Origin of the sequence: Halomonas heilongjiangensis (assembly GCF_002879645.1) — a bacterium.
In the GTDB taxonomy this organism is placed as follows: domain Bacteria; phylum Pseudomonadota; class Gammaproteobacteria; order Pseudomonadales; family Halomonadaceae; genus Halomonas; species Halomonas heilongjiangensis.
Map to the genome: position 1 here is coordinate 1 of NZ_PNRE01000019.1, position 55,413 is coordinate 55,413.

General features: G+C 67.6%; 50 protein-coding genes and 1 other RNA gene (1 of these 51 only partly in view). 16 read left to right on the forward strand and 35 right to left on the reverse strand.

The annotated features are described in order from the left end of the window. The 16 genes from C1H66_RS03215 to C1H66_RS03290 form a co-directional block, all read right to left on the reverse strand. Positions 1 to 305 (reverse strand): hypothetical protein (locus C1H66_RS03215; RefSeq protein ID WP_423133064.1); only part of this gene is annotated, 305 nt, incomplete at its 3' end. 3 nt (positions 306 to 308) lie between these two features. Continuing rightward, entirely contained in the window at positions 309 to 1,265 is a 957-nt protein-coding gene (gene gshB / locus C1H66_RS03220) for a glutathione synthase (protein ID WP_102626478.1), read from the reverse strand. 112 nt (positions 1,266 to 1,377) lie between these two features. Further along, positions 1,378 to 2,109 (reverse strand): CvfB family protein, encoded by a 732-nt coding sequence (locus C1H66_RS03225; protein ID WP_102626479.1) that lies wholly within the window; start codon positions 2,107 to 2,109, stop codon positions 1,378 to 1,380. 103 nt (positions 2,110 to 2,212) lie between these two features. Beyond that, positions 2,213 to 3,784, reverse strand: coding sequence for an aldehyde dehydrogenase (NADP(+)) (locus C1H66_RS03230; protein ID WP_102626480.1), 1,572 nt, complete (start codon positions 3,782 to 3,784; stop codon positions 2,213 to 2,215). 27 nt (positions 3,785 to 3,811) lie between these two features. Beyond that, the gene (locus C1H66_RS03235; RefSeq protein WP_102626481.1) at positions 3,812 to 4,747 is read right to left on the reverse strand and encodes an amidohydrolase family protein; all 936 of its coding nucleotides are present in this window, start codon (positions 4,745 to 4,747) and stop codon (positions 3,812 to 3,814) included. A 47-nt stretch (positions 4,748 to 4,794) separates the two neighbouring features. Beyond that, entirely contained in the window at positions 4,795 to 5,727 is a 933-nt protein-coding gene (locus tag C1H66_RS03240) for a YncE family protein (protein ID WP_102626482.1), read from the reverse strand. Positions 5,728 to 5,805: 78 nt separating this feature from the next. Beyond that, complete coding sequence (locus C1H66_RS03245) at positions 5,806 to 6,789, reverse strand: TRAP transporter substrate-binding protein (protein ID WP_102626483.1); 984 nt, start codon at positions 6,787 to 6,789, stop codon at positions 5,806 to 5,808. Between the two features lie 96 nt (positions 6,790 to 6,885). Beyond that, entirely contained in the window at positions 6,886 to 8,166 is a 1,281-nt protein-coding gene (locus C1H66_RS03250) for a TRAP transporter large permease subunit (protein ID WP_102626484.1), read from the reverse strand. Beyond that, positions 8,163 to 8,753 carry a TRAP transporter small permease gene (locus C1H66_RS03255; RefSeq protein WP_205738622.1) on the reverse strand — a complete coding sequence of 197 codons (591 nt, stop codon included), beginning with the start codon at positions 8,751 to 8,753 and terminating at the stop codon, positions 8,163 to 8,165. Before C1H66_RS03255 ends, C1H66_RS03250 begins: the two co-directional genes overlap by 4 nt. A gap of 127 nt (positions 8,754 to 8,880) precedes the next feature. After that, a complete protein-coding gene (locus C1H66_RS03260; protein ID WP_102626485.1) occupies positions 8,881 to 9,888 on the reverse strand; it encodes a TRAP transporter substrate-binding protein in 1,008 nt (335 codons plus the stop codon). Positions 9,889 to 9,919: 31 nt separating this feature from the next. Then, a complete protein-coding gene (gene araD1 / locus C1H66_RS03265; RefSeq protein WP_102626486.1) occupies positions 9,920 to 10,918 on the reverse strand; it encodes an AraD1 family protein in 999 nt (332 codons plus the stop codon). An 11-nt stretch (positions 10,919 to 10,929) separates the two neighbouring features. Beyond that, positions 10,930 to 12,102 carry an L-rhamnonate dehydratase gene (locus C1H66_RS03270; RefSeq protein WP_102626487.1) on the reverse strand — a complete coding sequence of 391 codons (1,173 nt, stop codon included), beginning with the start codon at positions 12,100 to 12,102 and terminating at the stop codon, positions 10,930 to 10,932. Positions 12,103 to 12,130: 28 nt separating this feature from the next. Further along, a complete protein-coding gene (locus tag C1H66_RS03275) occupies positions 12,131 to 13,159 on the reverse strand; it encodes a 4-hydroxythreonine-4-phosphate dehydrogenase PdxA (protein WP_102626488.1) in 1,029 nt (342 codons plus the stop codon). 13 nt (positions 13,160 to 13,172) lie between these two features. Beyond that, positions 13,173 to 14,453 (reverse strand): TRAP transporter large permease, encoded by a 1,281-nt coding sequence (locus C1H66_RS03280; RefSeq protein WP_102626489.1) that lies wholly within the window; start codon positions 14,451 to 14,453, stop codon positions 13,173 to 13,175. Beyond that, on the reverse strand, positions 14,450 to 15,004 hold the full coding sequence (locus C1H66_RS03285) for a TRAP transporter small permease (protein ID WP_102626490.1): 555 nt from the start codon (positions 15,002 to 15,004) through the stop codon (positions 14,450 to 14,452). Before C1H66_RS03285 ends, C1H66_RS03280 begins: the two co-directional genes overlap by 4 nt. A gap of 69 nt (positions 15,005 to 15,073) precedes the next feature. Continuing rightward, a complete protein-coding gene (locus C1H66_RS03290; protein ID WP_102626491.1) occupies positions 15,074 to 16,048 on the reverse strand; it encodes a TRAP transporter substrate-binding protein in 975 nt (324 codons plus the stop codon). Positions 16,049 to 16,273: 225 nt separating this feature from the next. Here C1H66_RS03290 and C1H66_RS03295 point away from each other — a divergent pair, with 225 nt between their 5' ends. Both C1H66_RS03295 and C1H66_RS03300 read left to right on the forward strand, forming a co-directional pair. After that, positions 16,274 to 17,008: a FadR/GntR family transcriptional regulator gene (locus C1H66_RS03295; protein WP_102626492.1), complete on the forward strand. Its 735-nt coding sequence runs from the start codon at positions 16,274 to 16,276 to the stop codon at positions 17,006 to 17,008. A 106-nt stretch (positions 17,009 to 17,114) separates the two neighbouring features. Beyond that, the gene (locus C1H66_RS03300) at positions 17,115 to 18,386 is read left to right on the forward strand and encodes an MFS transporter (protein WP_102626493.1); all 1,272 of its coding nucleotides are present in this window, start codon (positions 17,115 to 17,117) and stop codon (positions 18,384 to 18,386) included. Between the two features lie 76 nt (positions 18,387 to 18,462). Here the strand turns inward: C1H66_RS03300 and C1H66_RS03305 are convergent, their stop codons facing one another. Genes C1H66_RS03305 through C1H66_RS03315 form a run of 3 tightly spaced genes read right to left on the reverse strand, consistent with a single transcriptional unit; the run spans position 18,463 to position 20,219 of the window. Continuing rightward, positions 18,463 to 19,215 (reverse strand): 16S rRNA (uracil(1498)-N(3))-methyltransferase, encoded by a 753-nt coding sequence (locus C1H66_RS03305; RefSeq protein WP_102626494.1) that lies wholly within the window; start codon positions 19,213 to 19,215, stop codon positions 18,463 to 18,465. A gap of 20 nt (positions 19,216 to 19,235) precedes the next feature. Next, positions 19,236 to 19,751 carry a protein-export chaperone SecB gene (gene secB, locus C1H66_RS03310; protein ID WP_102626495.1) on the reverse strand — a complete coding sequence of 172 codons (516 nt, stop codon included), beginning with the start codon at positions 19,749 to 19,751 and terminating at the stop codon, positions 19,236 to 19,238. A 45-nt stretch (positions 19,752 to 19,796) separates the two neighbouring features. Next, positions 19,797 to 20,219 carry a rhodanese-like domain-containing protein gene (locus C1H66_RS03315; protein WP_102626496.1) on the reverse strand — a complete coding sequence of 141 codons (423 nt, stop codon included), beginning with the start codon at positions 20,217 to 20,219 and terminating at the stop codon, positions 19,797 to 19,799. Between the two features lie 233 nt (positions 20,220 to 20,452). Here C1H66_RS03315 and gpmI point away from each other — a divergent pair, with 233 nt between their 5' ends. The 3 genes from gpmI to C1H66_RS03330 all read left to right on the forward strand — a co-directional run bounded on the left by gpmI (position 20,453) and on the right by C1H66_RS03330 (position 24,558). Then, positions 20,453 to 22,027, forward strand: coding sequence for a 2,3-bisphosphoglycerate-independent phosphoglycerate mutase (gpmI, locus tag C1H66_RS03320; RefSeq protein ID WP_102626497.1), 1,575 nt, complete (start codon positions 20,453 to 20,455; stop codon positions 22,025 to 22,027). 24 nt (positions 22,028 to 22,051) lie between these two features. Then, entirely contained in the window at positions 22,052 to 23,194 is a 1,143-nt protein-coding gene (locus tag C1H66_RS03325; protein ID WP_102626498.1) for a murein hydrolase activator EnvC family protein, read from the forward strand. A 71-nt stretch (positions 23,195 to 23,265) separates the two neighbouring features. Further along, complete coding sequence (locus C1H66_RS03330) at positions 23,266 to 24,558, forward strand: S41 family peptidase (protein WP_102626499.1); 1,293 nt, start codon at positions 23,266 to 23,268, stop codon at positions 24,556 to 24,558. A gap of 18 nt (positions 24,559 to 24,576) precedes the next feature. On the opposite strand, the gene C1H66_RS03335 is transcribed toward C1H66_RS03330, so the two are convergent. The 4 genes from C1H66_RS03335 to C1H66_RS03350 all read right to left on the reverse strand — a co-directional run bounded on the left by C1H66_RS03335 (position 24,577) and on the right by C1H66_RS03350 (position 29,094). After that, positions 24,577 to 25,857: a UbiH/UbiF/VisC/COQ6 family ubiquinone biosynthesis hydroxylase gene (locus C1H66_RS03335; protein WP_102626500.1), complete on the reverse strand. Its 1,281-nt coding sequence runs from the start codon at positions 25,855 to 25,857 to the stop codon at positions 24,577 to 24,579. Between the two features lie 9 nt (positions 25,858 to 25,866). Further along, on the reverse strand, positions 25,867 to 27,078 hold the full coding sequence (gene ubiH / locus C1H66_RS03340; protein WP_102626501.1) for a 2-octaprenyl-6-methoxyphenyl hydroxylase: 1,212 nt from the start codon (positions 27,076 to 27,078) through the stop codon (positions 25,867 to 25,869). Between the two features lie 64 nt (positions 27,079 to 27,142). Beyond that, complete coding sequence (gene pepP / locus C1H66_RS03345; protein ID WP_102626502.1) at positions 27,143 to 28,480, reverse strand: Xaa-Pro aminopeptidase; 1,338 nt, start codon at positions 28,478 to 28,480, stop codon at positions 27,143 to 27,145. 35 nt (positions 28,481 to 28,515) lie between these two features. Next, complete coding sequence (locus C1H66_RS03350) at positions 28,516 to 29,094, reverse strand: UPF0149 family protein (protein WP_102626503.1); 579 nt, start codon at positions 29,092 to 29,094, stop codon at positions 28,516 to 28,518. 183 nt (positions 29,095 to 29,277) lie between these two features. Between C1H66_RS03350 and C1H66_RS03355 the strand changes: the two genes are divergently transcribed. The 3 genes from C1H66_RS03355 (at position 29,278) to C1H66_RS03365 (ending at position 30,448) form a co-directional block, all read left to right on the forward strand. Continuing rightward, positions 29,278 to 29,577 (forward strand): cell division protein ZapA, encoded by a 300-nt coding sequence (locus C1H66_RS03355; protein ID WP_102626504.1) that lies wholly within the window; start codon positions 29,278 to 29,280, stop codon positions 29,575 to 29,577. Between the two features lie 45 nt (positions 29,578 to 29,622). Beyond that, positions 29,623 to 29,807, forward strand: a non-coding RNA gene (ssrS, locus tag C1H66_RS03360) — 6S RNA. A gap of 8 nt (positions 29,808 to 29,815) precedes the next feature. Then, a complete protein-coding gene (locus C1H66_RS03365) occupies positions 29,816 to 30,448 on the forward strand; it encodes a 5-formyltetrahydrofolate cyclo-ligase (RefSeq protein WP_102626505.1) in 633 nt (210 codons plus the stop codon). A 396-nt stretch (positions 30,449 to 30,844) separates the two neighbouring features. On the opposite strand, the gene ilvA is transcribed toward C1H66_RS03365, so the two are convergent. Then, a complete protein-coding gene (ilvA, locus tag C1H66_RS03370) occupies positions 30,845 to 32,359 on the reverse strand; it encodes a threonine ammonia-lyase, biosynthetic (RefSeq protein ID WP_102626506.1) in 1,515 nt (504 codons plus the stop codon). A 189-nt stretch (positions 32,360 to 32,548) separates the two neighbouring features. Here ilvA and rpiA point away from each other — a divergent pair, with 189 nt between their 5' ends. Continuing rightward, a complete protein-coding gene (gene rpiA, locus C1H66_RS03375; protein WP_102626507.1) occupies positions 32,549 to 33,223 on the forward strand; it encodes a ribose-5-phosphate isomerase RpiA in 675 nt (224 codons plus the stop codon). Positions 33,224 to 33,247: 24 nt separating this feature from the next. On the opposite strand, the gene waaA is transcribed toward rpiA, so the two are convergent. From waaA to C1H66_RS03390, 3 genes are read right to left on the reverse strand one after another with little or no spacing between them, the layout of a single operon-like run. Beyond that, the gene (gene waaA / locus C1H66_RS03380; RefSeq protein WP_102626508.1) at positions 33,248 to 34,555 is read right to left on the reverse strand and encodes a lipid IV(A) 3-deoxy-D-manno-octulosonic acid transferase; all 1,308 of its coding nucleotides are present in this window, start codon (positions 34,553 to 34,555) and stop codon (positions 33,248 to 33,250) included. Then, complete coding sequence (hldE, locus tag C1H66_RS03385; protein ID WP_102626509.1) at positions 34,555 to 35,985, reverse strand: bifunctional D-glycero-beta-D-manno-heptose-7-phosphate kinase/D-glycero-beta-D-manno-heptose 1-phosphate adenylyltransferase HldE; 1,431 nt, start codon at positions 35,983 to 35,985, stop codon at positions 34,555 to 34,557. Before hldE ends, waaA begins: the two co-directional genes overlap by 1 nt. Continuing rightward, positions 35,975 to 37,075, reverse strand: coding sequence for a glycosyltransferase family 9 protein (locus tag C1H66_RS03390; RefSeq protein WP_102626510.1), 1,101 nt, complete (start codon positions 37,073 to 37,075; stop codon positions 35,975 to 35,977). Before C1H66_RS03390 ends, hldE begins: the two co-directional genes overlap by 11 nt. On the opposite strand from C1H66_RS03390, the gene C1H66_RS03395 reads away from it, so the two are divergent. Further along, positions 37,074 to 37,802, forward strand: coding sequence for a 3-deoxy-D-manno-octulosonic acid kinase (locus C1H66_RS03395; RefSeq protein ID WP_102626511.1), 729 nt, complete (start codon positions 37,074 to 37,076; stop codon positions 37,800 to 37,802). The two genes, C1H66_RS03390 and C1H66_RS03395, sit on opposite strands and share 2 nt — an antisense overlap. Here the strand turns inward: C1H66_RS03395 and C1H66_RS03400 are convergent. Then, on the reverse strand, positions 37,778 to 38,821 hold the full coding sequence (locus tag C1H66_RS03400) for a glycosyltransferase family 9 protein (RefSeq protein ID WP_102626512.1): 1,044 nt from the start codon (positions 38,819 to 38,821) through the stop codon (positions 37,778 to 37,780). The two genes, C1H66_RS03395 and C1H66_RS03400, sit on opposite strands and share 25 nt — an antisense overlap. Then, positions 38,821 to 39,960: a glycosyltransferase family 4 protein gene (locus C1H66_RS03405; RefSeq protein WP_240618204.1), complete on the reverse strand. Its 1,140-nt coding sequence runs from the start codon at positions 39,958 to 39,960 to the stop codon at positions 38,821 to 38,823. Before C1H66_RS03405 ends, C1H66_RS03400 begins: the two co-directional genes overlap by 1 nt. A 38-nt stretch (positions 39,961 to 39,998) precedes the next feature. Here C1H66_RS03405 and C1H66_RS03410 point away from each other — a divergent pair, with 38 nt between their 5' ends. From C1H66_RS03410 to C1H66_RS03420, 3 genes are all read left to right on the forward strand, one after another. Continuing rightward, positions 39,999 to 41,096, forward strand: coding sequence for a glycosyltransferase family 9 protein (locus C1H66_RS03410; RefSeq protein ID WP_240618205.1), 1,098 nt, complete (start codon positions 39,999 to 40,001; stop codon positions 41,094 to 41,096). Further along, complete coding sequence (locus tag C1H66_RS03415; RefSeq protein ID WP_102626513.1) at positions 41,093 to 41,857, forward strand: glycosyltransferase family 2 protein; 765 nt, start codon at positions 41,093 to 41,095, stop codon at positions 41,855 to 41,857. The genes C1H66_RS03410 and C1H66_RS03415 overlap by 4 nt, the downstream gene beginning before the upstream one ends. A gap of 96 nt (positions 41,858 to 41,953) precedes the next feature. Continuing rightward, positions 41,954 to 43,627: a sulfatase-like hydrolase/transferase gene (locus C1H66_RS03420; protein ID WP_102626514.1), complete on the forward strand. Its 1,674-nt coding sequence runs from the start codon at positions 41,954 to 41,956 to the stop codon at positions 43,625 to 43,627. Positions 43,628 to 43,639: 12 nt separating this feature from the next. Here the strand turns inward: C1H66_RS03420 and waaF are convergent, their stop codons facing one another. Further along, positions 43,640 to 44,698 carry a lipopolysaccharide heptosyltransferase II gene (gene waaF, locus C1H66_RS03425; protein WP_102626515.1) on the reverse strand — a complete coding sequence of 353 codons (1,059 nt, stop codon included), beginning with the start codon at positions 44,696 to 44,698 and terminating at the stop codon, positions 43,640 to 43,642. Next, positions 44,691 to 45,647, reverse strand: coding sequence for an ADP-glyceromanno-heptose 6-epimerase (gene rfaD / locus C1H66_RS03430; RefSeq protein ID WP_102626516.1), 957 nt, complete (start codon positions 45,645 to 45,647; stop codon positions 44,691 to 44,693). Before rfaD ends, waaF begins: the two co-directional genes overlap by 8 nt. Positions 45,648 to 45,749: 102 nt before the next feature. Between rfaD and glyQ the strand changes: the two genes are divergently transcribed. From glyQ to gmhB, 3 genes are all read left to right on the forward strand, one after another. Beyond that, the gene (gene glyQ, locus C1H66_RS03435; RefSeq protein ID WP_102626517.1) at positions 45,750 to 46,727 is read left to right on the forward strand and encodes a glycine--tRNA ligase subunit alpha; all 978 of its coding nucleotides are present in this window, start codon (positions 45,750 to 45,752) and stop codon (positions 46,725 to 46,727) included. A gap of 2 nt (positions 46,728 to 46,729) precedes the next feature. Further along, a complete protein-coding gene (gene glyS, locus C1H66_RS03440; RefSeq protein ID WP_102626518.1) occupies positions 46,730 to 48,796 on the forward strand; it encodes a glycine--tRNA ligase subunit beta in 2,067 nt (688 codons plus the stop codon). A gap of 253 nt (positions 48,797 to 49,049) precedes the next feature. Then, positions 49,050 to 49,607 (forward strand): D-glycero-beta-D-manno-heptose 1,7-bisphosphate 7-phosphatase, encoded by a 558-nt coding sequence (gene gmhB / locus C1H66_RS03445; protein WP_102626519.1) that lies wholly within the window; start codon positions 49,050 to 49,052, stop codon positions 49,605 to 49,607. A gap of 147 nt (positions 49,608 to 49,754) precedes the next feature. Here the strand turns inward: gmhB and gyrB are convergent, their stop codons facing one another. The 4 genes from gyrB to dnaA all read right to left on the reverse strand — a co-directional run. Next, positions 49,755 to 52,175 carry a DNA topoisomerase (ATP-hydrolyzing) subunit B gene (gene gyrB / locus C1H66_RS03450; protein ID WP_102626520.1) on the reverse strand — a complete coding sequence of 807 codons (2,421 nt, stop codon included), beginning with the start codon at positions 52,173 to 52,175 and terminating at the stop codon, positions 49,755 to 49,757. Then, the gene (recF, locus tag C1H66_RS03455) at positions 52,172 to 53,302 is read right to left on the reverse strand and encodes a DNA replication/repair protein RecF (RefSeq protein ID WP_102626521.1); all 1,131 of its coding nucleotides are present in this window, start codon (positions 53,300 to 53,302) and stop codon (positions 52,172 to 52,174) included. The genes gyrB and recF overlap by 4 nt, the downstream gene beginning before the upstream one ends. Before the next feature lie 49 nt (positions 53,303 to 53,351). Next, a complete protein-coding gene (dnaN, locus tag C1H66_RS03460) occupies positions 53,352 to 54,455 on the reverse strand; it encodes a DNA polymerase III subunit beta (protein ID WP_102626522.1) in 1,104 nt (367 codons plus the stop codon). 106 nt (positions 54,456 to 54,561) lie between these two features. After that, on the reverse strand, positions 54,562 to 55,413 hold the 3' portion of the coding sequence (gene dnaA / locus C1H66_RS03465) for a chromosomal replication initiator protein DnaA (RefSeq protein WP_102626523.1). Its footprint extends 624 nt past the window's final position; the window shows 852 of its 1,476 coding nt (coding positions 625-1,476); its start codon lies beyond the right edge, outside the window — the gene reads right to left on this strand; the stop codon is at positions 54,562 to 54,564.

Sequence of the window (55,413 nt, forward strand, 5' to 3'; positions counted from 1 at the left end):
TGCAGCACGGGCAGGTCGTCCATGGGCGCAGCGCGGGACTCGGCGGGCGCCTCCTCCCGCTGCTCGCCACGGGCCAGCTGGTCGGCCTCGGCGATCGCCTCGGCCTCAACGGGGGCATCCGAGGAGCGGGTCACCAGCACCACGTCGAGGCTGCCACGCTCGGCCGGGGCCGGCGCGAACTGCCAGCTCGCCACGATGCCGATCACCGCCAGGTGCAGCAGCAGCGCCAGCGACCAGGCCAGCCAGCGGCGGTGCGGCCGGGTGACCGGTGCATACTGGATGGGGTCGCTGACATGCACCGACATGGCTCAGCCCAGGCGGCGCTCGATGGCGTCCAGCAGCAGGCCGGCGATGTCGGTACCGCGCTGGTCGTCGATCTCGCGCACGCAGGTGGGGCTCGTCACGTTGATCTCGGTGATGTAGTCACCGATCACGTCGAGGCCGACGAACATCAGCCCCTTCTCGCGGATCATCGGCTGCACCTGCTCGATCAGCCAGTGGTCGCGCGCGGTCAGCTCGCGGCTCACCCCGGTGCCGCCGGCGGCCAGGTTGCCGCGGGTCTCGCCGGCCATGGGCACCCGGGCCAGCCCGAAGGGCACCGGCTCGCCGTCGACCAGCAGGATGCGGGTGTCCCCCTCGCTGATCTCGGGAATGTAGCGCTGGGCCATGATCTGGCGCTGGCCGCGCTCGGTGAGGGTCTCGATGATGGCACCGAGGTTTCGCCCCTCCGGCTGCACGTGGAAGATGCCGCTGCCGCCCATGCCGTCCAGCGGCTTGAAGATCACGTCCCGGTGCTCGGCGTGGAAGGCCCGCAGCACCGGCTCGCTGCAGGCGACCAGGGTCGGGGTGCAGCACTGCGGGAACTGCTGGGCGAAGAGTTTCTCGTTGCACTCGAGCAGCGCCCGGGTCGGGTTGACCACCAGCACGCCCTCGCGCTCGGCGAAGCCCAGCAGGTGCACGGCATTGAGGAAGTGGGCGTCCACCGGCGGATCCTTGCGCATCAGGATCACGTCGAGCTCGGCCAGCGGCCTCGCCTCGGGCACCCCGAGATCGAACCAATGGGCAGGGTCGCGATGCACCTCGAGATCGCGCATCCGGCCGAAGGCGCGCCCGTCGCGCAGGAAGAGGTCCTCCTGCTCCAGGTAGTGCAGCGACCAGCCGCGGTCCCGGGCCGCCCACAGCATGGCCATGGTGGTGTCCTTCTTGTAGGCGATGTCGGCGATGGTATCCATCACCACACCGACCCTCAGCATGCGTTCGCTCATCGGTTCGGGTGTCCACAGGCAAGAAGAATGGGAATGTCGGCAGTATGCCGCAGGCCCCGCGGCAACACCAAGGCACCCATGCCGGGGGTGACCCCCCGGAAGCGGCCGGGACCTACCGGCTCGCGTCGCCGTCGTTACCCGGTGACAGGCGGATGCCCGCGTCCTCGATGACGACCAGCCGCCGCTTGTAGAGCCGCCCGATCGCCTGCTTGAAGGCGTTTTTGCTCACCCCCAGCCGTGCCTTGATCTCGGCCGCCGGGCTCTTGTCGGAGAGCGGCAGGTAGCCGCCGCTCGCGCGCAGCGCCTCGAGCACCTGCTCCCCCACCACGTCGAGACGCGCCGCCCCCGGCGGCAGCAGCGAGAGATCCAGCCGGCCGTCGTCGCGCAGGCGCTTGATATAGCCGGCGACACGCTGGCCGCGGCGCAGCGGCCGGGTCACGTCGTCGCGGTAGAGCAGGCCCCAGAAGCGGTGGTTCACCACCGTCTTGAAGCCGAGGTCGGTCTGGTCGGCGATCACCAGCGCCACCTCGTCGCCCGGCGCCAGCCCCGTCGCTTCGTCCTGGACGAAGCGGTCGAGCTTCTGCGAGGCCACCGGCCGCCCCCGCTGATCCTCGTAGACCATCACCAGCACCCGCTTGCCGGGGGTGGGTCGAAAGCGCTGCTCGCCGTAGGGCAGCAGCAGATCCTTGGGCTGCCCCCAGTCGAGGAAGGCGCCGGTGTCGTTGACCGTGACCACCTCGAGGTAGGCGACCTCGCCGACCGCCACTGTCGGTGTACGGTAACGACGCTCGGGACGCGGGATGGCACGGGACGGGGCGGCTCGGCGGTCTCGAGAGTCAGGCATGGCGGGATTTCCGGCAGAAGTGTGCGGCCATTATGACAAAAATGGCGGCCACGCGGGCCGCCGAAGGGTACTGCTGGCTTGTCATCACCCGGGTGCCGACGCCTCAGGACTCGCGCTGGCCGTCCACCAGCCGGGTCACCCCCAGCGGGTTGCCGTCCCGCAGCGCCGGGGGCAAGAGCCCGGCCGGCAGGGACTGGTAGCACACCGGGCGCAGGAAGCGCTGGATCGCCGCGCTGCCCACCGAGGTGCTGCGGGCGTCGGAGGTCGCCGGATAGGGGCCGCCGTGGACCATGGCATGGCACACCTCCACCCCGGTGGGCCAGCCGTTGGCCAGCACCCGCCCCGCCCGGCGCTCGAGCGCCGGCAGCAGCGCCCGGGCGGCGTCGAGGTCGCCGTCGTCCAGCTGCAGGGTGGCGGTGAGCTGGCCCTCCAGGGCCTCGGCCACGGCGCGCATCTCGGCGAGGTCGGCGCACTCGATGACCACCGAGGCCGCACCGAACACCTCGGCCTGCAGCGCCTCGCTTTGCAGGAAGTCGGCGCCGCGGGCGGCGAACAGTGCGGCCTGGCACTGGTGGGGCCCCTCGCCGGCCGGGCCGCGGGCGATCTCGCGGGCCTCGCCGGCGAGCTGACCCACGCCGTCCTCATAGGCGGCGTGGATACCCGGGGTGAGCATGGTCTGGGCGGCGCTGCCGCGCACCGCCTCGCCGGCGGCGGCGAGGAAGGCGTCCAGCGCCGGGCCCTTGACGCCGATCACCAGGCCCGGGTTGGTGCAGAACTGCCCGGCGCCCATCGTCAGCGAGGCGACGAAGCCCTCGGCGATCTCGCTGCCGCGCGCGGCCAGTGCCTCGGGCAGCAGAAACACCGGGTTGATGCTGCTCATCTCGGCGTACACCGGGATCGGCTGGGGACGGGCCTGAGCCGTCTTCATCAGCGCCGTGCCGCCGCGCCGCGAGCCGGTGAAGCCCACCGCCTGGATACGCGGGTCGGCGACCAGCGCCTGGCCGATCTCGTTGCCCGAGCCGAACAGCAGCGAGAACACGCCCTCCGGCAGCTTGCACTTCTCGACAGCGCGCTGAATGGCACGACCGACCAGTTCGGAGGTGCCGGGGTGGGCGGAGTGGGCCTTGACCACCACCGGGCAGCCGGCGGCGAGCGCCGAGGCGGTATCACCGCCGGCCACGCTGAAGGCCAGCGGGAAGTTGCTGGCGCCGAACACCGCCACCGGGCCGAGCGCAATATGGCGCTGGCGCAGGTCGGCGCGGGGCATGGGCTGCCGCTCGGGCAGGGCCGGGTCGATCCGCACGTCGAGCCACTCGCCGGCGCGTACCACCGCGGCGAACAGGCGCAGCTGGCCGCAGGTACGGCCGCGCTCGCCCTCCAGGCGCGCCCGGGGCAGGCCAGTCTCGGCCATGGCGCGCTCGATCGGGGCATCGCCGAGCGCCTCGATCTCGCTGGCGATGGTGTCCAGAAACACCGCCCGCGCCTCCAGCGAGGTCTCGCGGTAGGCGTCGCAGGCCGCCTCGGCCAGTGCGCAGGCGCGCTCGACCTCGGCGGCGCTGCCGCCGGCGTAGATGGGCTCGAGCCGCTCGCCGGTGGCGGGATCGATGGCCTGGATGGGTGCACCATGGGCGGCCACCGTCTGTTGGCCGATAAGTTGCTGTCCGGTAGGTTGCATGGATATTCCTTTGCTTCTCATGGTGGGTCAGTGAGAGTCGGTTTCGAGGGCCAATCGATACCAGTGCACGGCGTTGTCGTGCAGGATGGCTTGCCGGTAGTCGGGGGTGGTGCTTGAAATGACAGCCTCGACCAGCGCCAGCCAGTCGCGGTAGCTGACCCTGAGGCTGGAGACGGGGAAGTTGCTGGCGAACAGGCAGCGTTCTGGGCCGAACAGCTCCAGGGTCTCGCAGAGCAGATCGAAATTGGCGCTGGGGTCCCAGTCATGCCAGGGCGTGCCCAGCTCCGAGAGCTTGACCGCCACGTCGGGATTGGCTGCCAGGGCGCGCATGCCGGAGCGCCAGGTGGCGAGCCCTTGAAGAGACCGATCCCACGGCAGACCGGTGTGGTTGAGGATGACTCGCAACCCGGGGAAGGCCTCGAGCGCGTCGGCGGCTTCCTGCAGGTGCCAGGCTGGGACGCGCAGGTCCCAGGAGAGCCCGCGTTCGGCGAGCATGGCCAAGCCTTCACACCAGTGACGGTCCTGCAGGGTGCCGCTGTCACCACGAACGTGAGCGGCCTTGTCCGGGGTGGCGGCGGTCAGCGGCTTGGCACGCACGCCGCGAAACAGTGGCGAGGCCATCTGGGCATCCAGCTGCGCGGCACACTCCGGGCGACCGAAGGCGGCCCAGCCGACATGTGCCGTGGGTAGCCCGTGTCGCTCATGGGTTGCGGCAATCCACAAGGTTTCACGTACGGCTTGGCTACGTTTGGCCTCGGCTTCACAGTGCACGCTGCCCGCCAGCCGGTAGCCTTCGGGAATCAAGGCCTTCAGGTCAGCGATCAGGAATGGCTGGCGGATCGCCTGGTAGTCGCCAAGAAAGAACCCTGCGACGGGACGTTCTTCCAACCAGGGGTAGGCCACGCTGCCATCCAGCGCCCACAGGTGATGATGGGCATCGATCAGTGGCTGTTCGGCATTCATCGCTTGAGCAACTCCTTGCGCGCGTCGGGGAGTGGGCGCGTGTGCCGTCAGTCGCGCAGCAGCAGGCAGGACACGTCGGGTTCCGCACGGGTGGCAAAGCGGCGAACGACCTTGCCGGATTCCAGGTTCAGCACGCCGATGTGATCGCCCTTCAACGACACGAAGGCGTGCTCGCCATTGGGGTGAAAGCTCATGGCGATCGGGATGCTGTCGAGCTCGATGTGTCCCAGCGACTGAAGCTGCTGGTCGAACAACGACAGCGAGCTCTCGCCATAGTTGGTGGTGATCAGGCGCTGCCGGGGATCGCCATAGATGCGGTTCGGATCGCGACCGGTAGTGGCGCTGTGCCGCACGCTCATCGACTCGGTATCGATGGCGACGATACTGTCGTCGTCGCGATTGCTGATGAACAGGGTACGCTCGTCGGCGGACAGGCAGTTGCCCTCCGGCTTGCGGCCCGGAATCATCGCAATCGGCGTGAAGGTGGCGTCATGCGGCTTGAACTTGGTGATGGTATTGCTGAGCAGGTTGACGCCGTAGGCCCAGTCGCCGCGCCGGGTGAGGGCGAACAGGTGGGTCTTGTAGCCACCGGAGGAGACGGCCATATCGGGAGTCGTGGTAGTGAGCGGATCATTGAACAGCAGCAGGGTGTTGTGCCCCTCGCTCATGGCGTAGAGGCGGTCCTGGTCGTCGATGCCGAGGCCGTGGATGCGATAGTAGGGCCAGGTGCTCAGGGTATTGACGTGTTCGAAGGTCTCGAGGTCGATGACGAATACCGAACATCCGCCCTGGTCACCGATACAATCGGCGCCGAGAATGCCGTAGTGGCCGACGAAGGCATACCGGCCCTGTGAGTCGACCACGAATTCATGCGGGTAGTCGGGCAGGCGGATATGTTTGAGTTCCTCGCCGCTCTGGGCATCGTACAGGCTCAGGGTGTGAGCGCACTTCTGGTTCAAAAGCAGGACTTCGCGAGTCATCGTGTGTGATCTCCAGGGATGGGATGGCGCCCGGTTGGCGGGCGCCTGCTGTTAGAAGATGCCGTCGATGCTGCGGCGTCAGTCCTGCTGTGTGACACCCTGAATGGCATCGATCCATTCGCTGCCGTTCTCGGCGATATAGCTGTCCCAGGTCGGGCGAATCACTTCCTGGAAGGCGGCGGTATCCACCTCTTCCTCGACCTGCATGCCGTTTTCACGAAGCGTGGCAATGATCTGCTGCTCATTCTCGAGATTCAGCTCGCGCTGGTAGGCACCGGCTTCACGCGCTGACTCGACCAGCGCCTGCTGATACTCGGGCGAGAGGCTGTCGAACTTGCCCTCGTTCATCACCATGATCAGCGAGGTGTAGGCCTGGTTGGTCAGCGACAGGTAGTCCTGTACCTCGTGGAAGCCTGCCGACCAGACGATGCCGATGGGGTGGTCCTGGGCATCCACGGTACCGGTCTCGAGCGCCGTGTAGAGTTCGCCGATGGGCATCGGGACCGGATTGGCGCCAAGCAGCGAAAACGCCTCGATCAGCGACTTGTTGGAGTTGGTGCGCATCACCAGCCCCTTGACGTCGTCGGGAGTCTTGATGGGACGCTTGGAGTTGGTCATGGCGCGGAAACCGACTTCCCAGAACGCCAGGCCCTTGAGGCCATCGTCTTCCAGCAGGTCGAGCGCCCGCTGACCGACCTCGCCGTCGAGTACGCGATAGGCCTGTTCGCGGTCGGCGAAGATATAAGGCAGGTCGAAGGCACCGAGCGCCGGCTCGAGTCCAGCGAAGTTGGGGTTGCCGGACATCTCGATGTCGATGGTGCCGCTGCGAACGCCGGAGATCATCTGCTGGTCGCCGCCGAGCACGCCGTTGCCGAAGATCTTGATGGTGACCTCGCCGTTGGTGCGCTCCTCGACCAGTTCGGCGAAGCGTTCCGCCGCGGCCTGCTGGGTGTCGCTATCCGGTGCGGCGTGTGCCAGCTTGAGCATGGTGGCGGCCTGGGCCTGTGACAGTGAGCCGGTGACGATCAGGGCGATCGTAGTCGCTTTTACTAGACGCTTCATGATGTTATCTCTCTTGTGGGTGGCGTTGCGGTGTATCGGCGGGAGCTGAACGGCCAGCTCACGCGCGGGGGTTCGAAGGTGGCCGTATGTCATCGTCTAGCCAGCCAGCCAGTAGAGCGGGGCCGTGATGATCTGCGGGAACGCCACGAACAGCAGCAGGATCACCACATAGGCCAGCGCGAAGGGCATGACGCCCGACACGGCCTTCTCGAACTTCAGGTTGCCGACGCTGGTGATGACGTTGAGCACATTGCCCACGGGGGGCGTGATCAGGCCGATGGAGCAGTTGAGGACGAACATGATGCCGAAGTAGACCGGATCGATACCGGCCAGCTTGACGATGGGCATCAGGATCGGGGTCAGCACCAGGATGGTTGGCGTCAGGTCCATCACCATGCCGACCACCAGCACCACGCCCATGATCGCCAGCATCAGCAGGCGCGGGTCATCGGCCAGCGGTTCCAGCAGGTCGGCGACCATCAACGGCAGCTGGGCGATGCTGATCAGCCACGAGGCGACCATGGCGGCGGCGACCAGGAACATGACGATGGCGGTGCTGCGTGCGGCCTGGGTCAGCACGTCGTAGAGCTGGGACAGGTTCAGCTCGCGATAGATGACCGTCGCGACGACGATCGCGTAGACGGCTGCCACGACGCCGGCCTCGGTGGGCGTGAACATGCCGGTCTTGATGCCACCGATGATGATGACCGGCAGCAAGATGGCCCAGAAGCTCTCCCTGAGTGCCTTCAGGCGTTCGCTTAAGGTGGCTTTCTCAGTTACGACGAGATCTTCCTTGCGGGTCATGAACGACCACAGCACCACCAGCGTCGCCCCCATGATCAGGCCCGGCACGATGCCGGCCAGGAACAGCTTGCCGATCGAGATGCCACCGGCCACGCCGATGATGATCAGCGGAATCGAGGGCGGAATGATCGGCGCGATGATGCCGCCGGCCGCCATCAGGCCTGACGAGCGCCCCAGCGGATAGCCGGCCTGGCGCATCATCGGCAGCAACATGCTGGCCAGGGCGGCGGTATCGGCAACGGCCGAACCGGACAGGCTGGCCATGATGATGGCGGCGAAGATGGCCACGAAGCCCAGGCCTCCCTTGCGGTGCCCGACCAGTGTCATGGCCAGCGAGACGATGCGCTTCGACAGGCCGCCGCGCGACATCACCTCGCCGGCGACGAGGAAGAAGGGAATCGCCAGCAGGGTGTAGCTGTCGGCCCCGTTGACCAGGTTCTGCGCCAGGATCTGCGAATTGAACATATCCAGGTGCAGCATCAGCACCACGGCGCTGACCAGCAGGGCGAAGGCGATGGGTACGCTCAGGCCGATCGAGGCGAGCAGCGAACCGAGGAACAGGCCGATGGTCATGACGCTTCTCCTTCACGGGGCGGTGCCGTGGATTGCGCTGCGGCGGGCATCAGCAGCCGATAGGCCAGGATCACCGACATCAGCCCACCGGCCATCAGGCCGGCCAGGTAAAAGACCCCCACGGGAATCCCACTGATCGGGGAAAGGTTGCTCCAGTTCAGTAGGGTCTGCTCGTAGCTGCCCTTGAGCAGCATCAGGCAGCAGCCCAGCATGACCAGGGTGACCAGGCGCCCGAGCACCGCCTGTGCCGGACGCGGCAAGCGCTCGGCCAGCGTCGTCACGCTCAGGTGCTCATGGCGCAGCAGGGCGGTCACGGCACCCAGGAAGGTCACCCACACGAACAGGAAGCGTGACAGCTCGACGCTGATGGAAATGCCACTGTTGAAGCCGTAGCGCAGCACCACATTGGTGAAGACCAGCACGATCATGCTGACCAGCGCCAGCACCATCAGTAGATTGAGCAGGCGCTCCATGCCTCGTCCCAGGCGGGCCACTTGGCCGGCCAGCCCCGCTATGCCCGACCGGGAAGCCACGGACGACGTGGCAGCGACGGGCGAGGAGGTGTCGCGGCGCGATGTCTTGTGCATGAACGAACGCTCCTTGGTGGACGCGCGTGGCGTAGTGGCGTGCATGTGTCTCCCCTTAATTCTTGACGACGTTTGTCGCGGTAGCAGGATTAGGCTTGCCAGGGCCCGTTCGCCGTAACGCGACGTCTCAGTTCTCTACGCCCTTGACCGCTTTCACGGCTTCCAGCAATTCGCTGCCGTGCTTGGAGACGAACTCGTTGCGAACCGGCTCGGCGACCTTGTCGCGCATCGAGGCCCGGTCGGGTTGCTCGATCACCTGCATGCCTTGCTGCTTGAGAAACTCGAGGTCTCCCGCCAGGCGCTCCTGATTGAGCCGGCGCTGGTAGCGAGCGGCCTCGAGGGCTTCCTCGCGGAGCAGTCGCTGCTGGTCCTCGGGCAGGCTGTCGAAGCGACGCTTGTTCATGATCAGCGGGGCGGCGGTATAGGCATGCGCCGTCAGCGACAGGTGTTCCTGCACCTCGTAGAGGTTGGCCGAGCGGATCAGGCTGACGGGATTCTCCTGGCCATCCACAGTGCCCGTTTCGAGTGAGGTGAAGAGCTCGGCGAAGGGCATCGGCGTGGGATTGGCACCCAGGGACTTGAAGGCCGCGATATGAGCCGGATTCGGCGTGGTGCGCAGCTTGAGGCCCTGGATATCATCGGCCGACTCGATTGCCCGGCGTGAGTTGGTCAGGTTGCGGAAGCCGATCTCCCAGAACGCCAACCCCTCGATGTCCTGGTCGCGCATGCGTGCGAGCAGGTCCTCGCCGACTTCGCCATCGAGCACTCGGTGGGCCTCGTCGTAGTCATCGAACAGGAAAGGCAGGTCGAGCACGTTGAGCTCGCCGACCAGGCCGCTGAAGTAGGGGTTGCCGGACAGTTCGATATCGATGGTGCCACCGCGTACTCCGGCGATCATGGCCTGGTCGTTGCCGAGCTGGCCGTTGGGGAACAGGCGAACCTTGAGCTCGCCACCGCTGCGTTCCTCGACACGCTCGGCGAATCGCTCCGCGGCGAGGTGCTGAGAATCCTCGACCGGGTGAGCATGGGCGAACGTCAGTGTGGTAGCGGCCTGGGCAGAGGCAAGGGGTGCCAGGGATATCGCGACCAGTAGGGTGGCGAAGGCGCTGCTCAGGGTGGGGGTCCGGGTTGTCATTGTGGCGATCTCCGGTATGGCATGACGCCGACTACAGGGAATGCACCCGCACAAGGGCAGCGTTGCTTTTTGACGCGACGCGCACCGGGTTGCACAGGGCGCGCCCCAGCGCCGGCAGTTCGATCTCGAAACGGTCGCCGTCGCGCACTTCGATGCCATCGGCAAAGCTCAGGGTGGCGGTGCCGAAGTAGTGCACGTGCAGATCGCCGGGGAGACGGAATTGCGCATACTTGAAGTGGTGGTGTTCCAGGTTGGCGAGGCTGTGGGCCATGTTGGCCTCGCCGGTGAGGAAGGGCTTGCGCCACAGCACCTCGCCTTCGCGCACGATGCGGCTTTCGCCTTGCAGATGCGCCGGCAGTGCGCCGATCAACAGTTCCGGACCGAAACTGCACGGGCGCAGCTTGGAATGGGCTAACCACAGGTAATTGGCGCGTTCGGTGAGATGGTCGGAGAATTCGTTGCCGACGGCGTAACCGAGGCGGTAGGGCGTACCGTCGGGGCCATTGAGGTAGACACCGACCAGCTCCGGCTCCTCGCCGGCGTCTTCGGCGAAGGCCGGCACGTCGAATGGCTGCTCCGGGGCGACGACGCTGTTGCCATCGCCCTTGTAGAACCACTCCGGCTGGGCGCCGATATGGCCCACGTCCGGCTTGCCACCCTCGACACCGAGATTGAACATGCGCATGGAGTCGGTGAGTTCGCTCTCCGCTACCTGTGCCTTGGCATGCATGGCCGAACGGGTATCGGCACTACCCAGGTGGGTCAGGCCGGTGCCGGTGACCAGGCAGTGGGCCGGATCGGGATGGGTAACCGGGGGCAGCAACTGGCGCATGTCGAGCGCCTGCTTGTAATCCAGCAGCTCATGGCAGCGGCGAGATGCGATGACCTCGGCGAGGGACACTCCCTCGTCGATGGCCGCCTGGGCCAGCGCATAGGTGCCGCCGGGATAGTCGATCAGGCGCAATTGGTCGCGGCTTTCGACCACCGCAGCGCGTACGCCGCGGGGCGTCATGACTTGTACGATTCGCATCACGGGGCTCCTCACTCGATGATGGTGAACTGGTCGAAGTAACGCTCGTTGAGCGACAGCCCCAGCCCCGGAGTGTCGTCGTCCAGGTCGAGGAAGCCGTTGACCGGCTCGGGATCGCCCTCGAACAGGTAGTAGAAGAGTTCGTTACCGATCTCGACGTCGTGCACCGGGAAGAACTCGGACATCGGCGAGGCCAGCGTCGACATGGTCAGGTGGTAGTTGTGCATCTGTCCGGCGTGGGGGATCACCGGCACGCTGAAGGATTCGGCGATGGCGTTGATCTTGCGCGCCGCGGTGATGCCGCCGACCCGGTTGGTGTCGTACTGGATCACCGAGACGGCACGCTTCTCGAGCAGCTGGCGGAAACCGTAGTGAGTGAACTCGTGTTCGCCGCCGGAGATGGGGATGCTGGTCAGCTGATTCAGCTCCGCGTAGCCGTCGATGTCGTCGGCGATCACCGGCTCCTCCAGCCAGCGCGGCTGGAAGCGCTCCAGCTTCGGCAGCATGCGCTTGGCGTACTCCAGGTTCCAGCCCATGTAGCACTCGAGCATCAGGTCGATGTCCTCGCCGATCACCTCGCGCACCGCGGCGACGCTGTCGAGGTTGGCGCGCATGCCCTCGGGGCCGTCCTTGGGGCCATAGCCGAAGCGCATCTTCATCGCCTTGAAGCCCTGGTCGAGGTAGGACTGGGCCTCTTGCTGCATCGACTTGAGGTCGGTGCGATAGAGCTTGGAGGCGTAGCAGGGAATCTTCTCCTTGGTGCGACCACCGAGCAGCTTGAACACCGGCTTGCCCAGCGCCTTGCCCATCAGGTCCCAGATCGCGATATCGACCCCCGAGATCGCCGCCATGCCGATCCCCTTGCGACCCCAGGCGTGGGTGGAGCGGTACATGCGCTGCCACAGGTACTCGTAGTCGAAGGGGTCCTGGCCGATCACCAACGGCGCCAGGTACTGGTCGATGATGGCCTTGGCGATGCGCGGCGCCAGCGCCACGTTACCCAGGCCCACCAGGCCGGTGTCGGTCTCGATCTCCACGGTGGTCCAACCATGGAAGCGGAAGGTGCCCATGGAGTCGCCCTTGTCCCACAGTTCGTCCATGGCGTTGGCGCAGAAGTGCGGGGTCGGCGTGACGGTATGCCCCTTCCATTCGAAGACGCGGGTACGGACCTTGGTGATCTTCATCTTTGGCTTTCCTTGTGTCTGTTAGTGATCAGGCCTTGAGGGTTTCGAGACGCTGGCGACGCAGGCTCTCGCCCATGCGGCAGGCGATGGCAAAAGCGTTTCGGGTCGGGCCGACATCGGCCTTGCCCTGGCCGGCGATATCGAAGGCGGTGCCGTGGGCCGGAGTGGTGATGGGGATCGGCAGGCCGCCCTGGACGGTCACGCCCTGCTTGAAGCCCAGCAGCTTGATCGCGATCTGCCCCTGGTCGTGGTACATGGTGACGATGGCGTCATACTCACCGTCACGGGCCTTGAGGAAGATGGTGTCGGCGGGAAAGGGGCCGGCGACGGGATAGCCCTGGGCCTGGCACGCCTTGACGGCGGGCGCGATGACCTCGATCTCCTCGCGCCCGCAGGTGCCGCCCTCGCCGCCGTGGGGGTTGAAGGCCGCCACCGCGACACGCGGTGCCTCGATGCCGGCCAGCTTCAGGGAGTCGTGGATCAGCTTGCTGGCCGCGACGATGCGTTCCTGGGTCACGTACTGCGCGGCGTCCTTGAGCGGGATGTGCGACGAGATGCGCGAGGTCCACAGCGTGCCCAGGGTGTTGAACTCGCAGAAGTAGCCATCGACGCCCAGGTGTTCGGCGAAGAAGTGCAGCTCGTCCTCGTGCTGGAGCCCGCCCTTCTTCATCGAGAACTTGTTGAGCGGCGCGAAGCAGATGGCATCCACGTCGCCGGCCTGGGCAGCCTCCAGGCAGCGAGTCAGCACCGTCAAGGTCGAGGTGCCGCCGGCGGCGGTTTCCTCGGCATAGGGAACCTCACCTTCGGCCACGGTCTCGACGGACAGAAATACCGGGCCGCCGTGCTCGCGGGCGGCGGCGAAGCTATCGACCTCGGGAAGCTGGTGACGGATGCCGGCGACGCGCTGGCCTTCTTCCCATAGCCAGCGATCCCCCACCAGCACGGTATGCACCGCGGTGAACAGCGCCGTTTCGGCAAACAGCTTGGCGATCAGTTCGGGGCCGATGCCGGCGGGATCGCCCAGGGTGACGGCAATGACGGGGCGTGAATCGTTCATGGTTATCTCCGGCTCAGTAGAAGAGATTGACGAGGGTCATGGGAATGGCGGGGACATAGGTCACCAGCATCAGCACGATGAACAGCACCAGGATCATCGGCAGGTTGACCTTGGTGACTTCCCACATGTCGGTCTTGGCGATGGAACAGGCGGTAGCCAGTACCGAAGCCACGGGGGGGGTCTGCTGGCCGATGGCCAGGTTGAGGGTCAGGATCAAGCCGAAGTGGATCGGATCGATGCCGATCTGCTGTACCAGGGGCATGACGATGGGCACCACCAGAATGATGGCGGCAGCGCCATGCAGGAACATGCCGAGCAACAGCAACAGGATATTGAGCAGGGCCAGGACCAGAACCGGCTCTTGGGTGATGGCGGTGATTTCGCGGGCCAACTGCTGGGGCAGTTGCATCTCGGTGAGGAACAGTCCGAGCACGGCGGAGGTGGCCACCAGCAGCATCACCACGGCGGTCTGCACCACGCCATCGATCACCGAGCGGTAGAGGATCTTGAGGTTCAATTCGTGGTAGATGAGACCGCCGATCAGCAGGGCGGCGAGCACGGCGATGCCCGCGCCTTCGGTGGCGGTGACGAAGCCGCCGAAGATCCCGCCAAGAATGATCACCGGCAGCAGCAGGGCCCAGAAGGCTTCCTTGAAGGTCTTGCCGAGCCGGCTCAGATTGAAGGCGTCTTCGCGCGGCAGGTCATATTTCACTGCATAGTAGTAGCAGGCACCGGCCAGGCCGATGGCGCCAAGGAGGCCGGGTACGATACCGGCCACGAACAGCTTGACGATGGACGTGTCGGCGATGGCGCCGTACAGGATCATCGACAGCGATGGCGGAATGATGATCGCCAGCGAGGCCGAGGAGGAGGTGATGGCGGCGGAAAAGTTGGGGTCGTACTTGCGCCGTTTCATCTCCGGGATCAGTACCGAGCCGGTGGCAGCCACGTCGGCGACCGCCGAGCCGGAGATCTCGGCGAAGAACAGCGAGACCCCGACGTTGACCATCGCCAGGCCGCCGCGCACGAAACCGACCATGGCCGTGACCAGGTTGATCAGGCGCATGGAGATGCCCGAGGTGTTCATCAGGGCGCCGGCGAAGATGAACAGGGGAATGGCGATCAAGGGAAACTTGGTCGCGCCGTTGAACAGCGTCAGCGGCACGTTGACCAGGGCCTCGGCGCCCAGGTTGAGGTAGACGCCCACGACCCCGACCACGCCGATGGCCACCGCGATCGGCACGTTGATCAGCACCAGGGCGAAGAGGGCGGCAATGATGACCAGGAGTGTCATGCGCGATGCTCCTCGAGGTCTTCCTCGGCCTGTCGGATGGCGGCTTCGATCTCTTCTGCTTCGCTGTTAACGCCGCTGCGCATCTTGCGCCAGGCCATGGGCAGGCTGAGCAGCTCACACAGAATGAACAGCGCGGCGCTGATCGGGATCACCGACTGGGTGACATCGAGTCCGATCCAGGGCAGTGAAACCAGGCTGTCCCAAGCGAGTACTTCGAGTACCCGATAGCCATAGAGAGCGACGACGGCGAAGAAGCCGATCACGATGACTTCCGAGGCGATGAACAAGGCGGTGCGAACGGCTGCCGGGGCGTGGCTGACCAGGCCGGGAAAGCCCATATGGGCACGCTTGAGTGCCGCCAGGTTGGCACCGTAGAAGCTCAGCCAGGCCAGGCCGATAGAGGCGACCTCGTCGTACCAGGCAATCGAGCTGCCCAGCATGCGCAAGCCCACGGCGCCGATGACGATAGCGGTCAAGGCCAGCAGCAGGATGACGGTCAGGGCCTCGAGCAGCCGTTCCAGCAGATAACGAGAGCTGTCAATCAGCGTCATGACACCTGCCTCCCGTGATGTTGAATTAGAGGGCGCCTGGACGGCGCCCGAACGTGACGACATGTGGCATTACTCCTCGGCCAGCGCCATGGCGCGGTCGACCAGTTCCTGTCCACCCGGGACCTTCTCGGAGAAGGTCTGATAGACAGGATTGCTGGCCTCTATAAAGGCACTGCGATCGACCTGGTTGATCTCCATGCCGGCCTCGCGCATGGCGCCTAGCAAGGAGTCGTCAAGCTCCGTGCCCTTGGCCAGTGCCCAGTCCTGGGTCTCGGCGGCGACCTCGTTGATGGCGATACGCACGTCTTCGGGCAGCTGTTCCCAACCGCCCTTGCCGGCGGTCAGCCAGATCGGTGAATAGACATGGTTGGAGAGTGACAGGTAGTCCTGGACTTCCTGGAACTTGGCGCCATCGATATTGCTGAGCGGGTTCTCCTGACCATCGACGACACCGGTCTGCAAACCGACGAACACCTCGGAGAAGGCCATCGGCGTGGGATTCGCGCCCCAGGTACTGAACATCAGGGTGCGCCACTCGCTCTGCGGCGTGCGGATCTTCATCCCGGAGAGATCCTCGGGCGTATCGATCGGCCGTGTGCTGTTGGTGATCTGGCGGAAGCCGTTTTCCCAGGTGGAGACCAGGTGCAAGCCCTTGGCGTCGGCGCTCTCGGCCAGGTCGTGCATCACGATGTCCTGATCGATGCGCTTGAGGTGCTCGCGGTCCTTGACCAGAAACGGCAGGTCGAACAGCGCGAAGTCGGGCGACACCGAGGACATGATCGAGGAAATCGCCGCCAGGTCGACGGTGCCCAGTCGCAGCTTCTGGATCAGTTGGCGCTCGTCGCCCAGTTGGCCGCTGTCGTAGTATTCGACCTGATGCGCATCGCCGAGCCGCTCCTGCAGGCGTCGGGTGAACTCCTGAGCGGTCTGACCCTGCAGGCTTTGCGGCGTGCCACCGATGGCGAAGACGATCTTGTCGGCCTGGGCTTGCGTCGCGGCGAGGCTCAGGGACAGCGCGGACAGGCCGAGGAGCTTCTTGATCATGGCGTGGTAATCCTTGTTGTTCTCATGTGGATGTGACGCTTTGGTTAACTGGTATGCTGGTTGGTTAACCATACCAGTTGTATTCAATCTAGATATCATGGCAGCGAATCGTCAAGCCAAGAACACGGTTTTTAGACGTTTGTCGTATCTCGCCGTCGGCAGAGGGGTAGCAACATTCGGCCTTTCTGGTCTACTATTTAGACCAGTAGGAAGGAGAAAAGCGTTATGGACAATCCAGCGTTCGCCTTTGAAAAGGCGCTCAAGAACAAGACCAAGAAGGACATTCTGGCCGATAAGCTGATCGAGATGATCCAGACAGGGCTGTTGCGCGACGGTGACGTCTTGCCCAGTGAACGCGAGCTCGCCCAACTCTTCGAGGTAAGTCGGGAGACGGTACGTGGGGCCCTCTCGCAGATCACCGCCTATGGGCTGATCAGCGTATCCCATGGCAGCAAGACGCGTATCCGTGCCAGCGACGAAGTGCTGGCACGGTTTCGTTCCGCTCAGCCGGTAGGCAGTGATGACGAAGTGAACCGCTTCGACGTGGATAGCGTGTTCGAGAGCCGCATCGTGGTCGAGGCGGCGATTGCCCGTCGTGCCGCCATGCGGATCGACGCCGAGGGCATCGCCAAGCTGGAACGGCTGCTGGACGCCCAAAGCAAGCTGTTCGCTTCACCAGTGCATTTCCAGCTCTCCGACCAGAACTTCCACAAGCTGATCTCGGAGTATGCCGGCAACGAGATCCTGCTGCGCTATGCCGAGGAGCTCTACGCCTACGGCCTCAACATTCGCCGTCAGGTCATGGTGGAAGAGGGCGCCATCGAGCGCAGCTACCACGAGCATCGACATATCGTTGAGGCGCTGAAGCGCGGCGACCCCGATGCCGCCGAGCGTGCCATGCTGGCGCACCTCGACAGCGTCTACCGCACCACCAAGGCCAAGCTCCGCGCCGAGCGATGACCACAGCGCCTGCTCGGCAGCGTTATTAGCGGGCTATTAATTAACCGGGTTAAGATAGTGTCCAGAGCGACTAGACTCGCGCTTCGATTCGTCATCCGGCAGGCCCATGCGACCCGACGCCATTCCCCACGGCTCCACCGACGACCTTCTGCCCCTGCATCGCCAGCCCGGCTTCCTGAGCTTCCTCCTCTCGCGGCTGGCGGCGGTCTTCGCCATGCAGATCCAGGCCGTGGTGGTGGCCTGGCAGGTCTACGCCATCACCCGCGATCCCATGTCGCTGGCCTATGTGGGGCTGGCGCAGTTCCTGCCCATGGTGCTGTTGCTGCTGCCCGCCGGCGACCTGGTCGATCGCTTTCCGCGCAAGCGCATCCTGCAGCTCAGCTGGGCCGTGCAGGGCCTGTGCAGCGCCCTGCTGCTGGTGCTCTCCGTCGCCGCCGGCGGCGACGTGACGCTCTACTATGCCGTGCTGGCGCTGTTCGGCTGCGCCCGGGCCTTCACCGGACCGACCCTGCAGAGCCTGCTGCCGAACATCGTGCCCCGCGCCCAGCTCGCCCAGGCCATCGCGCTCAACAGCTCGATCATGAAGATCGCGGTGATCGGCGGCCCGCTGCTCGGCGGCATCCTCTACGCGGCGGGCGGCAGCCTGGCCTACGCGGTGTGCCTGGGCGGCTTCGTGGCGGCCCTGGCGCTGCTGGTGCCGGTGCCGATCCGCCATGCCCTGCAGAGCGGGCCCCTGGAGGCCACCGCCTGGCGACGCTTCACCGCCGGCATCGGCTATATCCGCCACCAGCCGATCATCCTCGGCGCCATCTCCCTGGACCTGTTCGCGGTGCTGCTGGGCGGCGTGGTGGCACTGCTGCCGATCTACGCCCAGGAGGTGCTGCACGTGGGCCCCGAGGGCCTGGGCGCGCTGCGCAGCGCCATCGCCGTCGGCGCCCTGCTGATGGGGCTCTACCTGGGAGTGCGTGGCATCAGGCGCCACGCCGGGGCGGTGATGTTCGCCTCGGTAGCGGTGTTCGGCGTCGCCAACCTGGTGTTCGCCCTCTCGACCCTGTTCTGGCTGTCGCTGGCCGCCATGCTGGTCGCCGGCGCCGCCGACATGATCAGCGTCTACGTGCGCATGACCCTGATCCAGCTGGCCACCCCGGACGAGATGCGCGGCCGGGTCAATGCCGTCAACATGCTGTTCATCGGCTCCTCCAACGAACTCGGCGAGTTCCGCGCCGGCAGCATGGCCGCCTGGGTCGGCGTGGTGCCCGCCGCGGTGATCGGCGGGCTCGGCACCCTGGCGGTGGTCGGCGCGTGGCTGCGGGTATTCGCCCCGCTGCGGCGGGTCGACCGCTTCGACGAGGCCGCGATGGAGCCGCCTCGGAGTTGACCCACCGCTCACGCCTTCCTCCGACGGTTGCAACCGCATCGGAAAGCCGCCCGCTGAGTTCATCACCTTCGGACTGTCACAGATCCCCGAAGCGATGCTGCAGCAGCGAGAGCGCCACCACCGGGGCGGTTTCGGTGCGCAGGATGCGCGGGCCGAGGGAGAGGGAGGAAAAGCCGGCGGCCAGGGCGGCCTCGACCTCGGCGGCGGACAGGCCGCCCTCGGGGCCGATCAGCAGGGCGGCGCGGGTGGGCGCAGGCTCATGCTCGAGCACGCCTGGCGTGCCGGGATGCAGCACCAGCCGCAGGGCCTCATCGCGACCGACGAGCCAGTCGCCCAGCGACACGGGGGGATGCACCGGCGGCAGGGTGGCGCGGCCGCACTGCTCGCAGGCGCTGGCGGCCACCGCCTGCCAGTGGGCGAGCTTCTTCGCCTCGCGCTCGCCCTTGAGGCGCACGTCGCCGTGCTCGGTGTAGAGGGGGGTGATCGCCGCCACGCCCAGCTCCACGGCCTTCTGGATGGCGTAGTCCATGCGATCGCCCTTGGAGACCGCCTGGCCCAGGTGCACCGCCAGCGGCGACTCGCCGTGGCCATCGGCGATGGCCTCGATGCGCGCCACCACCCGCTTGCGACCGGCCTCCACCAGCACGGCACGGGCCTCCTGGCCACCGCCGTCGAACAGCACCAGCGGCGCGCCCTCGCCCAGGCGCAGCACCCGGGCCACGTGGCGGGCGGGGCCTTCGGGCAGAACGACGTCGCCGCCGACGGTGAAGTCGGCGGCGACGTGGATGCGCGGGGCTCTTGCCAGGAGCCTGGTGGCCTCGGTCTTCATCGGCTAGCCGCCCCTTGCCCTTACTGGGTCGCCTGTTCGCCCTGCTGGCTGGCCTGCTCGGCCTCGCGCTTCTTCTTCTGGGCGTAGATCGCCTCGAAGTTGACCGGCGCCAGCATCAGCGGCGGGAAGCCGCCACGATTGACCAGGTTGTCGATGCACTCGCGGGCATAGGGGAAGAGCACGTTGGGGCAGAAGGCGCCCAGGGTGTGGTCGAGCTGCGCCCCCTCGATGCCGCTGATGCGGAACAGGCCGGCCTGTTCGATCTCGGCCAGGAAGGAGGTGGTGCCCTCCTCGCTGTGGGTCACCTGGGCGGTGACCTTGACCACCACCTCGTAGAGGCCGTCGCCGACCTGCTGGCTGGAGGTGTTCAGGTCCAGGCCGACCTTGGGCTTGAACGGCTGCTGGAACACCGTCGGCGAGTTGGGGGCCTCGAAGGAGATGTCCTTGACATAGATGCGCTGCAGGGCGAACTGGAGCTGCGGCTTGTCCTGCTGGCCGGCGGCCGCGCCGGCGTTCTGGTTGTTCTCTTCCGCCATGGGAAAGGTCCTTTGAAACGGTGAACGAAAAGGAAGGTGGCGTGGTTACTTCTTGACCATGGGGAGGCCATCGGCCTGCCACTGGGCCATGCCGCCCTTGAGCTTGACCGCCCGCTCGAAGCCGCCCTTGGCCAGCTTGGCCAGGGCGATGCCGGAGCTCTGGCCGTGCTTGCAGGCCACGATGATCGGCTTGTCCTTGAACTTGTCGAGTTCGTTCAGGCGCCCCTCGAGCTTGCTCTGGGGAATGTTGCGCGCGCCGGCGATATGGCCGGCCTTGAAATCGCCCGCCTCACGGATGTCGAGCACCACGGCATCCTCACGGTTGATCAGCTGGGTGGCCTCGCTGGAGGTCACGCCACTGGCGGCGCTGTTGCGGACCTCGTAGGCGATCCAGGCGGTCAACACCAGCAGGAAGGCACCCACCAGCAGCGGGTGATTCTGCACGAATTCAAACAGCTGATCGATCATGGGTCCGGGACACTCTTTCTCGGTGCATGAGGGGGTGAAGTCGGCACGGCTCGCCGGCCTGCCGCCGGGCGTCGCCCAGTATACACGAAGCCGTGGCGAACCGTGGCCAGCGGGCGGCGACCATGACGTCCGGCGCTGCCGTACGATATGATGCCGCAAGCAGAAACAAGTCGCGACCCCGTTGATCGCCCCGTGCTCGACGAGGCGTCGCCATCGACAAGAGGCCCTCCCCCATGACCGACGCTTCGACCTCCACTCCCCGCCCGGTGGCCCTGATCATACTCGACGGCTACGGCCACAACCCCGACGCCGAGAGCAACGCCGTGCTGGCCGCCCGCACCCCGGTGATGGACCGCCTGCAGCAGGAGCATCCCGCCACCCTGATCCACACCGATGGCCGCTACGTGGGGCTGCCGGACGGCCAGATGGGCAACTCCGAGGTCGGGCACATGAACCTGGGAGCCGGACGCATCGTCTACCAGGACTTCACCCGCATCACCAAGGCGATCGAGGACGGCGACCTGGACACCATCGCCGCGCTCACCACGCCGATCGATGCCGCCGTGGCCGCGGGCAAGGCGGTCCACCTGCTGGGCCTGCTCTCGCCGGGCGGCGTGCACAGCCACGAGGAACACTTCCTCGCCATGGCCGAGCTGGCCGCCCGCCGCGGCGCCCGACGCATCGTCGTCCATGGCTTCCTCGACGGCCGCGACATGCCGCCCAAGAGCGCCCTGGCCTCCATCGAGCGCGTCAATGAGCGCCTCGCCGAGCTGGTCGGTGCCGACAACGGCTTCGTCGCCTCGATCATCGGCCGCTACTACGCCATGGATCGCGACAACCGTTGGGACCGCGTCGAGCAGGCCTACCGGCTGATCACCGAAGGCACCGGCGAGTTCGAGGCGATGAGCGCCGAGGTCGGCCTGCGCGCCGCCTACGAGCGCGACGAGACCGACGAGTTCGTCACCGCCACCAGCATCCGCCCAAGCGGCGTGCCGGTGGCGATGGAAGACGGTGACGCCGCCATCTTCATGAACTTCCGCGCCGACCGGGCCCGCGAGCTGACCCGGGCCTTCGTCGAGGACGGCTTCGGCGGCTTCGAGCGCCGCGCCCGTCCGCGCCTCGCCGCCGACGGCCTGGTGATGCTGACCCAGTATGCCGCCGACATCCCCGCTCCCGCCGCCTTCCCCCCGGCCGAGCTGACCAACACCCTGGGCGAGGTGATGGAGAAGCGCGGCCTGACCCAGCTGCGCATCGCCGAGACCGAGAAGTACGCCCACGTCACCTTCTTCTTCTCCGGCGGCCGCGAGGCCGAGTACCGAGGCGAGACCCGGGTGCTGGTGCCCTCGCCCCAGGAGGTGAAGACCTACGACGAGAAGCCCGAGATGAGCGCCGTCGAGGTGACCGACCGCCTGGTCGAGGCGATCGACGCCGGCGCCTACGACCTGATCGTCTGCAACTACGCCAACGGCGACATGGTCGGCCACACCGGCAAGTTCGACGCCGCCGTCAAGGCCATCGAGGCCGTCGACGCCTGCGTCGGCCGGGTGGTGGACGCGATCCAGCGCGCCGGCGGCGCCTGCCTGGTCACCGCCGACCACGGCAACGCCGAGCAGATGGTCAACCCCGAGACCGGCGTCGCCCAGACCGCCCATACCACCTTCGACGTGCCGCTGGTCTATGTCGGCCCCCGTCCGGCGCGGCTCCATGACGACGGCCGCCTGTGCGACATCGCCCCGACCCTGCTGACCCTGATGGACCAGCCGATTCCCGAGGAGATGAGCGGCCGGGTGCTGATCGACTTCGGCTGATACCATGCGACGGGAGGCCAGCGGATGGCAAGAGGTGTCGCGACACTCGGCGTACTGCTGCTGGCGCTCTGCCTGGCCTCGCCGTTGGCCGCCCAGCCCAGCGAGCAAGCCGCCCGGGAGCGGCTCGACGCCATCGGCGAGGAGATCCAGGGGCTCTCCCGGCGCCTGACCACCACCCGTGAGGCCCGCGACGACGCGGGTCGCGAGCTGCGCGAGGTGGAGACCGCGCTGGCCGAGACCCATCGTCGCCTCGACGCCCTGCAGGCCGAGCGCCGCGAACTCACCGCCGAGATCGACGCCCTCGAGACCCGGCGCGATGGCCTCGAGGCCGAGCGTGCCGACCAGGTCGAGGCACTCAACGCCCAGCTCGACGCCCTCTACCGCCTCGGCCTCACCCCCCAGCTCAAGCTGCTGCTCAACCAGGACGACCCGGCCCGGCTCGACCGGCTGCAGCACTACCTCAACCGCCTGGCGAAGGCCCGCAACGAACGCCTCGACGAGCTCGCCCGGCTCGACAGCGCGCTGGCCGACAACCGCCGGGCGCTCGAGGCCCGCGGCACGCGACTCGATGCCCTGGCCGGCGAACTGGCGAGCCGTAGCGCCGAGCTGGCCGAACGCATGGCGGAACGCGCCGACCTGGTCGCCGCACTCGACGGCCGCTACGCCAGCGAGCAGGCGCGGCTGGAGGACCTCAACCAGGACCGCGCCCACGCCGAACGGGTACTGCGCGAGGTCCAGGAGGAGCTCGCCCGGCTGCAACGCCCCCCGCCCTCCACCGCCATCGAGCAGACCCAGGGCGAGCTGCCCTGGCCGGTGCAGGGGCGGGTCGCCTCGCGCTTCCGCCGCGGCGACGGCGTGCACCACAACGGCATGCTGATCCAGGCCGCCGCGGGCACCCCGGTGCGCGCCGTCCACGCCGGGCGGGTGGTGTTCGCCGACTGGATGCGCGGCTTCGGCAACCTGCTGATCGTCGACCACGGTGACCAGGTGATGACCCTGCACGCCCACCTGCAGCACTTCGGCGCCGAGGTGGGTCAGGCGGTCTCCCGGGGCGACACCCTGGGGGCGGTGGGCGCGAGCGGCGGCCACGATGTCCCGGCCCTCTATTTCGAGGTCCGCCGCGGCGGCGAGCCGATCGACCCGCAGTCGTGGATCGCCTCGCGATGAGTCCTGCCCCTTTCCCACAGCGTCGCCCACGGGCTATGCTGACCTGCCCGTCATGGAACCGCGGAGATCGCATGCATCCACGTCTCGCCGGCCCTGCCGTCTCGCCACGGTGGCTGATGGCGATGCTTCTGCCCGTCGCCCTGCTGGCCCTGCCCCTGCCGGCTGCCGCCACGCCTTCGGCCAACGACCTGCCGGTGGAGGACATCCAGACCTTCGCCGAGGTGTTCGAGCGCATCAAGCGTGCCTATGTCGAGGAGGTCGACGACAGCACCCTGCTGCGCAACGCCATGCGCGGGATGCTCAGCGAACTCGACCCCCACTCGGCCTACCTCGACCGCGAGGAGTTCCAGAGCCTGCGCGAGTCCACCGAGGGCGAGTTCGGCGGCGTGGGCATCGAGGTCGGCACCCAGGACGGCCAGCTGACGGTGATCACCCCCATCGACGACACCCCCGCCTCCCGTGCCGGTCTGCAGTCCCGGGACGTCATCCTGCGCATCGACGACACCCCCACCGAGCGCCTCTCGCTCCAGGAAGCGGTCACCCTGATGCGCGGGGACCCGGGGACCGAGGTCAGCCTGACCATCATGCGCCAGGGCGATGACGCCCCGCGCACCTTCACCATGGCCCGGGAAGTGATCCGCACCGAGAGCGTGCGCAGCGAACTGCTGGAACCCGGCTACGGTTACCTGCGGGTCAGCCAGTTCCAGACCCGCACCGGCGACCAGGTACGCAACGCCATCGCCGACATGGAGCGCGAGGGCACCCTGAACGGCCTGGTGCTCGACCTGCGCAACAACCCCGGCGGCGTGCTGCAGGCCGCCGTGGCGGTGGCCGACGTCTTCCTCGACAGCGGCCTGATCGTCTACACCGAGGGACGCCTGCCGGACACCGAGATGCGCTTCTCGGCGAGCACCGAGACCGCCGCGCCGGACGTGCCCCTGGTGGTGCTGATCAACGGCGGCAGCGCCTCGGCGGCGGAGATCGTCGCCGGCGCCCTGCAGGACCAGCGCCGCGGCGTGGTGATGGGCACCGAGAGCTTCGGCAAGGGCTCGGTGCAGCAGATCATGCCGCTGGGCAACGGCGAGGGGCTCAAGCTGACCACCGCCCTCTACTTCACGCCGGGCGGTCGCTCGATCCAGGCCCAGGGCATCGAGCCCGACGTCCAGGTGGTACGCGGCCGGCTGGAAGTCGCCGAGGGCAGCGAGCTGATGGTGCGCGAGGCCGACCTGGAGGGTCACCTGCGCTCCCGCGACGAGCCGCGAACCCGCGGCGAGCTGGGCGAGCGCCTGCGCGAGGACTACCAGCTCGGCGAGGCGCTCAACCTGCTCAAGGCGCTGAATGTACTGAGCCAGCGCGACCGTTAATGCAGCACCGCGGGCGGGTTACCGGCAGGAAGCCGGCAACCTGCCCCGGTGGCCGGTGGCCTGCTGCATCAGCAGGCGCTTGAGCGGGCCCGACCGGTCGACACCGGACATCCCCAGGTTGCGCGCCAGGGTCAGCGCCGGGTGGCGGGCCCCGAACAGCAGCCGGAAGCCGTCCATCAGCGCCAGCATCGCGGCATTGTCCCCGCGCCGGCGCCGGGCATAGCGGGCCAACAGCCGCTCGTCCCCCGGTGCCTCCCCGCGGGTACGCCCCCTCACCAGTTCCTCGGCCAGCACCGCCACGTCCATCAACCCCAGGTTGACCCCCTGACCCGCCAGCGGATGGATGCTGTGGGCGGCATCGCCGACCAGCGCCAGCCCCGGCAGCACGTAGCGTGCCGCATGGCGCTGGGTCAACGGCACCGCCAGGGCCCGGTCGATCACCGTCACCTCACCGAGGCGATGCTCGATGGCCCCGGCCATCTCGCGGGCCAGCGCCTCGGGCGGCAGGGCCACCAGGCGCTCGGCCTCGCCGGGCGAGGTCGACCAGACGATGGAGCAGTGGTGGCCGTCGCCGTCGACGATCAGCGGCAGGAAGGCCAGCGGCCCGGTGGGCAGGAACACCTGGCGGGCCACCTCGCCGTGGGCGCGCGCCGTCCGCACCGTGGTCACCACCGCCACATGGCCGGTGTCCCGGCTGCTGACCCCGATGCCCGCCATCTCGCGCAGCGGTGAACGCGCGCCGTCGGCGGCCACCACCAGGGAGCCGGCCAGCCGGCGGCCATCCGCCAGCATCACCTCGCGGCCGCCACCCCGCGCCTCGAGCCCGACCACCCGGGCCGCGTAGTGGCGCCGCACCCCGGGCAAGCCGGCGAGGCGGGACTCCAGGGCGGCGAGGATCACGTCGTTCTCGACGATATGGCCCAGCACCGGCACCCCGGCCTGGTCGGCGGAGAAGTTGACCTCGCCGCTGCCCTCGGCGTCCCACACCTGCATGAAGCGGTAGGGGCTGACCCGTCGGTCCCGCATCCAGGCCCAGGCGCCGAGCCCCTCGAGCAAGCGCTGCGAGACCGGTGTCAGGGCGCTGACCCGCTGGTCCGGCCGGCCCAGGCCGATGTGCTCGGCGTCCAGCGGGGCCTCGCGGGCATCGAGCAGCGCCACCGCCACCCCGGCGTTGCCGAGCAGGCAGGCCAGGGACGCCCCCACCATGCCGCCGCCGACGATCACCACCTCGGCGGCGTCCCTCTCCCCACCGCGCTCCCGACCGTTCGGCGGCGGCGCCTGGTGATGCGTTTCCTGCATGTGGTTCTCCTATCGTTCCAGCCCCATGGCGCGCCGGGCCAGGGTACGGCGCAACGGCCCCACCAGGTTCAACCCCACCAGTCCGGCGGCCCGGGCGTGGGAGAGCAACGAGCTGTCGATCCCGAACAGGCGGATCAGGCCATCGCTGAAGCGGATCACGTTGTGGCGGTCGGCGCCTCGCCGGGATTCGAAGTCGGCCAGCACGGCCATGCCGCCGACCGGCTCGCCGCGGGCCAGGCCATGCTCCAGGGCGGCGATCAGGTCCATCACCCCGCGCAGGGCCAGGTTGAACCCCTGGCCGGCCACCGGGTGCAGCGAATGCGCGGCATTGCCGAGCACGGCGAGCCCGGGACGCACGGCCTCCCGGGCGGTGATCAGCGACAGCGGGTAGGCGTGGCGGCTGCCGACCCGGCGAAAGCGCCCGGCCCGCTCACCGAAGGCGCGCTGCAGCTCGGTGAGGAAGGCGCCATCGGAGAGTGCCAGCCGCCGTGTCTCGTGCCCCATGGCGTGGGTCCAGATCAGCTCCATGGCCTGGCCACGCAGCGGCAACAGGGCGATGGGCCCCTCGCCGGTGAAGCGCTCCCAGGCCACCCCGTCGTGGGGCTCGCTCACCTCCACGCTGGCGATCAGGGCCACCTGGTCGTAGGGCTGCTCGCGGCTCTCGATGCCGAGGCGCTCCTTGAGGCCGGAGCGGCCGCCGTCGGCCAGCACCGTCAACCCCGCCTGGAGCCGGCTGCCGTCGGAGAGGCGCAGCCGATAGCCTCCCGCCGCAGGGCGTATCGTCTCGACCCGGGCGGGACAGTGCCAGGCCAGCGGCAGTAGCGCCAGCCGACGATGGAGCACCCGCCCCATCCAGGCGTTGGGGATCACGTGGCCCAGCGCCTCGACGCCCAGCTCATCGCTGCGCAGCCGGGTCGCCCCGAGGCGGCCCTGCTCGCTGACGTGGATCCGGCGAATCGCTGCGGCCTGCTCGGCCATGGCCGGCCACAGGCCCATGCCCGCGAAGTGTGTCGCCGAGCCCTGGGCGATGGCGCTGGCCCGGGCATCGAAGCTGGGCTGCCAGGGCGCCTCCGCTCGGTCGAGCAGGGGGGCGGCCTCGATCACCGCCACCGACAGCCCCCGCCGCTCGATCAGCGGCCCCAGGGCACAGCCCAGGCTCGCCCCCACCAGGCCGCCGCCGACGATGGCGATGTCCACTCGCTGCTCCGCGGCACCCGTCATCGAGGCCTCCCGATCATTTCATAATGTACATTACATAAAGGCATTTCGCGGAGTTCCCGGCTGGTCACTTTCTGGCCATCAGCGCCTCGATCTCGGCCACCCGCTTGGGCACCCCGGCGGTGAGCACCTCGTGGCCGGTGGCGGTGACCGCCACGTCGTCCTCGATACGGATGCCGATCCCGCGGAAGGGCTCGGGGATGTCGTCGGCGGCGGGCACGTAGAGCCCCGGCTCGATGGTCAGCACCATGCCCGGCTCCAGCGGGCGGGGCTGGTCATCCCGGCGGTAGCGGCCCACGTCGTGGACGTCGAGCCCCAGCCAGTGGGAGGTGGAGTGCAGGTAGAAGCGACGATAGCTCTCGTCGTCGATGCGGACCTGCACCTCGCCCTCGAGCAACCCCAGGCCGATCAACCCCTCGGTGAGGCCATGCACCACCAGATCGTGGATCTCGGCCAGGGTGGCACCCGGCCGCACGGCCGCCACGGCCCGCTCCTGCACCTCCAGCACCAGCTCGTAGAGCGCGCGCTGGGCCTCGCCGAAGCGCCCATTGACCGGGAAGGTGCGGGTGATGTCGCCGGCATAGAGGTCGAATTCGGCACCGGCGTCGATCAGCACCAGGTCGCCATCGCGCAGCGCCTCGCGATTCTCGATGTAGTGCAGCACACAGGCATTGATGCCGCCACCGACGATACTGGCGTAGGCCGGGCCGCTGCCGCCCTGCCAGCGGAACTCGTGCTCCAGCTCTGCCTGCAGCTGATATTCGGCGAGCCCCGGCCGGGCCGCCTGCATGGCACGCACGTGGGCCCGGGCCGAGATGTCCGCGGCGTGGCGGATCAGGGCCAGCTCGGTGTCGCTCTTGACCAGGCGTCGCTCGTGGAGCAGCGGGGCGATATCGGCGAAGGCCTCGGGCGGGCGAGCCCCGCGGCGCACGCGGGCCGCCAGGCGGCCGCGCAGCTCGTCGGCCAGGGCGAGGGCCTCGGCGTCGGCCAGAGGCACGTAGAGCGTACGGCGGCCATCGAGCAGCGCCTCGAGACGCGCGTCGCGCTCGGCATTCTCGAAGGCCTGGTCGACCCCATGCTCGCGGACGGCCCCCTCGGCGCCGAGGCGGATGCCGGTCCAGGCCTCCAGGGTCGGGTCGCGGTCCTGGCAGAACAGCACGCTCGCGCCTTCCGCACGGCCCGGCAGCAGGACCAGCAGGGCATCGGGCTCGGGAAAGCCGGTCAGGTAGTGGAAGTCGCTGTCCTGGCGGAAGGGGAATTCACTGTCGCGCGACCGGCTGACCAGGGCCGCGCCGGGCAGCAGCACGGCGCTGTCGGCCGGCAGCGCCTCCATCAGCGACCGCCGGCGGGCACGGTACTCGTCGTTGCCGATCGGGGCGGGGCGGGGCAGGGTCTCGGGCAGCATCGCGGCTCCTCGGTGGTGGTGAGTGGGTGGCGGCGTCAGTGACGGGTCTCGTCATCGGTCCGCTCGACCTGCGGCTTGCCCGGATGCTGTTCGGTGTAGAGCAGCATGGCGGCCATGCGGGCATGCTCGGTCAGGGCGAAGAGGTCGTTCTCGTTCTCGGGGCTGTCGTCGATATCGGTCTCGATGCCGGCGATGCCTTCCAGGTCGTCCAGGGCCTCGCGCAGGGGCAGCGACCAGGCCTGGCGGGGCGCCTCGCCGGCATCCTGGACCACCTCGAGGAAGCCCAGCGTCCACTCCTTGAGGCCCTGGGCACGCTCGGCCAGGGAGAACAGCTCGTCCGGCAGCAGCGGCTCGAAGCCGAGCTCCGCCGCCGAGAGGGCGTCCAAGGCCTGGCGCCGCCAGGCCAGGAAGCGCTCGGCGGCTTGCGCGTCGCGAGGCTGCTCGACGCCGAGGGCGAGGCTGACCTGCTCCAGCCAGGCCTCGGCGGAGAGATCCTGGAGGGCCAGGGCGGCGCATAGCCTGCCGTCGAGGAAGGCCGGTGACTGCATGCTGCCATGCAGCAGGAAGAGGTCGGCGATGGTGGAGAAATCCAGGCGTTCGTTGATCAGTGACATAGCGAAAGTCCGTGATGGGGCCGTGCACGCAGAGGGCGACGATGTCCCCGGGCGCGTTGACCGCCCGAGAACGGCTCTCTTATAGTGAGGATCGAATCGATTCCATCCCTGGATGTTAACGCATCGGGCCACCGGGAGGCGCGGCCATCGCCCCCGCCCGACTGGACCGAACCGGAGCCCGTCATGACCGATGCCTCGCGGCCGACCACCGAAATCACCCTGCTGGGGCGTAGTTACGTCATCGCCTGCCCGCCGGACGAGCAGGACAAGCTCGAGCGGGCCGCCCGCTATCTGGATCGGGCCATGCACGGCATCCATGCCCGCGGCAAGGTGCTGGGTGCCGAGAAGATCGCCATCATGGCGGCGCTGAACATCACCAACGAGCTGCTGGAGACGCTCGAGGCCCAGCGCGAAGGCGAGCAGAGCCTGAGCCAGTTGAGCGCCCGCCTCGAGCAGGCCCTCACCGACACGCCCCGCCGATAGGCAATCAGCGCTTTGGCCCCATCGCTCGCTCTGTTAGGATGAAGAGGTTCCCTGGGGTGTTTGCCAGTCGTTATCGTCCCTCGAGCCTATGCGCAGTACCCAGGGGGCCATATGCTAGCCGGACCCGTGTGCATGTCCGTGCGTCGGAAAGCCTGACGGTTCGGCTGCGGCCACCCACCTTGAACCACTGGGTTCAAGGGCCAGAACGACAGCGGCACTCTGGGGAACCTCATCCGACATGACCACCATGCAGGATATCGCCGCACCCTTGGCCTTCGACGGCCCCCGCCATGAGCTGCGCCGTGAGTTGCGGCGACGCCGGCGTGCCCTGACTCCCCGCCAGCGTCGCGACGCCTCCCGGCGGCTGTGTCGCCGGCTCAAGCAACTTCCCGAAGTCCAGCGTGCCCGGCGCGTGGCCCTCTACCTGCCCAACGATGGCGAGATCGACCCCACGGGGCTGCTCCCCTGGTTCCGGCAGCGTCATGCCCGCGTGCACCTGCCGGTGCTCAAGCCGCTCTCCCACAATGCGCTGTGGTTCGTCCACTACCATGCCGGCACCCCGATGACCGCGAATCGCTTCGGCATACCCGAGCCGAACACCCGCCATGGCGCCCACCGCGCCCGCCGGTGCCCGGCCTGGGCGCTGGACCTGATCCTGCTGCCACTGGTCGGTTTCGACGGCGATGGCCAGCGCATGGGCATGGGCGGCGGCTTCTACGACCGCACCCTGGCCTTCACCCGCCGCCCGGGGCCACGCCCCCGGCTGATCGGCCTGGCCCACGATTGCCAGCGGGTCGAGCGTTTGCCGGTCGCCCCCTGGGACGTACCGCTCGATGCCATCGTCAGCGACGCACGGATCATCCGCCCCTGAGACGCGAACGGGCCGATGCGATGCATCGGCCCGTGTGTCCTGCGGTTCTGGTCATGGCGCTGTCGGCCGGCATCGAACTAGCTTCCCACCAGCGCCTGGGCATAGCCGGTTGCCACGACGCCGATGCCGAAGACCAGCAGCAGTGCCATGACCAGATCGGGCTTGCGCTTCATTGCCTACTCCGTTGGAGACTCGACCGCAAGAGGGTCGGAAGGTGGTGGTAAGGACCTTGTCGAGGTGTCGCCTCGCGCAGCCAATCAGGCCTCGGCAACGCTGTGACTATAGGGTTACCACCTGCATGATGACAACCATCATCATGCAGGAGTTACATTTTTAAACACTCGGTAGCTCTCGGCTGTACCGTGAGTCAGCGCTCACACCGGGGCGAGATGCGACTCAGGCCATGAACAGCCGATAGGCGGAGTTGTCCGACTCCTTCCAGTAGCGATAGCCGATCTCGTCGAAGTACTCCTCGACATGGGAGCGGTCGCCATTGGGCACCTGCATGCCCACCAGGACCCGTCCATAGGCCGCGCCATGGTTGCGGTAATGGAACAGCGAGATGTTCCAGTCCTGGGGCAGATGGGTCAGGAAGTTCATCAGCGCCCCCGGCCGTTCGGGGAACTCGAAGCGGTAGACCTCCTCGTCGAAACTCTCCTTCGGCCGGCCACCGCCCAGGTGGCGGATATGCAGCTTGGCCAGCTCGTTGTCGGTAAGGTCCTCCACCGGGTAGCCGGCCTCGCCCAGCTTCTCGATCAGCGCCTGGCGGTCCTCGCCTCCGGGCTTGACCTGCACGCCGACGAAGATATGGGCGTTCTCCGGGTCCGCATAGCGGTAATTGAACTCGGTGACCATGCGCTTGCCGATGGCCTTGCAGAATTTCTTGAAGCTGCCGGGCCGCTCGGGGATGGTCACCGCCAGGATCGCCTCGCGCTGCTCGCCGAGTTCGGTGCGCTCGGCGATGTGCTGCAGCCGGTCGAAGTTGGTATTGGCCCCGGAGTTGATGCACAGCAGGGTCTGGCCCTCGGCCCCGGTCTGCTGGATGTACTTCTTGAGCCCGGCCAGCGACAGGGCACCGGAGGTCTCGGAGACCGCCCGGGTGTCCTCGAAGATGTCCTTCACCGCCGCGCACATCTCGTCGGTATTGACGGTGATGACGTCGTCGATCAGGTCGCGGATGATGGAGAAGGGCACCTTGCCGATCTGGGCCACGGCCACGCCCTCGGCGAAGACCCCGACCTGCTCCAGCACCACCCGCTTGCCGGCCGTCATGGCCGCCTTGAGGCAGGCGCTGTCCTCCGACTCGACGCCGATCACCTTGATGTCGGGGCGCAGGTACTTGATGTAGGCGGCCATGCCGGCGATCAGCCCACCGCCACCCACCGGCACGAAGACCGCGTCCAGGCGGCCGCTGTGCTGGTGCAGGATCTCCATGGCCACGGTGCCCTGGCCGGCGATCACGTCGATGTCGTCGAAGGGCGGGATGTAGGTGTAACCGTGCTCCTCGATCAGTTCCTGGGCATGCTCGGCGGCCGCCGCGAAGGCATCGCCCCTGAGCACCACCTTGGCGCCCCGCGCGCGCACCGCCTGCACCTTGATGTCCGGGGTGATGCGCGGCATCACGATCACCGCCTTGACGCCCATCAGCTTGGCGGCCATGGCCAGGCCCTGGGCATGGTTGCCGGCGGAAGCGGCGATCACGCCCTTGGCCTTCTGCTCCTCGCTGAGCTGGGCCATCTTGTTGTAGGCGCCACGAATCTTGAAGGAGAAGACCGGCTGCAGGTCCTCGCGCTTGATCAGGATCTGGTTGTTGAAGCGACGGGAGAGGAAGGGGGCCGGGGAGATCGGCGTTTCCCGGGCGGCTTCATAGACCCGGGCCTGGAGAATCTTCTTGACGGTAGCTTCGAGCATCCTGATATCCCAGAGGAGTGACGCGGGGAGCCGCGGCGCCCTTTGCTGCGCCGCAGAGAACCCCTATTGGTAGCATCCCGGTCGTGGATCGTCCAGCGCAGAGCCATCGGCAGTGGGCGCCGACTGGCCTATAATGGCGCGCACCCTTACCTGCCTTTCATCCCCCCCCAGCCACGGGAGAGAAGCCCCATGACCCAGGACGAATTGAAGGACGCCGTGGCCGCGGCCGCCATCGACGAGATCGCCCCCTTCCTCGACCGCGATACGGTGCTCGGCATCGGCACCGGCTCCACCGCGAACCGGTTCATCGACCGCCTGGCCGCCCTGCGCGACGACTTCCAGGGGGCGGTGGCCAGCTCCGAGGCGAGTGCCGAGCGGCTGCGCGGCCACGGCATCGAGGTGTTCGAACTCAACAGCGTAGGCAGCGTCCCCTTCTACATCGACGGCGCCGACGAAGTGAACGCTCACTTGCACATGATCAAGGGCGGCGGTGCGGCCCTGACCCGCGAGAAGATCGTCGCCGCCTGCGCCGAGAAGTTCATCTGCATCGCCGACGCCTCCAAGCGGGTCGAGCGGCTGGGCGACTTCCCGCTGCCGGTGGAGGTGATTCCCATGGCGCGCTCCTACGTGGCCCGGGAACTGGTCAAGCTGGGCGCCGACCCGGTCTACCGGGAAGGCGTGGTCACCGACAACGGCAACCAGATCATCGACTGCTTCGAGTTCATGATCGACGACCCGGTGGCCATGGAGGCGCGCCTCGACGCCATCGTCGGCGTGGTCACCAACGGCCTGTTCGCCGCTCGCGGCGCCGACGTGCTGCTGCTGGGTACCGAGAGCGGCGTGGAGCGCCATACCCCGGCGTGATCACCACGGCAAGGAAGTGAGCGCTCACTTCGCATCAAGCAGGCGCGCCAGCCCCGCCAGGGTTCTCGCCAGGGCGCCACGGTTGGCGGTCACCACCCGGCATCCGGCGTCGGCCAGGCGTCGACATTCGGCCCGGTCGGCGAACAGCCGGGCCAGGGCATCGGCCAGCTGTTCGGCATCGGCCACCTCCACCAGGGCATCGGCCTCGCGCAGCACCTCGGCGACGTCCTCGAAGTTGGCGAGCTCGGGGCCGGTGAGCACCGGCACCCCCATGGCGACCGGTTCGAGCAGGTTGTGGCCGCCGATCGGCACCAGGCTGCCGCCGACGAAGGCCAGGTCGCCGGCACCGTAGAGGGCGAGCAGCTCGCCCATGGTGTCGCCCAGATAGACCGCCGGGCGCTCGTCGGGCCCCTCGTCACGGGAGCGTCGCACCAGGCTCATGCCCTGCTCCCGGCAGAGCGCGGCCACGGCATCGAAGCGCCGGGGATGGCGGGGCACCAGGATCAGCAGGGCGTCCGGCACCGTTTCGCGTAGCCGGGCATGGACGGCCAGCAGTTGCTCGTCCTCGCCGGGGTGGGTGGAGCCGGCCACCCACACGGGCCGGTCACCCAGATGGGCGCGCAAGCGCTCACTCACCGCGAGCGCCCCGACATCCGGCGAGGTGTCGAACTTCAGCGACCCCGCCACCTCGGCATGGGCCGGCTCCATGCCCAGCGCCAGGAAGCGTGCGGCGTCGGCGTCGGACTTGGCGGCCAGCCAGTCGACCCGGCTCAGGGCGTCCCGCATCAGCGGCCGCAGGCGTCGGTACCCCTGGAAGGCCCGCGGCGACAGCCGGCCATTGACCACCGCCACGGGGACGCCTCGGCGCCGGCAGGCGTGGAGCAGGTTGGGCCACAGCTCGGTCTCGAAGAACAGCGCCAGTTCCGGGCGGAGACGGGCGATGAAGCGCTTCGCCGCGCCGGGGAAGTCCAGCGGCACGAAGGCATGGCGCAGGCGCGGGGGTTCGCCGGGTTCCGCCAGCGCCTCGCGCAACGCCTGCACGCGCTCGGCGCCGGTGGCGGTCATGGTGGTGACGGTGAGTCGATGCCCCGGGTAGTGCGCCAGCAGCGCCTCGATCAGCGGCCGGGCGGCCTGGACCTCGCCCACCGAGGCACAGTGCAGCCAGATCGTTCGCTCACCGGCCGGCGCGGGAGGCAGCAAACCCAGCCGTTCCCCCCGGGGGCGGCCGGGCAGCCGTTCGCGCCAGACCCGCCGCCAGATCAGCGGCGCGAGCCCGTAGAGGAGCACCGAGTAGAGCCGGCGCGCCCAGGGGGCGCCCTGCCGGGCGGCCATCAGGTCTCGCGGTCGAGGATGGTGGAGATCATCGCCGTGGTGGAGACGCCATCCTCGAAGCCCAGCACCCTTACCTCGCCACCCGCCTCACGCACGGCCTCGCCGCCGGCGATCTGCTCCGGGCGATAGTCGCCGCCCTTGACCAGCACGTCGGGCAGCACCGCCTCGATCAGCCGCTGTGGGGTGTCCTCGGCGAAGGCGACCACCCAGTCCACGGCCCCCAGGCCGGCCAGCACCTGCAGGCGCCGCGGCAGCGGGTTGATGGGCCGCTTGGGGCCCTTGAGCCGGGCGATGGAGGCGTCATCGTTGACCGCCACGATCAGCCGGTCACCGAGCTTGTGGGCCTGCTCCAGGTAGGCCACGTGGCCGGCGTGCAGGATGTCGAAGCAGCCGTTGGTCATCACCACCCGCTCGCCGCGGGCCTGGGCGGCACGCACCGCCTCGATCAGCGGGGCTTCCTCGATGACCCCGAACTCGGCCAGCTTGTCGCCGTGCAGGGCGGTGTAGAGTTCGGCGATGGAGAGCGTGGCGGTGCCCGGCTTGGCGACGACCAGCCCGGCGGCCAGGTTGGCCAGGGTCATCGCCTCGGGGAAGCCGTGGCCGGCAGCCAGCGCCAGCCCCAGGACGCCGATCACGGTGTCGCCGGCACCGGTGACGTCATAGACCTCGCGGGCCCGGGTCGGCAGGTGCAGCGGCTCGTGATCGCCACGGATCAGGGTCATGCCCTTCTCGCTGCGGGTGATCAGCAGCGCCTCGAGCTCGAGCTCGGCGCACAGCGCCGCGCCCTTGGCAGCGAGTTCGGCATCGTCTCGGCAGTGCCCCACCACGGCCTCGAACTCGGTCAGGTTGGGGGTGATCACGCTGGCCCCGCGGTAGCGGCGGAAGTCGTTGCCCTTGGGGTCGACCAGCACCCGCTTGCCGGCGCCACGCACCAGGCGGATCAGCGCCTCGACCCGGTTGAGGGTGCCCTTGCCGTAATCGGAGAGAATCACCAGGTCGCAGTCGGGCAGGGCCGCCTCGACCCGTGCCAGCAGCCCCGTGGTATCGACCTCGCCGAGCCCCTGCTCGAAGTCCAGGCGGATCAGCTGCTGGTTGCGGCTCATCACCCGCAGCTTGGTGATGGTGGGAATGCCGGGGCTGCGCTCGAAGTGAGTGCTCACTCCGGAGCTCTCCAGCCGGCTGCTCAGCCGGTCGGCGTTGTCGTCATCGCCGACCATGCCGGCCAGGGCGGCCTGGGCCCCCAGGGAGGCGATATTGAGCGCCACGTTGGCGGCACCGCCGGGCCGGTCCTCGGCCTCCTCCACCCGCACCACCGGTACCGGCGCCTCCGGCGAGATCCGCGAGGTACCGCCGTGCCAGTAGCGGTCGAGCATCACATCGCCCACCACCAGCAGGCGTGAGCGTTCCATGGCAGTCAGATCAAGCTTCATCGGCAGGGGACTCCGTGTCCGGGTGAGCGGTGATGGTGTCGAGCACGGCATCGAGTCGTTCGATCACGTCCTCGGCACGGATCAGCGACATGGCATCCGGGTGGCGCACCCGCTGGCCCCAGGTGACCTCCTCGGGCGACTTGTGCAGGTAGGCGTGTACGGCCTGCGGATATCGGTCGACCACGAACTCGCGCCACAGGTAGGGGGCGGCACGATCGGGATTGGTGGTGGCATAGAGGCCCACCACCGCGGTGCCCAGGGCGTTGGCCATGTGCACCGGCCCCGAATCGGGCGCGACGACGGCACGGGCCCGGGCGATCAGCGCCAGCAGCCCCTTGAGCGAGGTGCCGCCGATGGCGTCGATCACCGCCTCCGGCCGGCTGAGGGCCTGGATGCGCTCGCCCATCTCGCGCTCCTGGGTACTGCCGCCACCGGTGAGCACCGCCTTCAATCCGTACTTTACCCAGGCATGCTCGATCACCGCCGCATAGCCCTCGGCAGACCAGTTACGGAAGTTGCGCAGCCGGGGGTTGGCGCAGGGGCTCAGCAGCAGGTAGGGGGCATCGCCGGTCAGGGCCCGGGCCTCGTCGAAGGCGGCCTCGGGCACCGGCAGGTTCCACTCCAAGGGGTGCTGCTCGACCCCCAGCAGGCGGGCGAAGTCCATGAACGACTCCAGCACATGGGCCCGGGGATGGGGCGCAAGGCAACGATGGGTGAACCAGTGCTGGGCGTCCTTGGCACGGGCCTTGTCATAGCCCACCCGGACGTCGGCCTTCAGCCCCAGGGAGAGGACACTGGCGCGCAGCGCCTGCTGCATGTGCAACAGGACGTCGAAGCGGGTGTCCGCCAGCTCGCGCCACAACTGCCGCATGCCGGCCACGCCGGAGGCCTTGTCGTAGACGACGAACTCGACCCCGGAGAGGCCGGCCAGTAGACTGTGCTCGCCCTTGCCGATGATCCAGGTGATACGCGCCTCGGGCCACTGGCGCTGCAGGGCGCGTACCGTCGGCACCAGGTTGCAGACATCGCCCAGGGCGGAGAGTCGCAGCACGCCGATGTGCCGAGGTTGGGCGGGCAGAGGATGCTTCATGCGCTTGGCAACATTTCGAACGGGAAAGGTTTCCATTCTATATGATGCGGACAGTTTATGTGACGCCGGCCCGGTGCCACAAACCGCCGCGCCGATTGCGCCGCAGGCCTTCGATCCCGACCACTGGTGGCAGAAGGGGCGCGTCGTCGGCGAGGCCCCGGGCCGCGGGGCCAGCCTGTTTCTCGATGCCGGGCGCGACCAGTGGGTGCTGCGTCCCTATCGCCGCGGCGGCCTGATCGCCCGGATCAGTACCAGCCGCTACCTGTGGACCGGTCTCGAACGCACCCGTGCCTTCCGTGAACTGCGCCTGACCGCCGAGCTCTACTCCCGCGGCCTGCCGGTTCCCCGTCCGGTGGCCGCCGCCGTGACCCGCCACGGCATCACCTACGAGGCGGCGCTGATCACGGTGCGCCTTCCCGGGGCCCGCGCCCTGGCCGCGCGCCTGTCCGGGGAGGCGAACCACGAGCCCTTGCTGGAAACCGTCGGCGCCACCGTCCGGCGCTTCCATGATGCCGGCCTCGACCATGTGGACCTCAATGCCCGCAACCTGCTCGTCGACGAGCACGACCGGGTCTGGCTGATCGACCTCGACCGCTGCCGGCTACGGGCCCCGGGCGCCTGGCAGGCGGCCAACCTCGAGCGCCTGCAGCGCTCGCTGGTCAAATTCGATGCCGCCGCGGCCATGGCCGCCATCCGGCGTGGTTACGAGGCATCGATCTCCAGTTGACGCGGCACGCCACGCTCCGGATAGACACGCTGCAGCAGCTCCTCGAGCCCCTGGAGAATGTCCATCTTGCCCGGCACCTGGCCGTCCCGGTGAAACACCGCTTCATGGCAATCCTCGTAGCGGGGCCAGTAGCGGAATGGCACCGTCATGAAGAAGATGCCCAGGGTCGGCGTATGGGTCGCCAGAGCCAGATTGCGGACCCCGGTGTCGCCACAGACCAGAGCGCTGACCCTGGCCATCCAGCGCGGCAAGTCATCCAGCGGCATGCGCGACTGGATTGCGACATTGTCATGCCGTGCCACCACCTCGGCCAGGAAATCGCCGGATTCATCGGGCTTGTGCCCCTCCAGCAGCACATGACGGTAGTGCGGAAACGTCTCGGCCGCCTGCTCGATCAACTCGCACCAGGAGCTCAGCGACAGCGACTTCTCCGCCTTGGATGCAAAGGGGAAGTAGGCGATGCATGGTTCGGCCTGGTCGCGCCGATGCCGCGGCATGGCGAACGCCAGGGGATAGCGCGGCTTGTGCCCCATGATCTTGAGGAAATCCAGCAGCACCTCGGCCTCGTAGTGGAAGTCGGAGCGCAGGATACCGACGTCGAAGAGCAGGCGGTTGAACACTCGCCGATAAGGGAAGCCCAGCTTGACCTCTGCGGCCGTCATCAGCGTCAGCAGACGCGAGCGAGAGGTATCGGCGAGATCGAAGAGCACGTCGACCTCACCCACCGCCCTCAGCGAGCGCCACTGCTCGCCTGGCCCACCGCGGGTGTCCTGGACGTGGACTTCGTCGACCAGGTCCTCGGGCACGGCATACTGGTACTTGCTGACCGTGCTCAGGATGATATGCGCCCCGGGGAAGAAGCGGCGCAGCTCCACCAGGAAGGGACGGGCCGCCATGTAGTCCCCGAAAGCGCATTGCCGAATCACCAGGATGCGTCGGATCTGCTCCGCGTGTAACCGGGAGAGCCAGCGACGCCCTCGCGCATTGAGGTACCCGCCCTTCTCGATCCATGCCTTCATCACTCGAACTCGCTTTCGTTGACTGAGTACTCCTCGATCAGGGCCGCCACATGGGCCTCGAGGGTGAAGTCCCGGCGTATCCGTCGGCGGGCCGACTCGCCCAGCCGTCGGCGCAGGCCCGCATCGACGATCAGCTCGGCCATGGCCTCGGCCCAGGCATCGGGCGCTTCCGGCGGTGCCAGGCGTCCGGTCCCGGCGTCGATCAACTCTGGGATGGCGCCGCTGTCGGCGCCGACGACCGCCTTGCCGGCCGCCATGGCCTCGATCACCGTCAGCCCGAAGGCCTCGTTGCGCGAGGGGACGCAGACGACGTCGAGTGCCTCGAACAGCCGTGGCAGGTCGCGGCGAAAGCCGGCGAAGGTGATCCGTGACTCGAGGCCCAGCGCGGCGACACGCTCCCGCAGCGCCGCCACGTAAGCCTCGTTGCTACCCTCGCCGGCCGTCAGGCCACCGATCAGCACGCCGTGCCAACGCAGCTCCGGGCGGGACTCGGCCAGTCGCGACAGGGCCTCGATCCACACCGCCTGGCCCTTGCCCGGGGTGAGCCGCCCCGGCAGGCCGATGGCCACCGCCCCACCCGGAATGCCGAGGGACGCTCGCAGCACCTCACGCGCCTCCGCCGAGAGCTCCGGCGCATAGGGCGATGGGTCGATGCCCAGATAGAGCCGCCGAATGCGCGCGTCCGGCAACGGAAAGGCCGCCAGGTTGCGCTGTCGGGTCGCCTCGCTGATGGAGAACAGCCGGGTGACGCGCCCGTAGGCCCAGCGGTGGTAGGGGTCCTTCTTCGGCCGTGTGACGCCCATGTGGTCGGTGTAGAAGAGCCTCAGCCCCGGCCTGAGGGCCGCCAGCAGCGCCCCCAACCGCAGGTCGCCGGACTTGTGGCAGTGCAGCACACGAATGTCGTGGGTCTTCAGGTAGGCGAGGATCCGCACCACCGCCAGCAGCGCCCGGGGGGGGGTCGACACCACCAGCGGCGAGACGCCGGCCTCCTCCAGGCTCGCGGCGACGCGCGAGTCGGCCAGGGCCAGGCCATGAGGCTGCCACCCCTGACGCTTCAGCTCGGGTATAATCCGTGAGGGATACATTTCCAGTCCGCCCCAGCCGTGCGAGAGGCAGATCTGCATGACCTTGTGGGACAAGGTTGACTCCTTTCCGGTGTCGGGGCCCGGGAGCCCGGATGATGACAACTTCCGCCACCGCCATGGACGAGCGCCGCTCCCGCCTGCTGGTGGTTCGCAATGACAAGCTCGGTGACTTCATGCTGGCCTGGCCGGCCCTGGCCTGCCTCAAGGCGGCCGACCCGGGCCTCCATGTGAGCGTGCTGGTGCCGGCCTATACCGCCCCGATCGCCAGGCTCTGCCCCTGGGTCGACGAGGTACTCCTCGATCCGGGCGATGAGGCGGCCGCCGATGGCCGGCGCGAACTGCTGAGCCGGCTGCGCCAGGGCCGCTTCGACGCCCTGCTGACGCTCTTCTCCACGCCGCGCATCGGCTGGCTGGGCTGGCGGGCCGGCATACCGCTGCGCCTTGCCCCGGCCACCAAGTGGGCCCAGCTATTCTACAACCGACGCATCGCCCAGCGCAGGTCGCGTTCGCAGAAGCCCGAGTACGTCTACAATCTCGAGCTGGCCGAAGGGCTGCTCGGCGAGCTCGGTCGCCCTCTGCCGCCGCGTCCATCGCCGCCTTTCTGGCCGCTGCCCGAGGCGATCCGCGGCGCCCAGCGGGCGCGTATCGCCGATGAGCTCGGCCTCGACGAGGGCCGCCCCTGGATCTTCGTGCATGCCGGTCATGGCGGCTCGGCGGTGAACCTGTCGCTCGACCAGTACGCTACCCTGGCATGTGGCATCGAGCAGCGACTCGCCGGCACCGTGATGCCGATCTGGCTGTTGACCGCCGGGCCCGGCGAGGAAGCCATCGCCGACGAGCTGTGCGACAGGCTCGCCGCCGAGGGACTCACCGCCGCCCGGCTACCGTCACGCCGGGGTCTCGATGACTTCGCCCTGAGCCTCACCGCGGCGGACCTGTTCATTGCCGGCTCCACCGGGCCACTGCACATCGCCGGCTGCCTGGATCGGCCCACGGCAGGCTTCTACCCGGCGCGTCGCTCGGCCACCCCGCTGCGCTGGCAGACCTGCAACGCGCCAGCCCATCGCCTGGCCTTCAGCCCTCCGGATGGCGCCAGTGAGACCGACATGTCGAGCATCGACCTGATGGCGGCAGCGGAACGCATCGCGCAGCACCTTCCGATATCCACCAGCAGCGAGCCTCCGTCATGAAGCCCATCACCGGCATCGTCATCACCCTCAACGAACAGCAACGGATCGCCGCCTGCATCGATTCCCTGCAGCGGGTCTGCAGCGAGGTCATCGTCGTCGACTCGCTGAGCCAGGACGATACCGTCCGCATCGCCGAGGACAAGGGCGCGCGAGTCCTACTGCAGGAATATCTCGGCGATGGACCCCAGAAGGCCCATGGCGTTCCCCATGCCACCAACGACTGGATCCTCACGCTGGACGCAGACGAACGACTGGAAGAGGATGCCGTGGCCGCCATCCAGGCCCTGACGCTGGATGACCCCACCCTGGCCTACCGCTTCAAGCGCCGCAACTTCTGTGCCAACCACTGGATCAAGGCCGCCGGATTCTACCCGGACGAGGTGGTCCGGCTCTACAACCGCACCACCTCGGGCTACCTGCCGAAGAAGGGCCACGCCTCGGTTCGCGCACCGAAGGTCCTGGATACCGGCACGCACATTCGTCATTTCACCTACGACGGCCTCTCGCACTGGATACAGCGCATCGATCAGCTGTCCACCCGGGATGCCTGGGCCATGAAGGAGCGAGGGGTCGCGCCCTCGGCGTGGCGGCCTGCCCTGCATGCCGCGAGCGCCACCCTGCGCAAGCTGATCCTCAAGGGCGGCATCCTCCAGGGGACCGATGGCCTGACCGTGACCATCACCACCGCCTTCCATGCCTACATGAAATACGCCAAGCTCAACGAGCTGTACGAGAACGAGAACCACCGCGACAACAGGTGAGGCGACGAGGCCCCCTGCCCCCCACCCGGCCGCACAGGGGTCCATTCGGCGTCGCCACCTTGATAAGCTAACCGCGAATCCAACCGGGATATCGTCATGCCCATCCCCCCCGCTCTCTCCCCCCTGCGCCGGCCACGCTGGTGGGTCCTGCTCGTCATCGGGCTGTGGATCGGCCATGCCGCCGTGACCGTGACCCTGCTGCCACTGTGGGGCCTGGTACCGATCGCCGCCGCCTGGCTCGGGCTGGGCTGGCTGCTGCGCTGGGGAGCCCCGCGCCACCCGCGCCCGCCGACCCGCGTCTGGCCCTGGTCGCTGCTGCCCATCGCCCTCTGGGGGCTCTATGTCTACCTGGCCGACAGCTTCGGCAACGTCGACCTCGCGGCGGTGTTCTTCCATCTCCAGGCGGGCATGACCGACCACGGCGGCGTCGACCGCAAGCTGGCCGCGGTGCTCTACAACCTGTCGATGGTCGCGCTGCTCGTCTCCTTCATCTGGCTGGTCCGGACCGATCACCGCTGGCGGCTTTGTGAGCGCCTGCTGGCCCTGGGGCTGCTGGCCAGCAATCCCCTGCTCTACGGCATCACCCAGCGCGGCGCCGCCATCGTCACCGACGACGGCGCCTGGCTGGAACGCCGCTATGTCGAACCGACCATCCAGCAGGCGCCCGAGGACCCGCCCAACCTGCTGTTTCTCTACCTGGAGAGCATCGAACGCACCTACGCCGACCGCGAGCGCTTCGGCGACGCCTATGCCGACCTGGAGGCCCTCGGCGAGCAGGGACGGGTCTTCGAGGCCGTGCGCCAGCTCGATAACACCGGCTGGACCATGGCCGGCATGATCGCCAGCCAGTGCGGCACGCCGCTGATGCCGGCCGGCCTGCTCCACGACAGCCAGTTCGAGCCGCTGGGCAAGGTGGTGCCCGGCATCGACTGCCTCGGCGACCTGCTCGCCGACCACGGCTACCGGCTCACCTACCTGGGCGGCGCCAGCACGACCTTCGCCGGCAAGGGCGTCTTCTACGAGGATCATGGCTTCGACAACGTGCTGGGCCGAGAGGAGCTGCGCCCGCGGCTGGAGGATCCCGAGTATCTCAACAACTGGGGGCTCTACGACGACTCCCTCTACGACTTCGCCCTGGAGGAGATTCGCCGCCTGGACGAGACCGGCGACCCCTGGGGGGTCGTCACCCTGACCCTCGCCGGCCATGCGCCCCACGGCTATCCGGCGCAGAGCTGCATCGATCGCCAGGGCGAATTCGACGGCGCCGACATCCTCTATGCGGTCGAGTGCTCGGCCTGGCTGGCCCGGAACCTGATCGAGCGTCTCGAGGCCGAGGGTCTGCTGGAGAACACCCTGGTGGTGATCGCCAGCGACCACCTGACCATGCGTGTCTCGGCATGGGACGAGCTGATCCGAGACGAACGGGACAACACCTTCATGCTGCTCGGCCCCGAGGTCCCCATGGGTCGGGTGCGGCGCGAGTCCTCCCTGCTCGACGTCCTTCCCACCGTTCTCGAGGCCATGGGGTTCGAGATCGAGGATAACCGCGCCGGCCTGGGCGCCTCGCTGCTCTCCTCTTCCCCGACGCTGCTGGAGCAGTACGACAGGGAGTTCGTCAATGCCCGGCTGCGCGAGGAGACCGCACTGCAGAAGCACATGTGGGACGGACTGGTACCGGAGCGACCACCCGAGGAGGCAGCACCGAAACAGGAGCAGGTCGTGGAGAACCCGGAGGATGCCACCGGTGAGGAACCCGCCGAGGTACAGTAAGCGCGGGCTTGGCTAGCCCCGGGCGATGACCGGCTCGGTCGTGCCCAGCACCGCCCCCAGCAAGCGCGATGGGGATAGCTGCACCAGGCAGTGGGTGTGCCCGAGCGGACAGGTGCGCGCGAAGCAGGGCGAACAGGAGAGCCCGAGATAGTGGATCTCGGCATTGTCGGTCAACGGCGGGGTATAGCGTGGCGAGGAGGAGCCGTAGATCGCCTGGATCCGGGTGCCCACCGCCGCCGCCACGTGCATCAGGCCCGAATCGTTGGTGACCACCTGCCGGCAGTCCGCCAGCAGGTCGACGGCATCGGCCAGCCGCGTACGACCACAGAGGTTGTGCACCTGCGCCTGCCCTGCGCTGATCGTCTCGCCGGCGGCCTGGTCCTTCGCTCCCCCCAGCACCCTGACCTCGAAGCCTTCGGCCGTGAGTCGCCCGGCCAGTTCGCGGAAATAGGCGAGCGGCCACTGCTTGGCCGGGCCATACTCCGCTCCCGGCATCATGCCGATGGCGGGGCGCGACGATAGCCCGAGGGTCGAGCGCAACGCGTCGAGGTTGTCGGCATCGACCGCGAGACGCGGGCGGGGGATGGCGAAGCTGCCCGAGTCGGCCTCGGCGGCGGGCAGGCCCAGCGCGACGAAACGCTTCACCGTCTGGTCCAGTACCGCCTTGTCGAGCCGGCGGCGGTCATCGAGCAGACCATAGCGCTGCTCACCGGTGAAACCGGTCCGCCGCGGAATGCCCGCCAGGAAGGGCACCAGCGCGGACTTCCAGGAGCGCGGCAGCACGATGGCGCGATCGAAGCGGCCACGCAGCCGCCTCGCCAGTCTCCGCCGGGCCCGCCAACCGAACTCGCCATGGCCGGTCGTCAGGCTCACCACCTCGTCGACCTCCGCCATGCGCTCGAGGATCGGCCGCGACCAGGCCGGGGCCACCACGCCGATCCGGCACCCGGGATGACGGGCCTTGAGGGTCATCAGCAGGCTCTGGGCCATGACCATGTCGCCCACCCAGGAAGGCCCGACCACCAGGATCCGCTCGCCCGTCGGCGGGGCCGCGGTGCCGGCCTCAGCCATGCAGCCACTCCAGGTACTCGCGTACCCCCTCGGCGACGGTGCGGAACTCGCGGTCATAGCCGGCCTCGCGCAGCCGCGAGATGTCGGCCCGGGTGTAGCTCTGGTAGCGTCCCTTGAGTTCCTCGGGGAAGTCGATGTACTCGATCTCGCCCTTGCCGTGGAAGCCGATCACCGCCTCCCCGATCGCCTTGAACGGCTCGGCGCGGCCGGTCCCCAGGTTGAAGATGCCGGACCGCTCCGGGTGGTCCAGGAACCACAGGTTGACGTCGACCACGTCGCCCACGTAGACGAAGTCGCGGCTCTGCATGCCCGCTTCATAGCCGTCCCAGGCGCCGAACAGCTTGAGATTCTCACCGGCGCTCACCTGGGTGTGGTGGTGGTAGGCGACACTGGCCATCTTGCCCTTGTGCTGTTCGCGGGGGCCATAGACGTTGAAGTAGCGGAAGCCCACCACCTGGCTCTGGAAGTCATCCCAGCGCGCCCGCACGTACTGGTCGAACAGCAGCTTGGAGTAGCCGTAGACATTGAGCGGCTTCTCGTGCTCCGGTGCCTCCACGAACACCTCGCTGCCGCCGTAGGTGGCCGCCGAGGAAGCGTAGAGGAAGGGAATGCCCTGCCGCTGGCAGAAGTGCAGCAGCACCTTCGAGTACTCGAAGTTGTTGTCGAGCATGAAGCGGCCGTCCCACTCGGTGGTGTCGGAGCAGGCCCCCTCGTGGAAGATCGCCTCGATCGGCGGCAGCCTGGAGGGTTCACCGCGCAACACCGCCTCGACCCGGGCGCGGAAGTCGTCCTTGTCGAGGTAGTCGCCGAGGGTGCAGTCGGCCAGGTTGACGAACTTGGTGCCATCGCGCAGGTCATCGACCACCAGCACGTCGTCGCGGCCGCGGGCGTTGAGTGCCTTGACCAGATTCGAGCCGATGAAGCCGGCTCCGCCTGTCACTACGATCATGGGATGTCCTCATTGGGGCACAGCGGACTGCGCCTATAACCGATCTGCCTGTGATTGTATACTTGACGCCCTGTGAATTCATGGCCAACGGTGCTTCCCGCGATGACTCTCTCGACACTCACGTCGACCTCAACCCCAGGGTCGACCCCAGATGGCTCGACCTTTCAAGGCTTGATCCTCGCCCTGCAACACTACTGGGCCGAACAGGGCTGCGTGATCCTGCAGCCCCTGGACATGGAAGTCGGTGCCGGCACCTTCCATCCCGCCACCTTCCTGCGCTCCATCGGCCCCGAGACCTGGAATGCCGCCTACGTGCAGCCCTCCCGCCGGCCCACCGACGGTCGCTACGGCGAGAACCCCAACCGCCTGCAGCACTACTACCAGTTCCAGGTGGTGATGAAGCCGTCTCCCGCCGCACTGCAGGAGCTCTACCTGGGCTCGCTGAGGCGCCTGGGCCTCGACCCGCTGGTGCACGACATCCGCTTCGTCGAGGACAACTGGGAGTCTCCCACCCTTGGCGCCTGGGGGCTGGGCTGGGAAGTCTGGCTCAACGGCATGGAGGTGACCCAGTTCACCTACTTCCAGCAGGCCGGCGGCCTGGAGTGCTATCCGGTCACCGGGGAGCTGACCTACGGCCTCGAGCGCATCGCCATGTACCTGCAGGACGTCGACAGCGTCTACGACCTGGTCTGGACCATTGCCCCGGATGGCAGCCGCGTCAGCTATGGCGACGTCTACCTGCAGAACGAGCGCGAACAGTCCGCCTACAACTTCGAGCATGCCGACGTGCCGGCCCTGTTCGCCGCCTTCGACCACCAGGAGCGCGAGTGCGCCAAGCTGCTCGAGGCCGCCCTGCCCCTGCCTGCCTACGAGCAGGTGCTCAAGGCCTCGCACACCTTCAACCTGCTGGACGCCCGTCACGCCATCTCGGTCACCGAACGCCAGCGCTACATCCTGCGGGTGCGCACCATGGCCCGCGACGTGGCCCACGCCTACTACGACTCGCGCAAGGCCGCCGGCTTCCCGCTGGCCCCCGAGGCCCTGCGCAATGAACTGCTGGCCGAACAGGGAGACGCATGAGCATGGCTGCCAACACCCTACTGGTTGAACTGGGCGTCGAGGAACTGCCACCGAGCGCCATCGACACCCTCTCCGACGCCCTGGCCGAGGGCATCCGCCGTGGCCTCGCCGAGGCCGAGGTTGCCTTCGGCGAAGTGCTCGCCTACGCCAGCCCGCGTCGCCTGGCGGTACAGATCCGCGAGCTCGCCGACAAGCAGCCCGACCGCGAGGTCGAGCGCCGCGGCCCGGCGCTGGCCGCGGCGTTCAAGGACGGCCAGCCGACCAGGGCCGCCGACGGCTTCGCCCGCTCCTGTGGCGTCGGCGTCGACGACCTGATCCACCTGGAGACCGACAAGGGCACCTGGCTCGGCTACCGCGAGCGGCAGCCGGGCGAGGCCACGGTCCGCCTGCTGCCCGCCATCGTCGAGAGGGCCATCGCCGCCCTGCCGGTACCCAAGAACATGCGCTGGGGGGCCTCGCGCATCGAGTTCTCCCGCCCCGTGCATTGGCTGGTGATGCTCTACGGCAGCACGGTGATCGAGGCCGAGGCCCTGGGCCTGCGGGCCGGCCGCACCACGCGCGGGCACCGCTTCCACGCCCCCGAGGCCATCGAGCTGGCCCATGCCGACGACTACCTCGCCGCCCTCGAGGCCGCCTGGGTGCTGGCCGACCGTGACAAGCGCCGCGAGCGGATCCGCGAGCAGGTGCTGGCCGAGGCCGAGGTCCAGGAGGCCCTGGCGGTGATCGACGAGGAGTTGCTCACCGAGGTCAGTGGCCTGGTCGAGTGGCCGGTGGCCCTGACCGGCAGCTTCGACGAACGCTTCCTCGAGGTGCCGGCGGAGTGCCTGATCTCCTCGATGAAGGCCAACCAGAAGTACTTCCACCTGCTCGACGAACAGGGGCGCCTCAAGCCGCTGTTCATCACCATCTCCAATATCGACAGCCGGGATCCCCAGCAGGTGATCGAGGGCAACGAGAAGGTGATCCGTCCGCGCCTGGCCGACGCCGCCTTCTTCTACGACACCGACCGCAAGCGCCCCTTGGCCAGCCACCTCGGCGAACTCTCCGGCGTGGTCTTCCAGAAACAGCTCGGCACCCTGGCCGACAAGGCCCACCGCACCGCCGCCGTGGCCGCCTTCATCGCCGGCCGCATCGACGGCGACGTGCCCCAGGCCCGCCGTGCCGCCGAGCTGGCCAAGTGCGACCTGGTCACCGAGATGGTGCTGGAGTTTCCCGAGCTGCAGGGCATCATGGGCCGCTACTACGCCACCCACGACGGCGAACCCGGGGAGGTGGCCGAGGCACTGGAAGAGCAGTACCTGCCGCGCTTCGCCGGCGACGAGATCCCCCGCACCCGCACCGGCCTGGCCCTGGCGCTGGCCGACCGCCTCGACACCCTGACCGGCATCTTCGGCATCGGCCAGCGGCCCACCGGCACCAAGGACCCCTTCGCCCTGCGCCGTGCCGCCATCGGCGTACTCAACATCCTGATCAAGGGTGAACTGCCCCTCGACCTGCGCGAGCTGCTCGAACTGGCGGCCGCCCAGCACCAGGAGCTGCCCTACGCCGAGAGCCTGGTCGACGAGGTACTCGGCTACATGCTCGACCGCTTCCGTGCCTGGGGCCAGGACGAGGGGATCGAGGCCGAGGTCTATCTCGCAGTGCGCGCCCGCCCGGTGACCCGCCCGCTCGACTTCGCCCGGCGCCTGCGCGCGGTGCACGCCTTCGCCCACCGCGAGGAAGCCGCAGCGCTGGCCGCCGCCAACAAGCGAGTCTCCAATATCCTCGCCAAGCAGGAGCACGATGGCTCGACGCGGGTGGACGCCACGCTGCTGGGGGAGCCCGCCGAGCAGGCCCTCCATGCAGCGCTCATCGAGCAGCATGACGCCGTGATGCCGCTGTTCGCCGAGGGACGCTACCGCGAGGCGCTGGACGCCCTGTCGAGCCTGCGTGAGCCGGTCGATGCCTTCTTCGACCAGGTCATGGTCATGGCCGAGGACGAGGCGGTGCGCCGCAACCGGCTGGCGCTGCTCGCGGGCCTGCAGGCGCTGTTCCTCGAAGTCGCCGATATCGCCCAGCTTCAGCAGTAGCGCTGCCCGATGTCTTGCCGAAAAGGGCCGGCCACTCGCCGGCCCTTTTGCATGTCATAACGCCCCGTCGGCCTGTTTCACGTGGAACATGCCCGCTCGTCGTCGCTCCGCTTCCCATGCTGCTTCACCCGGCTTTCTTCGCCTGCGGATGTTTCACGTGAAACATGGCCTGCCGGCCCTCGTTGCTTGGCAACCCGGGTTCCACATGAAACACTGCACGTCACCGCCTTCGAATCATCAGTGACCCTCTCTCATGCCCAGCCCACCCAAGCTCGTGATCCTCGACCGCGACGGCGTCATCAACCATGACTCCGATGACTACGTGAAGTCCCTCGACGAGTGGATCCCCTACCCCAGCGCGATCGCCGCCATCGCCCGCCTGACCCAGGCCGGCTGGACGGTCGCGGTCGCCACCAACCAGTCGGGCATCGCCCGGGGCCTCTACGACGAAGCCACCCTGGCCGCCATGCACCGGGAGCTCGGGCGGCGGGTCGCCGCGGCCGGCGGCGAGATCGCCCATATCGCCTACTGCCCACACGGCCCCGACGATGGCTGCGATTGCCGCAAGCCGCTGCCCGGGCTCCTCGAGCAGATTCGCGTTGCCCTGGCCCTCGAGAGTCTCGAGGGCAGCTGGATGGTCGGCGACAGCCTGCGGGACCTGCAGGCCGCTGAGCCACTCGGTTGCCGCCCGGTGCTGGTCAGGACGGGCAAGGGTGAACGCACCTTGGCCAAGGGTGAGGGCCTTCACCACGCCCTTGTCTTCGACGACCTCGCCGCCTTCGTCGACTGGTTGTTGCACCAGACCCGCTGATCCGGTTTCTTTTCCACCACACCCCGCCGCCCTCCCCCTCCTCCTGACCGATCATCCATGCAGAAACCACCAAGCCGGCCATGATGGCCGGCTTGGTGGTTTCTCTCACTGGATTCGGCATGTTTCACGTGAAACATGCCATCGACATTAGACGTCCAGATTGGCTACCAGGGCGTTGCGTTCGATGAAGTCACGGCGCGGCTCCACCTCATCGCCCATCAGGGTGTTGAACATCATGTCGGCGGCCACCGCATCCTCGATGGAGACCCGGAGCATGCGCCGTGTCTCCGGGTTCATGGTGGTATCCCACAGCTGATCGGGGTTCATCTCGCCCAGCCCCTTGTAGCGCTGAATGGAGAGCCCCCGCTGGGCCTCGCCCATCAGCCACTCCAGCGCCTCGTAGAAGCTGGCCACCGGCTTCTGTCGCTCACCGCGGGCCACATAGGCCCCCTCTTCCAGCAGCCCGTCCAGGGTCTCGCCGAGGCCGGCAATGATGCGATAGTCGGCGCTGGTGAAGAAGTCGATGCCCCACACATAGTCGGTGGTCACACCATGAGCGGTCAGCGTGACCGCCGGCAGATGGAGCCCGCGCTCGCTGTCCTGCTCGAGCCGGAAGGTGTAGCGCGGCCCCCCCTCGTAGGCCACCAGGGCATCCATCTCCGCTTGCAGGAACTCGATCCAGTTCTGCATGGTGACGCGGTCCTTGAGACTCGTCTCGCCCTCCAGGTGCGCCGCATGGACGATCTTGCGCAGCACCTCGTTGGGATAGACCCGGGACAGGCGCTCGATGCGCTTCATCACATCGCGGTACTGGTTGACCAGGCTCTCGAGGCCAGCGCCGCTGATGCCCGGTGCGTCGGCATTGACGTAGAGGCGGCCACCGTCCAGTGCCGTGGTGGTCAGGTAGTCGACCAGGGCCTGCTCGTCCTTGAGGTAGCTCTCCTGCTTGCCGCGCTTGATCTTGTAGAGCGGCGGCTGGGCGATGAAGACATGCCCCCGTTCGATCAGCTGTGACATCTGGCGGAAGAAGAAGGTCAGCAGCAGCGTGCGGATGTGGGAGCCGTCCACGTCGGCATCGGTCATGATGATGATCGAGTGGTAGCGAAGCTTGTCGGGATTGAACTCCTCGCGACCGATACCGCAGCCGAGCGCGGTGATCAGGGTGCCCACCTCCGCCGACGACAGCATCTTGTCGAAGCGCGCCTTCTCCACGTTGAGGATCTTGCCCTTGAGCGGCAGGATCGCCTGGGTACGACGATCGCGCCCCTGCTTGGCGCTGCCGCCGGCCGAGTCACCCTCGACCAGGAACAGCTCGGAGAGGCTAGGATCCTTCTCCTGGCAATCGGCCAGCTTGCCCGGCAGGCCGGCGATATCCAGCGCCCCCTTGCGACGCGTCATGTCGCGCGCCTTGCGCGCCGCTTCGCGGGCCCGGGCCGCATCGAGCATCTTGTTGACGATCGCCTTGGCCTCGTTGGGCTTCTCGATCAGGTACTCCGAGAACAGGCGCCCCATCTCCTGCTCCACCGCGGTCTTGACCTCCGAGGAGACCAGCTTGTCCTTGGTCTGGGAAGAGAACTTGGGATCCGGCACCTTCACCGAGATGATCGCCGTCAGCCCCTCGCGCGCATCGTCACCGGAGGTGTTGACCTTGGACTTCTTGAGCAGCCCTTCGGCCTCGATATAGTGATTGAGGCTGCGAGTCAGGGCGGCCCGGAAGCCCGCCAGGTGGGTGCCGCCATCCCGCTGGGGGATATTGTTGGTGTAGCAGAAGATGTTCTCCGAGAAGGAGTCGTTCCACTGCATCGCCACCTCGACGACCACGCCATCCTCGCGCTCCGCCTCGAAATGGAACACCGGGTTGAGCACCGTCTTGTTGGTGTTCAGGTGGTCGACGAACGCCTTGAGCCCCCCCTCATAATGGAAGAGCTCCTCCTTGCCACTGCGCTCGTCGATCAGGCGAATGGCCACGCCCGAGTTGAGAAAAGAGAGTTCTCTCAACCGCTTGGCGAGGATGTCATAGTGAAACTCGATATTGGCGAAGGTGTTCGGCGAGGGCCGGAAATGCACCCGGGTGCCGCTCTTCTCGGTCTTGCCGACCACCGCCAGTGGCGCCTGGGGCACCCCATGATGATAGATCTGCTCGTGGACCTGGCCGGCACGCCAGATGGTCAGTTTGAGCTCCTCGGAGAGGGCATTGACCACCGAGACGCCGACGCCGTGCAGACCACCCGAAACCTTGTAGGAGTTGTCGTCGAACTTGCCCCCGGCATGGAGCACGGTCATGATCACCTCGGCCGCCGACACCCCCTCGCCTTCATGAATATCGGTGGGGACCCCGCGGCCATTATCGCTGACGGTGATCGATTCGTCGGGATGGATAACGACCCGGATCTCGCTGCAATGGCCAGCCAGGGCTTCATCGATGGAGTTGTCCACCAGCTCGAACACCATATGATGCAGGCCGGTCCCATCATCGGTGTCGCCGATGTACATCCCGGGACGCTTGCGTACGGCATCCAGCCCCTTGAGAACCTTGATGCTCGATGAGTCGTAAGCCTGTTCGCTCATTGACTACTCCGTCGTGAAGTCTGTCTGTCCAGTGGCAACAGCTGCCCTTCGCCCGAGTTCGAACGTTTCACGTGAAACATCGCGACCGGGGTCTCGGCTTGCCACAGATCCACCAGGGCGTCGTGATCGACGCTGGTAATGAATACCTGGCAGTGCATTCTCTCCAGCCAGTCGCAGAACACGCGACGGTGCTCGCTGTCGAGCTCGGCTGGCAGGTCATCGATCAGGTAGACACAGGTGCGTCCCGTGCTCGCCTCGAGCAACCGGCCCTGTGCCAGCTTCAAGGCGCTGACGACCAGCTTCTGCTGGCCCCGGGAGAGCACCTCCACGGCCGGGCGCCGCCCGAATCGAATGCCGAGATCGGCACGTTGCGGGCCCTGCTGGGTGAACCCCATCTGCCGATCGGACTCTCTTCCCTGGCGCAGAATCTCGGCCAATTCTCGCCGCCGATCCCAGCCTCGCGAATAGCGAAGTCGCAGCTCCGGCAGTGGCAGCAAGCCCGTCAGGGTCTCCTCGAAGACCGGCAGGAAGGCCTCCATCCAGGCGCGACGCAAGCCGTCGAGCCGCTCGCTCCAGTGCACCAGTTCCTGCTCCCAGGCCGGCAGGGAACCATCGTGCATTCTACCATGCCTGAGCAGCGCATTCCGATGTTTCAGCGCGCGCCGCGCCCGCTGCCAGACATCGAGAAAGTCGTGTTTCACGTGAAACACACCCCAGTCGAGAAACTCGCGACGTCCGGCCGGTGGGCCCTCGAGCAGGCGGAAGGCATCGGGGTTGATCAACTGCAGCGGGAGGGTCTCCACCAGACGTGAAATGCGCGCGATTCGCTCGCCGGCCAGGCGCATCTCCAGCTCCGGGGCATCACGATGTCGCCGCACCCCGAAGGGCACCGGGGGATCGCCGGCGAGGCGCCCATGCAGCATCAACGCCTCGGCGTCATGGGCGATCACATGGCGCAGCTGGCGAGTACGAAAGGACCGGCCCATGCCGAGAATATAAATGCCCTCGAGCAGGCTGGTCTTGCCGCTGCCGTTGGCGCCGGTCAGGAGATTGATCCGGGGCCCGGGACGAAAGTCCAGGGCCTGCAGGTTGCGCAGGCCCTGAAAGGTGAGGCGATCGAGTGGCATATAGGAGTGGGGGTCAGCCGACGCGCCGCTCAAGGCGAGGCCAGTTCCGTCAGAGGCGCATCGGCATGACGACATAGAGGGCATCGCCACCGCCGGGCTCTTCCATCAGCGCGCTGCTGTTGGGATCACCCAGGGTCATCTGCACCCGATCTTCATCCAGCGCGTTCAATACGTCGACCAGATAGCCGACATTGAAGCCGATCTCCATGGCTCCGCCGCTGTATTCGATGGCCACGTTCTCCTCGGCTTCCTCCTGCTCGGGGTTGTTGGCCATCACCCGCAGGTTGCCCTCTTCCAGGTTCAGGCGCACGCCGCGGTACTTCTCGTTGGAGAGAATGGCGGTGCGGGACAGCACCTGGCGCAGCTCGGCCCGGTCGGCGATGAACACCTTGTCGCCGCCACGGGGCACGACACGTTCGTAGTCCGGGAACTTGCCGTCCACCAGCTTGGAGGTGAAGGTGAAATCACCGGTATGGGCCCGGACATGACTGGCCCCCAGGGTCAAGCTGACCGGCTCGTCGCTGTCATCCAGCAGGCGGGCCAGCTCGAGTATGCCCTTGCGCGGCACGATCAGCTTCTGGGCAGGGTCGACCGCGATCTCCGTAGGCCGCGAACAGACCGCCAGACGGTGGCCATCGGTGGCCACGGCGCGGACCAGGTTGGAACGCAGCTCGAGCAGCATGCCATTGAGGTAATAGCGCACATCCTGCTGGGCCATGGCGAAGGACGTGGCATCGATCAGGTGCTTGAGGGTACCCCGCGGCAGGCTGAGCTCGATGCTCCCCTGGCTGTCCTCGATATTGGGGAATTCGGCCACCGGCAGGGTCGAGAGCGTAAAGCGGGAGCGCCCGCTACGCAGCACGGCCCGACCATCCTCCAGGGAGAGCTGGAGCTCTGACTGGTCCGGCAGCGACTTGCAGATGTCCATCAGCTTGCGTGCCGGCACGGTGGCGGCACCCGGCTCCTCCACCAGGCTCGCTGCAGTTCGCCCGATCAGCTCGACTTCCAGGTCGGTGCCGGTCAATGCCACCTGGTCCTGGTCGACCTGGATCAGCACGTTGGACAGTACCGGCAGGGTCTGGCGTCGCTCCACCACGCCGGCGACCAGCGTCAGCGGGCGCAGCAGGGCTTCTCGGGAGATGGAAAATTTCATGTCGGCTCCACGTCTTGTCCTGAAGGGTTCGGCCGCCGGCGGCTTTGGCCGGTCGATCGGCATCGCTGTTCTTGAATGACAACGGTTGAAAGGCAACCAACCTAGCTTAGCTGGTCAGCAGACGCAGCAGATTCTTGTAGTCCTCGCGGATGTCGGCGTTCTCTTCCTGAAGGGCCTGCACCTTGCGACAAGCGTGCAACACCGTGGTGTGATCGCGGCCGCCGAAGGCATCGCCGATCTCCGGCAGGCTGTGGTTGGTCAACTCCTTGGCCAGCGCCATGGCCACCTGGCGGGGCCTGGCCACCGACCGCGAGCGACGCTTCGACAGCAGGTCGGAGAGCTTGATCTTGTAGTACTCGGCCACGGTGCGCTGGATGTTGTCGACCCCCACCTGCTTGTCCTGCAGGGCCAGCAGGTCCTTGAGCGACTCGCGGATGAAGTCCTGGGTGATCGGCTTGCCCATGAAATGGGAGTCGGCGATCACCTTCTTCAGGGCACCCTCCAGCTCGCGGACATTCGAGCGGATCTTCTGGGCGATGAAGAAGGCGGCATCGTGAGGCAGCTCGACCTTGGCCTGATCGGCCTTCTTCATCAGGATCGCCACCCGGGTCTCGAGCTCCGGCGGCTCGATCGCCACCGTCAGCCCCCAGCCGAAACGTGACTTCAACCGCTCCTCTACCCCACTGATTTCCTTGGGATAACGGTCCGACGTGAGGATCATCTGCTGGCCACCCTCGAGCAACGCATTGAAGGTGTGGAAGAACTCCTCCTGGGAACGCTCCTTGCCGGCAAAGAACTGGATATCGTCGATCAGCAGGGCATCCACGCTGCGATAGAAGCGCTTGAAGTCGTTGATGGCATTGAGCTGGAGCGCCTTGACCATGTCGGCCACGAAACGCTCGGAATGCAGGTAGACCACCCGCGCATTCTCGCGACGTCCGGCCAGGGCATTGCCCAC

What these genes read in the sequence shown, in the direction of transcription:
- gshB (WP_102626478.1), bottom strand. Translation starts at nt 1,265, where the DNA reads ATGAGCGAACGCATGCTGAGGGTCGGTGTGGTGATGGATACCATCGCC.
- C1H66_RS03225 (WP_102626479.1), bottom strand. Translation starts at nt 2,109, where the DNA reads ATGCCTGACTCTCGAGACCGCCGAGCCGCCCCGTCCCGTGCCATCCCG.
- C1H66_RS03230 (WP_102626480.1), bottom strand. Translation starts at nt 3,784, where the DNA reads ATGCAACCTACCGGACAGCAACTTATCGGCCAACAGACGGTGGCCGCC.
- C1H66_RS03235 (WP_102626481.1), bottom strand. Translation starts at nt 4,747, where the DNA reads ATGAATGCCGAACAGCCACTGATCGATGCCCATCATCACCTGTGGGCG.
- C1H66_RS03240 (WP_102626482.1), bottom strand. Translation starts at nt 5,727, where the DNA reads ATGACTCGCGAAGTCCTGCTTTTGAACCAGAAGTGCGCTCACACCCTG.
- C1H66_RS03245 (WP_102626483.1), bottom strand. Translation starts at nt 6,789, where the DNA reads ATGAAGCGTCTAGTAAAAGCGACTACGATCGCCCTGATCGTCACCGGC.
- C1H66_RS03250 (WP_102626484.1), bottom strand. Translation starts at nt 8,166, where the DNA reads ATGACCATCGGCCTGTTCCTCGGTTCGCTGCTCGCCTCGATCGGCCTG.
- C1H66_RS03255 (WP_205738622.1), bottom strand. Translation starts at nt 8,753, where the DNA reads ATGCACAAGACATCGCGCCGCGACACCTCCTCGCCCGTCGCTGCCACG.
- C1H66_RS03260 (WP_102626485.1), bottom strand. Translation starts at nt 9,888, where the DNA reads ATGACAACCCGGACCCCCACCCTGAGCAGCGCCTTCGCCACCCTACTG.
- araD1 (WP_102626486.1), bottom strand. Translation starts at nt 10,918, where the DNA reads ATGCGAATCGTACAAGTCATGACGCCCCGCGGCGTACGCGCTGCGGTG.
- C1H66_RS03270 (WP_102626487.1), bottom strand. Translation starts at nt 12,102, where the DNA reads ATGAAGATCACCAAGGTCCGTACCCGCGTCTTCGAATGGAAGGGGCAT.
- C1H66_RS03275 (WP_102626488.1), bottom strand. Translation starts at nt 13,159, where the DNA reads ATGAACGATTCACGCCCCGTCATTGCCGTCACCCTGGGCGATCCCGCC.
- C1H66_RS03280 (WP_102626489.1), bottom strand. Translation starts at nt 14,453, where the DNA reads ATGACACTCCTGGTCATCATTGCCGCCCTCTTCGCCCTGGTGCTGATC.
- C1H66_RS03285 (WP_102626490.1), bottom strand. Translation starts at nt 15,004, where the DNA reads ATGACGCTGATTGACAGCTCTCGTTATCTGCTGGAACGGCTGCTCGAG.
- C1H66_RS03290 (WP_102626491.1), bottom strand. Translation starts at nt 16,048, where the DNA reads ATGATCAAGAAGCTCCTCGGCCTGTCCGCGCTGTCCCTGAGCCTCGCC.
- C1H66_RS03295 (WP_102626492.1), top strand. Translation starts at nt 16,274, where the DNA reads ATGGACAATCCAGCGTTCGCCTTTGAAAAGGCGCTCAAGAACAAGACC.
- C1H66_RS03300 (WP_102626493.1), top strand. Translation starts at nt 17,115, where the DNA reads ATGCGACCCGACGCCATTCCCCACGGCTCCACCGACGACCTTCTGCCC.
- C1H66_RS03305 (WP_102626494.1), bottom strand. Translation starts at nt 19,215, where the DNA reads ATGAAGACCGAGGCCACCAGGCTCCTGGCAAGAGCCCCGCGCATCCAC.
- secB (WP_102626495.1), bottom strand. Translation starts at nt 19,751, where the DNA reads ATGGCGGAAGAGAACAACCAGAACGCCGGCGCGGCCGCCGGCCAGCAG.
- C1H66_RS03315 (WP_102626496.1), bottom strand. Translation starts at nt 20,219, where the DNA reads ATGATCGATCAGCTGTTTGAATTCGTGCAGAATCACCCGCTGCTGGTG.
- gpmI (WP_102626497.1), top strand. Translation starts at nt 20,453, where the DNA reads ATGACCGACGCTTCGACCTCCACTCCCCGCCCGGTGGCCCTGATCATA.
- C1H66_RS03325 (WP_102626498.1), top strand. Translation starts at nt 22,052, where the DNA reads ATGGCAAGAGGTGTCGCGACACTCGGCGTACTGCTGCTGGCGCTCTGC.
- C1H66_RS03330 (WP_102626499.1), top strand. Translation starts at nt 23,266, where the DNA reads ATGCATCCACGTCTCGCCGGCCCTGCCGTCTCGCCACGGTGGCTGATG.
- C1H66_RS03335 (WP_102626500.1), bottom strand. Translation starts at nt 25,857, where the DNA reads ATGCAGGAAACGCATCACCAGGCGCCGCCGCCGAACGGTCGGGAGCGC.
- ubiH (WP_102626501.1), bottom strand. Translation starts at nt 27,078, where the DNA reads ATGACGGGTGCCGCGGAGCAGCGAGTGGACATCGCCATCGTCGGCGGC.
- pepP (WP_102626502.1), bottom strand. Translation starts at nt 28,480, where the DNA reads ATGCTGCCCGAGACCCTGCCCCGCCCCGCCCCGATCGGCAACGACGAG.
- C1H66_RS03350 (WP_102626503.1), bottom strand. Translation starts at nt 29,094, where the DNA reads ATGTCACTGATCAACGAACGCCTGGATTTCTCCACCATCGCCGACCTC.
- C1H66_RS03355 (WP_102626504.1), top strand. Translation starts at nt 29,278, where the DNA reads ATGACCGATGCCTCGCGGCCGACCACCGAAATCACCCTGCTGGGGCGT.
- C1H66_RS03365 (WP_102626505.1), top strand. Translation starts at nt 29,816, where the DNA reads ATGACCACCATGCAGGATATCGCCGCACCCTTGGCCTTCGACGGCCCC.
- ilvA (WP_102626506.1), bottom strand. Translation starts at nt 32,359, where the DNA reads ATGCTCGAAGCTACCGTCAAGAAGATTCTCCAGGCCCGGGTCTATGAA.
- rpiA (WP_102626507.1), top strand. Translation starts at nt 32,549, where the DNA reads ATGACCCAGGACGAATTGAAGGACGCCGTGGCCGCGGCCGCCATCGAC.
- waaA (WP_102626508.1), bottom strand. Translation starts at nt 34,555, where the DNA reads ATGGCCGCCCGGCAGGGCGCCCCCTGGGCGCGCCGGCTCTACTCGGTG.
- hldE (WP_102626509.1), bottom strand. Translation starts at nt 35,985, where the DNA reads ATGAAGCTTGATCTGACTGCCATGGAACGCTCACGCCTGCTGGTGGTG.
- C1H66_RS03395 (WP_102626511.1), top strand. Translation starts at nt 37,074, where the DNA reads ATGCGCTTGGCAACATTTCGAACGGGAAAGGTTTCCATTCTATATGAT.
- C1H66_RS03390 (WP_102626510.1), bottom strand. Translation starts at nt 37,075, where the DNA reads ATGAAGCATCCTCTGCCCGCCCAACCTCGGCACATCGGCGTGCTGCGA.
- C1H66_RS03400 (WP_102626512.1), bottom strand. Translation starts at nt 38,821, where the DNA reads ATGAAGGCATGGATCGAGAAGGGCGGGTACCTCAATGCGCGAGGGCGT.
- C1H66_RS03410 (WP_240618205.1), top strand. Translation starts at nt 39,999, where the DNA reads ATGATGACAACTTCCGCCACCGCCATGGACGAGCGCCGCTCCCGCCTG.
- C1H66_RS03415 (WP_102626513.1), top strand. Translation starts at nt 41,093, where the DNA reads ATGAAGCCCATCACCGGCATCGTCATCACCCTCAACGAACAGCAACGG.
- C1H66_RS03420 (WP_102626514.1), top strand. Translation starts at nt 41,954, where the DNA reads ATGCCCATCCCCCCCGCTCTCTCCCCCCTGCGCCGGCCACGCTGGTGG.
- waaF (WP_102626515.1), bottom strand. Translation starts at nt 44,698, where the DNA reads ATGGCTGAGGCCGGCACCGCGGCCCCGCCGACGGGCGAGCGGATCCTG.
- rfaD (WP_102626516.1), bottom strand. Translation starts at nt 45,647, where the DNA reads ATGATCGTAGTGACAGGCGGAGCCGGCTTCATCGGCTCGAATCTGGTC.
- glyQ (WP_102626517.1), top strand. Translation starts at nt 45,750, where the DNA reads ATGACTCTCTCGACACTCACGTCGACCTCAACCCCAGGGTCGACCCCA.
- glyS (WP_102626518.1), top strand. Translation starts at nt 46,730, where the DNA reads ATGGCTGCCAACACCCTACTGGTTGAACTGGGCGTCGAGGAACTGCCA.
- gmhB (WP_102626519.1), top strand. Translation starts at nt 49,050, where the DNA reads ATGCCCAGCCCACCCAAGCTCGTGATCCTCGACCGCGACGGCGTCATC.
- gyrB (WP_102626520.1), bottom strand. Translation starts at nt 52,175, where the DNA reads ATGAGCGAACAGGCTTACGACTCATCGAGCATCAAGGTTCTCAAGGGG.
- recF (WP_102626521.1), bottom strand. Translation starts at nt 53,302, where the DNA reads ATGCCACTCGATCGCCTCACCTTTCAGGGCCTGCGCAACCTGCAGGCC.
- dnaN (WP_102626522.1), bottom strand. Translation starts at nt 54,455, where the DNA reads ATGAAATTTTCCATCTCCCGAGAAGCCCTGCTGCGCCCGCTGACGCTG.